This window comes from Bartonella sp. AP1QHHD, from assembly GCF_042196265.1.
Lineage (GTDB): Bacteria > Pseudomonadota > Alphaproteobacteria > Rhizobiales > Rhizobiaceae > Bartonella.
On record NZ_JBHIPW010000021.1, the window covers coordinates 329 to 46,171 of the forward strand.

43 protein-coding genes, 1 tRNA gene and 6 pseudogenes are annotated in these 45,843 nt (G+C 39.2%); 19 read left to right on the top strand and 31 right to left on the bottom strand.

Going from position 1 to position 45,843, the window contains the following annotated elements; translation table 11 throughout:
• The 9 genes and pseudogenes from ACFIME_RS02690 to ACFIME_RS02730 all read left to right on the top strand — a co-directional run.
• Window positions 1-1,119 (top strand): annotated as a pseudogene (locus ACFIME_RS02690) (tol-pal system protein); the annotation flags it as partial.
• 18 nt (window positions 1,120-1,137) lie between these two features.
• A complete protein-coding gene (gene tilS / locus ACFIME_RS02695) occupies window positions 1,138-2,625 on the top strand; it encodes a tRNA lysidine(34) synthetase TilS (RefSeq protein ID WP_375634430.1) in 1,488 nt (495 codons plus the stop codon).
• A 114-nt stretch (window positions 2,626-2,739) separates the two neighbouring features.
• Window positions 2,740-4,902, top strand: coding sequence for an ATP-dependent zinc metalloprotease FtsH (ftsH, locus tag ACFIME_RS02700; RefSeq protein ID WP_375637006.1), 2,163 nt, complete (start codon window positions 2,740-2,742; stop codon window positions 4,900-4,902).
• A 469-nt stretch (window positions 4,903-5,371) separates the two neighbouring features.
• Entirely contained in the window at window positions 5,372-6,745 is a 1,374-nt protein-coding gene (glmM, locus tag ACFIME_RS02705; RefSeq protein ID WP_375684444.1) for a phosphoglucosamine mutase, read from the top strand.
• An 815-nt stretch (window positions 6,746-7,560) separates the two neighbouring features.
• A complete protein-coding gene (locus tag ACFIME_RS02710) occupies window positions 7,561-7,689 on the top strand; it encodes a hypothetical protein (RefSeq protein ID WP_375634445.1) in 129 nt (42 codons plus the stop codon).
• Window positions 7,661-7,935 (top strand): annotated as a pseudogene (locus tag ACFIME_RS02715) (HigA family addiction module antitoxin). The gene ACFIME_RS02710 and the pseudogene ACFIME_RS02715 overlap by 29 nt, the downstream one beginning before the upstream one ends.
• 170 nt (window positions 7,936-8,105) lie before the next feature.
• Window positions 8,106-8,294 carry an antitoxin VbhA family protein gene (locus tag ACFIME_RS02720; RefSeq protein ID WP_375684445.1) on the top strand — a complete coding sequence of 63 codons (189 nt, stop codon included), beginning with the start codon at window positions 8,106-8,108 and terminating at the stop codon, window positions 8,292-8,294.
• Window positions 8,281-9,798 carry a type II toxin-antitoxin system protein adenylyltransferase VbhT gene (vbhT, locus tag ACFIME_RS02725; protein WP_375684446.1) on the top strand — a complete coding sequence of 506 codons (1,518 nt, stop codon included), beginning with the start codon at window positions 8,281-8,283 and terminating at the stop codon, window positions 9,796-9,798. The genes ACFIME_RS02720 and vbhT overlap by 14 nt, the downstream gene beginning before the upstream one ends.
• Before the next feature lie 217 nt (window positions 9,799-10,015).
• Entirely contained in the window at window positions 10,016-10,084 is a 69-nt protein-coding gene (locus ACFIME_RS02730) for a hypothetical protein (protein WP_375684458.1), read from the top strand.
• 54 nt (window positions 10,085-10,138) lie between these two features.
• Here ACFIME_RS02730 and virB11 read toward each other — a convergent pair whose 3' ends face one another.
• The 14 genes from virB11 to ACFIME_RS02800 all read right to left on the bottom strand — a co-directional run bounded on the left by virB11 (window position 10,139) and on the right by ACFIME_RS02800 (window position 20,414).
• Window positions 10,139-11,191: a P-type DNA transfer ATPase VirB11 gene (virB11, locus tag ACFIME_RS02735; protein WP_375633411.1), complete on the bottom strand. Its 1,053-nt coding sequence runs from the start codon at window positions 11,189-11,191 to the stop codon at window positions 10,139-10,141.
• A 17-nt stretch (window positions 11,192-11,208) separates the two neighbouring features.
• On the bottom strand, window positions 11,209-12,387 hold the full coding sequence (virB10, locus tag ACFIME_RS02740) for a type IV secretion system protein VirB10 (RefSeq protein WP_375684447.1): 1,179 nt from the start codon (window positions 12,385-12,387) through the stop codon (window positions 11,209-11,211).
• A 27-nt stretch (window positions 12,388-12,414) separates the two neighbouring features.
• A complete protein-coding gene (gene virB9 / locus ACFIME_RS02745) occupies window positions 12,415-13,266 on the bottom strand; it encodes a P-type conjugative transfer protein VirB9 (RefSeq protein ID WP_375684448.1) in 852 nt (283 codons plus the stop codon).
• 2 nt (window positions 13,267-13,268) lie between these two features.
• On the bottom strand, window positions 13,269-13,940 hold the full coding sequence (locus ACFIME_RS02750; protein WP_375684449.1) for a virB8 family protein: 672 nt from the start codon (window positions 13,938-13,940) through the stop codon (window positions 13,269-13,271).
• Window positions 13,937-14,224, bottom strand: coding sequence for a type IV secretion protein VblB7 (locus ACFIME_RS02755; protein WP_375632018.1), 288 nt, complete (start codon window positions 14,222-14,224; stop codon window positions 13,937-13,939). Before ACFIME_RS02755 ends, ACFIME_RS02750 begins: the two co-directional genes overlap by 4 nt.
• A gap of 6 nt (window positions 14,225-14,230) precedes the next feature.
• The gene (locus ACFIME_RS02760) at window positions 14,231-15,127 is read right to left on the bottom strand and encodes a type IV secretion system protein (protein WP_375680749.1); all 897 of its coding nucleotides are present in this window, start codon (window positions 15,125-15,127) and stop codon (window positions 14,231-14,233) included.
• Between the two features lie 46 nt (window positions 15,128-15,173).
• Entirely contained in the window at window positions 15,174-15,554 is a 381-nt protein-coding gene (locus tag ACFIME_RS02765) for an EexN family lipoprotein (RefSeq protein ID WP_375645889.1), read from the bottom strand.
• 64 nt (window positions 15,555-15,618) lie between these two features.
• Window positions 15,619-15,822: a hypothetical protein gene (locus ACFIME_RS02770; protein ID WP_375684450.1), complete on the bottom strand. Its 204-nt coding sequence runs from the start codon at window positions 15,820-15,822 to the stop codon at window positions 15,619-15,621.
• A 44-nt stretch (window positions 15,823-15,866) separates the two neighbouring features.
• The gene (locus ACFIME_RS02775; RefSeq protein ID WP_375684451.1) at window positions 15,867-16,238 is read right to left on the bottom strand and encodes an EexN family lipoprotein; all 372 of its coding nucleotides are present in this window, start codon (window positions 16,236-16,238) and stop codon (window positions 15,867-15,869) included.
• Between the two features lie 2 nt (window positions 16,239-16,240).
• Window positions 16,241-16,552 carry an EexN family lipoprotein gene (locus ACFIME_RS02780; RefSeq protein ID WP_375684452.1) on the bottom strand — a complete coding sequence of 104 codons (312 nt, stop codon included), beginning with the start codon at window positions 16,550-16,552 and terminating at the stop codon, window positions 16,241-16,243.
• Window positions 16,553-16,576: 24 nt separating this feature from the next.
• Window positions 16,577-17,356 (bottom strand): type IV secretion system protein, encoded by a 780-nt coding sequence (locus tag ACFIME_RS02785; RefSeq protein ID WP_375684453.1) that lies wholly within the window; start codon window positions 17,354-17,356, stop codon window positions 16,577-16,579.
• Window positions 17,353-19,713, bottom strand: coding sequence for a VirB4 family type IV secretion/conjugal transfer ATPase (locus ACFIME_RS02790; protein WP_375684454.1), 2,361 nt, complete (start codon window positions 19,711-19,713; stop codon window positions 17,353-17,355). The genes ACFIME_RS02785 and ACFIME_RS02790 overlap by 4 nt, the downstream gene beginning before the upstream one ends.
• A complete protein-coding gene (locus ACFIME_RS02795; RefSeq protein ID WP_015856920.1) occupies window positions 19,713-20,036 on the bottom strand; it encodes a type IV secretion system protein VirB3 in 324 nt (107 codons plus the stop codon). Before ACFIME_RS02795 ends, ACFIME_RS02790 begins: the two co-directional genes overlap by 1 nt.
• A gap of 27 nt (window positions 20,037-20,063) precedes the next feature.
• Complete coding sequence (locus ACFIME_RS02800; protein ID WP_375662483.1) at window positions 20,064-20,414, bottom strand: TrbC/VirB2 family protein; 351 nt, start codon at window positions 20,412-20,414, stop codon at window positions 20,064-20,066.
• Window positions 20,415-20,573: 159 nt separating this feature from the next.
• Here ACFIME_RS02800 and ACFIME_RS02805 point away from each other — a divergent pair, with 159 nt between their 5' ends.
• Entirely contained in the window at window positions 20,574-21,317 is a 744-nt protein-coding gene (locus tag ACFIME_RS02805) for a nuclease (RefSeq protein WP_375662482.1), read from the top strand.
• Between the two features lie 583 nt (window positions 21,318-21,900).
• On the opposite strand, the gene ACFIME_RS02810 is transcribed toward ACFIME_RS02805, so the two are convergent.
• Window positions 21,901-22,344 carry a hypothetical protein gene (locus ACFIME_RS02810; protein WP_375617902.1) on the bottom strand — a complete coding sequence of 148 codons (444 nt, stop codon included), beginning with the start codon at window positions 22,342-22,344 and terminating at the stop codon, window positions 21,901-21,903.
• Window positions 22,345-22,347: 3 nt separating this feature from the next.
• A complete protein-coding gene (locus ACFIME_RS02815) occupies window positions 22,348-22,686 on the bottom strand; it encodes a YqjD family protein (protein WP_375628058.1) in 339 nt (112 codons plus the stop codon).
• 1,005 nt (window positions 22,687-23,691) lie between these two features.
• On the opposite strand from ACFIME_RS02815, the gene ACFIME_RS02820 reads away from it, so the two are divergent.
• On the top strand, window positions 23,692-24,594 hold the full coding sequence (locus ACFIME_RS02820) for a MotA/TolQ/ExbB proton channel family protein (protein WP_375684455.1): 903 nt from the start codon (window positions 23,692-23,694) through the stop codon (window positions 24,592-24,594).
• Window positions 24,591-25,169: a biopolymer transporter ExbD gene (locus tag ACFIME_RS02825; protein WP_375684456.1), complete on the top strand. Its 579-nt coding sequence runs from the start codon at window positions 24,591-24,593 to the stop codon at window positions 25,167-25,169. Before ACFIME_RS02820 ends, ACFIME_RS02825 begins: the two co-directional genes overlap by 4 nt.
• An 836-nt stretch (window positions 25,170-26,005) precedes the next feature.
• Here ACFIME_RS02825 and dut read toward each other — a convergent pair.
• Window positions 26,006-26,536 (bottom strand): dUTP diphosphatase, encoded by a 531-nt coding sequence (gene dut / locus ACFIME_RS02830; protein ID WP_375662480.1) that lies wholly within the window; start codon window positions 26,534-26,536, stop codon window positions 26,006-26,008.
• Window positions 26,537-26,795: 259 nt separating this feature from the next.
• Window positions 26,796-27,605, bottom strand: a complete 810-nt coding sequence (locus tag ACFIME_RS02835; protein ID WP_375662479.1) for a VIT1/CCC1 transporter family protein — start codon at window positions 27,603-27,605, stop codon at window positions 26,796-26,798.
• Between the two features lie 999 nt (window positions 27,606-28,604).
• Here ACFIME_RS02835 and ACFIME_RS02840 point away from each other — a divergent pair.
• A complete protein-coding gene (locus tag ACFIME_RS02840) occupies window positions 28,605-28,856 on the top strand; it encodes a hypothetical protein (protein ID WP_375662478.1) in 252 nt (83 codons plus the stop codon).
• 87 nt (window positions 28,857-28,943) lie between these two features.
• Window positions 28,944-29,330 (top strand): hypothetical protein, encoded by a 387-nt coding sequence (locus tag ACFIME_RS02845; protein WP_375662477.1) that lies wholly within the window; start codon window positions 28,944-28,946, stop codon window positions 29,328-29,330.
• A 781-nt stretch (window positions 29,331-30,111) separates the two neighbouring features.
• Here ACFIME_RS02845 and ACFIME_RS02850 read toward each other — a convergent pair.
• Window positions 30,112-30,480, bottom strand: coding sequence for a hypothetical protein (locus tag ACFIME_RS02850; RefSeq protein ID WP_375662476.1), 369 nt, complete (start codon window positions 30,478-30,480; stop codon window positions 30,112-30,114).
• Window positions 30,481-31,058: 578 nt separating this feature from the next.
• Entirely contained in the window at window positions 31,059-31,583 is a 525-nt protein-coding gene (locus tag ACFIME_RS02855; RefSeq protein WP_273790913.1) for a type II toxin-antitoxin system PemK/MazF family toxin, read from the bottom strand.
• Between the two features lie 164 nt (window positions 31,584-31,747).
• Here ACFIME_RS02855 and ACFIME_RS02860 point away from each other — a divergent pair, with 164 nt between their 5' ends.
• Window positions 31,748-31,897 carry a hypothetical protein gene (locus ACFIME_RS02860; protein WP_375662475.1) on the top strand — a complete coding sequence of 50 codons (150 nt, stop codon included), beginning with the start codon at window positions 31,748-31,750 and terminating at the stop codon, window positions 31,895-31,897.
• Here ACFIME_RS02860 and ACFIME_RS02865 read toward each other — a convergent pair.
• A complete protein-coding gene (locus ACFIME_RS02865) occupies window positions 31,877-32,449 on the bottom strand; it encodes a disulfide bond formation protein B (protein WP_375662474.1) in 573 nt (190 codons plus the stop codon). The two genes, ACFIME_RS02860 and ACFIME_RS02865, sit on opposite strands and share 21 nt — an antisense overlap.
• 12 nt (window positions 32,450-32,461) lie before the next feature.
• Window positions 32,462-33,067 carry a YqaA family protein gene (locus ACFIME_RS02870; protein WP_375662473.1) on the bottom strand — a complete coding sequence of 202 codons (606 nt, stop codon included), beginning with the start codon at window positions 33,065-33,067 and terminating at the stop codon, window positions 32,462-32,464.
• A gap of 221 nt (window positions 33,068-33,288) precedes the next feature.
• Between ACFIME_RS02870 and ACFIME_RS02875 the strand changes: the two genes are divergently transcribed.
• Window positions 33,289-33,373, top strand: a tRNA-Leu gene (locus ACFIME_RS02875).
• Window positions 33,374-34,743: 1,370 nt separating this feature from the next.
• On the opposite strand, the gene ACFIME_RS02880 is transcribed toward ACFIME_RS02875, so the two are convergent.
• The 3 genes and pseudogenes from ACFIME_RS02880 to fumC all read right to left on the bottom strand — a co-directional run bounded on the left by ACFIME_RS02880 (window position 34,744) and on the right by fumC (window position 38,769).
• A complete protein-coding gene (locus tag ACFIME_RS02880) occupies window positions 34,744-35,631 on the bottom strand; it encodes an outer membrane protein (protein WP_375634495.1) in 888 nt (295 codons plus the stop codon).
• A gap of 627 nt (window positions 35,632-36,258) precedes the next feature.
• Window positions 36,259-36,478, bottom strand: a pseudogene (locus tag ACFIME_RS02885) (lyase family protein); the annotation flags it as partial.
• Window positions 36,479-37,380: 902 nt separating this feature from the next.
• Entirely contained in the window at window positions 37,381-38,769 is a 1,389-nt protein-coding gene (gene fumC / locus ACFIME_RS02890) for a class II fumarate hydratase (RefSeq protein ID WP_375662471.1), read from the bottom strand.
• Window positions 38,770-38,997: 228 nt separating this feature from the next.
• Between fumC and groES the strand changes: the two genes are divergently transcribed.
• From groES to groEL, 3 genes and pseudogenes are all read left to right on the top strand, one after another.
• Window positions 38,998-39,294, top strand: a complete 297-nt coding sequence (gene groES / locus ACFIME_RS02895; RefSeq protein WP_005774667.1) for a co-chaperone GroES — start codon at window positions 38,998-39,000, stop codon at window positions 39,292-39,294.
• 58 nt (window positions 39,295-39,352) lie between these two features.
• On the top strand, window positions 39,353-40,996 hold the full coding sequence (gene groL / locus ACFIME_RS02900) for a chaperonin GroEL (RefSeq protein WP_273790908.1): 1,644 nt from the start codon (window positions 39,353-39,355) through the stop codon (window positions 40,994-40,996).
• Window positions 40,997-41,066: 70 nt separating this feature from the next.
• Window positions 41,067-41,272, top strand: a pseudogene (groEL, locus tag ACFIME_RS02905) (chaperonin GroEL); the annotation flags it as partial.
• Between the two features lie 808 nt (window positions 41,273-42,080).
• On the opposite strand, the pseudogene ACFIME_RS02910 reads toward groEL, so the two are convergent.
• From ACFIME_RS02910 to ACFIME_RS02935, 6 genes and pseudogenes are all read right to left on the bottom strand, one after another.
• Window positions 42,081-42,250: pseudogene (locus tag ACFIME_RS02910) on the bottom strand (integrase); the annotation flags it as partial.
• 438 nt (window positions 42,251-42,688) lie between these two features.
• Entirely contained in the window at window positions 42,689-42,901 is a 213-nt protein-coding gene (locus ACFIME_RS02915) for a hypothetical protein (protein WP_375617918.1), read from the bottom strand.
• Entirely contained in the window at window positions 42,894-43,106 is a 213-nt protein-coding gene (locus ACFIME_RS02920; protein WP_273790903.1) for a hypothetical protein, read from the bottom strand. The genes ACFIME_RS02915 and ACFIME_RS02920 overlap by 8 nt, the downstream gene beginning before the upstream one ends.
• Window positions 43,030-43,266, bottom strand: a complete 237-nt coding sequence (locus ACFIME_RS02925; RefSeq protein ID WP_375606489.1) for a hypothetical protein — start codon at window positions 43,264-43,266, stop codon at window positions 43,030-43,032. The genes ACFIME_RS02920 and ACFIME_RS02925 overlap by 77 nt, the downstream gene beginning before the upstream one ends.
• A complete protein-coding gene (locus ACFIME_RS02930; protein WP_375684457.1) occupies window positions 43,263-43,925 on the bottom strand; it encodes a lysozyme in 663 nt (220 codons plus the stop codon). The genes ACFIME_RS02925 and ACFIME_RS02930 overlap by 4 nt, the downstream gene beginning before the upstream one ends.
• A 654-nt stretch (window positions 43,926-44,579) precedes the next feature.
• Window positions 44,580-45,507, bottom strand: a pseudogene (locus ACFIME_RS02935) (YopJ/AvrA family T3SS effector serine/threonine acetyltransferase).
• Window positions 45,508-45,843: the final 336 nt, after the last annotated feature.

The window sequence follows — 45,843 nt, forward strand, 5'->3', positions numbered from 1 at the left end:
GATAAAGCAGCATCTGATGCAGCGGAAAAAGCCACTGACGCTGTTAATAAGGCTGTCGATGCAGTGAAAGAAGCACCTGAAGCAGCTGATAAAGCAGCATCTAGCGCGGCGAAAAAAGCCACTGACGCTGTTAATAAGGCTGTCGATGCTATGAAGAAAGCACCTGATGCAGCCGATAAAGCAGCATCTGATGCAGCGGAAAAAGCCACTGACGCTGTTAATAAGGCTGTCGATGCTGTGAAGAAAGCACCTGAAGCAGCTGATAAAGCAGCATCTGATGCAGCGGAAAAAGCCACTGACGCTGTTAATAAGGCTGTCGATGCTGTGAAGAAAGCACCTGAAGCAGCTGATAAAGCAGCATCTGATGTGGTGGAAAAAGCTACTAGTGTTGCGGAGCACCAAGGGATTATTTTAGAGAATCAACAGGCTTTATTTAAAGATTATGATTTAGATAAGCTTTTGCATAAGATACGAATGGTGCTTGAGCATAACAGTCTAAAAAATGTTAACAAGCAGTTTCACAAGCTTTTTGATACAGAAGCCTCTTCTGTTTATTCTTGTTCTTTTGAAAAGTCTGCTGTAGATGAAAAATCTCAGACTGTAAAAGAAGAGATGGAGCAGGACCATAGTACAGGTGATCAGACAAAGGTTGCTGCTGTGGAAGCTAAGGTGGAGAGCCATGACCATGAAAACAGTCAACCTTTTAACAAAGCGTATGAAGTAGGTGCTCCAATTGAAGCACATCAGAGTGACAATCTTTCTTCTTCTAAAGCTTTGTATAAGGAAGGGTATGATTTTATTCGTTCTGCCAACTATGTTGATGCTGAAAAAAGCTTTTGCGCTTTTCAAAATCGTTACAAAAAAGATTCTTTGAGTGATGACGCTTTATTTTGGTTGGCCGAATCTTTGTTGGGGCAAAAACGCTATCATGAAGCAGCACAAGTTTATCTTACCGCATGGTATGCAGATAAAAAGAAGCTCTATACCTCCGAGATTTTGCTGAAATTAGCAAGAAGTATGATCGCTCTTGAGCCAAATAAAGACGATTGTGCTCATTTTGTGAAAAAATCAAAACGTCAACAAACATTAGCATCTGTTTTTTGTAAACCTGCAAAATAAACAGCGAGGTCGTTTTTGGTGTGCGTTAGACTGGCAAGAAATCTCTTTAAAACATCGGATTTTATTCAATGTCAGAAGTTGATTCTTGCCGTCTCAGGGGGAAGTGATTCTTTGGCTTTGATGTTTTTGGTCAAAGAGCATTTGGAAACTCTCGCATTTCCTCCAGAAATGATTGTTGTCACGGTTGATCATCAATTGCGTAAAGAATCGATGCGTGAGGCAGAAACTGTTGCGAAAATTTGTCGTGTCCATGATATTCAACATATCACTGTGCGATGGGAAGGCGAAAAGCCAAAGACGCATATTGCTTCCAGCGCGCGTGTTGCACGCTATGATCTCTTGGTTAAAGAAGCACAAAAACAAGGCGCATCACTTATTATGACGGGGCATACACTCAATGATCAGGTTGAAACTTATCAAATGCGGTATCAACGTCTCCAAAAGAATAGAGGTGCTTTATATAGTGAAGCTGTTGCCATGCGTGATGGAGTTTCTGCGGGCGGTTTTGCTGGTATTTTGCGCGGTGAAGCTGTTGCTATGCGTGATGAGGATCATACCAGAAAAACAAGAAAAAATATTTCCGAAAAAAACTATGGTCCCCTCTATGAACGTGGTTTATCTTGTATTCCGCGTGAGGCGTTGTTGCATAGAAAAGTGCGTTTGATTCGGCCACTCCTTGGTGTAAAACGCCAAACATTACGGAATTATTTACGCTTACAAGGACAAACATGGATTGATGATCCAACCAATGAAGATCGCAATTTTGAACGTGTGCGCGTGCGTCAATCTCTTTCTCCACAAAAATTGGCTTATATTGCTCAAAAAATAAATGAAGCCGCATTGCAGCGTCGTCAACAAGCAAAAAATATTGCTGATTTGATCTTAGCGCTGGATATTACTGTCCAACATGGGCGTTGTTTCATAGCAAAGCCTGCGCTATTTTTACAGAAACATTCCAGTTTTCCTTTCGTGGTGGGGCTCTTTGCTGTGCTGATGGGAGGGGGATTTTATTTACTCCCCAATCAGAAATTAAGCATACTTGTTCAAAAACTCTGTCTCGATTCTCCAGAAAAGAAGCGTTTTACTTATGCGGGCTCTGTTATTGAATATAACAAGCAGGGAATTTCTTTGTGGCGTGAAGGGCGAAATATGAAAGAGGCTATCGTTGAGCCAGATAAAACTTTTATATGGGATAGGCGCTATCATATCACAAATCATGGATATGAGGCTATAAAGGTTGGAGCCGCAAATTTAGAACAGCTGAAATTTTTATTAAAAAATAGCGATTTTGAGCTTGAAAAGCCTCATTTTCCCTCTTTACAATCGCTGCTGATGATTTCAAATCATAAAGGGTATGATATTCCAGAGTTGATTTCTCAAGCAGTTGTTCATAAACATGTTATCGTCAAGCGGATTATGGCACCTTTCGATTGGCTTTCCTCACGAGAAGATGCTGCCTTGGTGAATGTTGTGGAACCTTTTTTTAATATTGAGGTGAAAAGATAAAGGAAAATTACTTTAAAAGAAAATAAACAGCTTCTCATCCCTTGGCAAGGGGCTGACAAGGTTATATGTTAAGGGGAACTGTTTGAAATCTATATTTGATTAAGTGGGCTGAATATGAATTCCAATTACCGCTCTCTCCTTATTTGGGGAGTTATTGCCTTGATTTTGATTGTGTCGTTTTCTCTCTTTAATGGAGATAGCCAACGTTCTGGTGGTGGAGAAGTCTCCTATTCTGAATTTTTGCAAAAAGTTGAGAATAATGAGTTGAAATCTGTGACCATTCAAGGTCAAAAATTAACAGGAAAAACCATTGAACATAGAGCTATTTCAACCTATGCTCCTCGCGATCCAGGTTTGATACAAAAATTGGAAAGCAAAAACGTTAATGTTAAAGCTATTCCTGAAAGCTCTGGAAATAGCATTTTCCTCAATCTCCTCTTTTCCTTATTGCCTGTTATTATTATCGTGGGGGCGTGGGTCTTTTTTATGCGGCAAATGCAAAATGGGTCACGTGGTGCAATGGGATTTGGGAAATCGAAAGCAAGATTGCTTAATGAAGCGCAAGGGCGTATTACCTTTAAAGATGTTGCTGGCGTTGAAGAAGCAAAGCAAGATCTTCAAGAAATTGTTGAATTTTTACGCGAACCACAAAAATTTCAACGCTTAGGGGGGCGTATCCCACGCGGTGTTTTGCTTGTTGGTCCTCCAGGAACCGGTAAAACTTTGCTAGCACGCTCTGTGGCCGGTGAAGCCAATGTGCCATTCTTTACCATTTCAGGGTCTGATTTTGTTGAAATGTTTGTTGGTGTTGGGGCAAGCCGTGTGCGCGATATGTTCGAACAGGCTAAAAAAAATGCACCTTGTATTATCTTTATTGATGAAATCGATGCTGTTGGGCGCCATCGGGGGGCTGGTCTTGGCGGTGGAAACGATGAACGTGAACAGACCTTAAACCAGTTGCTTGTCGAAATGGATGGGTTTGAGCCCAATGAAAGTATTATTCTTATTGCCGCAACAAACCGTCCCGATGTGCTTGATCCTGCTTTATTGAGACCAGGGCGTTTTGATCGGCAAGTTGTTGTGCCAAACCCTGATGTTTCTGGGCGTGAACAAATCTTGAAAGTGCATGTGCGCAACGTGCCTTTAGCGCCTAACGTTGATTTGAAAATTTTGGCAAGGGGAACACCAGGATTTTCAGGTGCGGACCTGATGAATCTAGTCAATGAAGCTGCTCTTATGGCTGCAAGCCGTAATAAAAGAGTTGTCACGATGCAAGAATTCGAAGATGCCAAAGATAAGGTGATGATGGGGGCTGAACGTCGTTCAACCGCTATGACACAAGAGGAAAAAGAACTCACTGCTTATCATGAAGCAGGACATGCTATTGTGGCTCTTAATGTGCCGGTTGCTGATCCTGTCCACAAAGCAACAATCGTTCCAAGGGGAAGAGCATTGGGAATGGTGATGCAATTGCCTGAAGGCGATCGCTATTCTATGAGTTATCGCTGGATGATTTCTCGTCTGGCCATTATGATGGGTGGACGTGTGGCTGAAGAATTAAAGTTTGGAAAGGAAAATATCACCTCCGGTGCTTCTTCTGATATTGAGCAAGCGACGAAATTAGCACGCGCGATGATCACACGGTGGGGATTTTCTGATCTGCTTGGAAATGTAGCTTATGGCGATAACCAAGATGAAGTCTTTTTGGGTCATTCTGTTGCGCGAACACAAAATGTTTCTGAAGAAACAGCGCGCATGATTGATATGGAAGTGCGTAAGCTTATTGATGATGCCTATAAAAATGCGACAAACATTTTGAAAACAAAAAGAAAAGAATGGTTTGCTTTGGCACAAGGTTTGTTGGAATATGAGACTTTAACGGGAGCTGAAATTAACGAAGTTATTGCAGGAAAGCTTCCTTCACGCACACAGAAAGATGAGGGTGCTGCGCCACGGGGGTCTTCTGTTCCAAAAACTGGAACGGTCAGAGCAGAGATAACAGTGGTAGATGAAAAAGATGCTGAAGCAGCCCCTAAAACAGTGCCTCATAAAGAAGAGACCGATAAAGGCAAGGCAGGTAAAGCAGAGGTAGCTGTTGGGAAAAAAACAGCAAAATCCGGTAATGTTGAGCCTAAGGAGGCTCAGTCTAAAGAAGTGCAATCGGATGAGACTGAGAAAAAAGCGCAAAGCACAAAAGGTACCACAAAATCAGTCAACCGCTCTAAAAGTAATGCTGAAAAGAAGTCCAATACTGCGGGACATGATAAAGAAAAATAAGAACTGTTTAATATCGCTTGAGTGACGATGTTTTAGGAAAACTTCTAAATTCTTTGAGAAAGGCGCAAGTTTTGTTTGCGCCTTTCTTGTAATATTTGCAAAAATATGGAAGCAAAAAATTAAGCAAAGCTGTTGTATGATAACAGTTTTAGCAGGCTACAAGGCGAGGTGGTATTTTCCTTTACGGATTTAGCAAGTGTGTGAGATTATCCGTTGGTTGTGTTAAAGGGATGTATAGAGCATTTTGAGGAGATAATATTGCTTTTATGTGTAAGGGTGTAAACATAATTGCTTGAGAGTGGTTTAGATGTGTAGATGGTGAATAGGGGGCTTGATTGTTCTAAATGCATTAAGGTTTAAGATCAATGATCTGATTTTATACGGGGAGAGGAGGACTATTGTACCAAGGGGGCTTGTTAGGGTTTTAAGGAAAAGCCAAGGGAAGAATTATATATTAAAGGAAAGAGGCATGGTGCAAAAATATTTTGGTACAGATGGAATTCGGGGGAAAGCCAATTCATTTCCTATGACACCCGATTTTGCCATGAAGGTGGGGATGGCGGTAGGGGTTTTATTTCGCTCACAACATCAATCTCATCGTGTGGTGATTGGCAAGGATACACGATTATCTGGCTATATGTTGGAAAATGCTTTGGTTTCAGGGTTGACTGCTGCGGGGATGGAAGCTTTTTTATTGGGTCCAGTGCCAACACCTGCTGTTGCAATGCTTTGCCGCTCTTTGCGCGCAGATCTTGGGGTGATGATTTCTGCTTCTCATAATCCGTTCTATGATAATGGAATTAAACTTTTTGGTCCTGATGGTTTTAAACTTTCAGATGATATGGAAGCGAAAATTGAACAATTGATCGATACAGATCTTTCAAAGTCTTTAGCAAGTTCTGCCGAAATTGGTTATGCAAAACGGGTTGAGGGAGATATTTATCGTTATATTGAATATGCCAAACGAACTTTGCCGCGTGATGTTCGCTTAGATACTGTGCGTATTGTTGTGGATTGTGCCAATGGGGCTGCTTATAAAGCGGCTCCCCGTGCTTTATGGGAATTGGGGGCTGAGGTTTTTGCTATTCATGATGAGCCCAATGGGACCAATATTAATCAAAAATGTGGATCAACCGATTTAAGCTCTTTAAAACGAAAAGTGCATGAAGTGCGTGCTGATGTGGGGATTGCTCTTGATGGAGATGGAGATCGTGTTCTCATTGTTGATGAAAAAGCACAAACGGTTGATGGAGATCAGTTGATTGCTGTAATTGCTGAAAATTGGCATAAAATGGGACGATTACGGTGCAATGGTGTTGTCACAACGATTATGTCAAATCTTGGACTAGAGCGTTTCTTGAATAGCAAAGGATTGCACCTTGTAAGGACAAAAGTTGGAGATCGTTATGTTGTCGATGCCATGCGCCAAAAGGGATATAATGTTGGTGGTGAGGCTTCTGGGCATATTGTGCTTAGTGATTTTGGTACAACGGGTGATGGCTTGGTGGCTGCATTGCAGGTTTTAGCCTGTATGAAGGAAAGCCAAAGTCCTATGAGCCAATTGTGTAAACGGTTTGAACCTGTACCGCAAATTTTAAAAAATGTAACGATTAAAAATAAAAATGTCCTGAAAAAAAATCCCGTCAAAACGGCTATTAATCAAGCAGAGAAGCGGTTGGGAAAAGAGGCACGGCTGGTGATCCGCGCTTCTGGAACGGAACCGGTTATCCGCCTTATGGCTGAAGGCGATGCACGAGAAGTATTGGACACTGTTGTGACAGAGTTGATGGATGTTATTATTCATCATGATGTACGCATGGGTACTGCACTTGAGGAATCTTGAATTTTTTGAGAAAATTATCAGATCATCTTTTGATAAAGATATTATTATAATGTGGGATTTTGGCAATTACAAAAGGTATGATTATTAACTCAGTGATGTAATAACGGTAATGGATACTCTATCTACGAACAAATTAAATAAAAAAGGGAAAAGTCCAATTCTAATAACTACAATGCGTATAGATTTCTCTATATTTCGTAAGATATGAAAAATATGCCTTTTTTTGATTTTCCTTTTTCTTTTACTTATTCGTAAACCGGTTATTAGTTTAACAGAGTTTGTAGGGGGGAGAGTTTATTAGTATTATTCATTCTTTTTACTGGATATCCAGCGGGTGCAGCGCCCCATGAACATCAAACAGCAATGGTCATTGTGGTTATATCATCTTGATGTTTCTAAGTGCCGCTGCCAATTGGAGATATGATACGCTCCTATTACGTTTAGCTCCTCCTAATTATGAACTTATACTTTTCCAATAATTAGTAGAATAATGAGAAAGAGATGGGAATGATCAATTTTTTTCACGATAGTTCTAATGTTTATAAAGTAAAAAAAGCTATGTGATGTAAAAATAATGAACATTTTTTGTATCTTGGAGGGGTACACTCTATATTCATTTATCATTTTAAGATTTAAACATAAAAGGATTGAAGCCTTCTATAATACTGGTACGACTGAAGGGATTAGAACCGCCCATGCTCAAAAATTAAAGCGTATTCTAAGTGCTCTTGAAGTAGATGTATCGCCAAAAGATTTTGAGTTATCCATCCTTTTGATTACATCTGCTAAAGGGTGATTTCAAGGATTATTGGTCAATTACTGTAAATGGAAATTGTCGCGTAATATTTCGCTTTGATAGCATAGATGTCGAAATGGTTGATTATCTGGATTATCATCAAAAAGGAGATCTAAACAATGATGAAGAATCCTTCACATCCCGGTGAATTATTGCGTGAAGATGTGATCAAAGAGCTTGGTTTATCCTTTAATGAAGCAGCAGAGTGGCTTGGTATATCTCGTGTAGCACTTTCTAGAGTTTTAAATGAAAAAGCCGCGCTATGAGAGCTAATCTTGCTATTAGGCTTGAAATGTCTGGTGTAAGCACAGCACGTGCTTGGCTTGTTATGCAAACAAATTATGATCTATCAAAAAAATTCCTTAACAACAGTCTCATGATCAAGATTGCATAAAAGAGCTTCAAATGGCAGTTAAGTTTTTGCAACAGAGACGTATACAAGAGCTAAATCATGCGTATGAGCGTACAAGGTCAAAAGATGTGACGGCGGGGTAAGACAAGGAATAAAATCTTGTTTCTATAGTCTGTTTGGCTATAATAAATGTAAGCAAATGAGGGTTTTATATGTTGAGTGAAGAGGAAATTAAGCTGCGTCGCATTGCTGCTGAAAATGCATTGGCAAGCCAACGTTTAGAGGGATTAGAACCAGATCCGCTGGTTGTTGCTCAAGTAGAGCGTTATATTATAGGTGAACTTGAAATAAGTGATATCATCACAGATTATATGGAGCGTGTAAGACGTGGAGAAGTATAAGGGGAGCGGCGATTCTTATACTGATCCTGAAACTGGTGTGATGTATAATCGGCTTGGTATTAAAGACAAAGCCACACTGCAGCGTGTAGAATCTACTATTACTTATGTAAAATCTTTCGAATTTGTACATACTCCTATTGGTGGTAAATTTGATCTGGATTACATGAAAGAGATCCATAGAAGGCTGTTTGGCGACATATATGAATGGGCGGGACAAATTCGTTTAGTGGATATTGCCAAAGGTAATAGTATATTTGCTAGTTATAATCAGATTGAAAGTTATGCACCGAAGATTACACAAAAGCTTGCAAAAGAACAGTATCTGCGTGGTCTTGGCGCTTATGACTTTAGCCAAAGGGCTGGATATTACATGGGCGAGTTGAATGCGTTGCATCCGTTTCGAGAGGGGAATGGGCGTACTCAGCGTGAATTTATGGTGCAACTGGCTTGTGAAGCTGGTTATCATATCAACTGGAAGGGTATTGAGCGACAAGAAATGACACGTGCGTCAATTAAAGCACATTTTGGTAATTCAGAATATCTGTCTGCACTCATCTATAAGAACCTTACCAAGTTTACAGAAAATAAAAGGGATGATGTTTCTCAAGGTATTGGCAAAAATATTGCTTTTGGCGTTGATCTTAATAAAGAGTGCTTGGAACAACAAAAAGAGAAGATTGAAACTCCTTGGGATAGAGAAAAGACAAGTTTTGCTAAACGTCAAAAAGAAGAACTTGAACAATTACAAAATGATTTGAATGTTGTTGCAAAAGCAACAGAACGAGAGCCATACCTTGCGGCTTATATAGATAATTCTAATTTAGAACAGAAAGCGCTTAGCGCTCTTAGGAATGAAAAATCTTATGTTAATATGTTTAAGGAGTTAAACAGTCGTTTAGCATCTATTTATAAAGATCCGCAAGCTGCCGCACTCAAGATTGAGCAGACGATTTTAGCAGGTAAAGGCGATAAATTGCCTGATATTTTGGAAAGGGAACCTGATAGAGCGGGTGAACTGCGTGGGGCAGATCGTTTAATCGATAAACTCAAATCTACAGGAAAAGAACGAAAAGAAGCGCTTTCTCATGTTCCTCGTGCACTTTCTTCTATTAAAAAGCTTCAAGCCTTTTATAAGAATTCTTATGAGACACATGTAAATAGGGTTGTACGGGAGCGTGAGCGATTGAAAGTTGAAGTCCCCTCGCTTTCACAAGAAGCAGTGACTTTTATGAAAAATGTTGAAGCTGGTTGTGATAGTTATTCAAAGATACCAGAGCAGGTTAATCAAGAGTTTTTAAAGCTACAAAGTGCTTTAGATAAACGTTTTGGACAGGATGCCATTCATAAATATGGTTTTGATTTATCAAAAGCAATCCCCAAAGAACAGTCTTATAATAAAGAACACATAAAAGAATTTCAAATGGCAGTTAAGTTTTTGCAACAGAGACAACAGGAGAAAATCAACGCAATAGCGCGTGCAAGATCAATAGATATGATACGGTAAGGGCAAGAATAAAGCCTTATGCTGTATAAGCCCTATTAAGCCATATGGTAAAAGAGAGGTAATCAAAAGAGGTTTAATATGAGTGTGACAAAAGACGTTGTACGAGCCCGCATAGATAGGACATTAAAAAAGAAGCCGGTGAAATATTAGCAAGTTTAGGACTTACGGTGTCTGATTTATCCGGATTGCTTTGACAAAAGTTGTTGATGAAAGAGGATTGCCGTTTGATATGGCTGTTTCTAATGCGGAAACGCTTAAAACTTTTGAAAAGAGTAAAAAAGGATAAGATGTATATTTCGCGAAAGATATGAATGATTTATTTAAGTGATTTCGACAGTTTTTAAAAAGCATCACGGCGCTTGAAAGGGTCGTAATAAATTTCTGTTACACGAAATTTTCCTTCAAGGCGTTTGCATTGGATGATGACATCTATCATCGAGATTAATAAGCCGCGGATATCATCGCGTGCTAAATTACCACCACCGTCACTTTCTTTTACTAAAAGGGTCATTTGTTCAAAGGCTGCAAGTGCTGTTGAGGCGTGGACGGTGGTAATGGAGCCGGGGTGACCAGAATTGACATTACGGATGTAGTAAAAGGCTGTACCATCACGCAGCTCTTGTAGAAGGATTCTGTCGGGGCGCATGCGTAAGCCAGATTCAAGCAGTTCTTTTGCGCCTGCTTTTGCTAAGCCTTGGTTATCTTTTGAATAAAAAAGTTGGACTTTGTTGGCGTGCGGAACGACAAGTTCTGGCGTGTCTTCAATGGTGAGAATTCGTTCATAGTCAGGGATTTTTGCAATCAAAGCTTTGGAGAGGGTTGTTTTCCCGGAACCGGTTTTGCCCGATATTAAGATATTTTGTTGTGTAATAACGGCTCTTTCTAAAAAGGTGCAAAAGTCTTTGGCGATAAAGAGATCTGTTAGCTCTTTGTCTGTATCAGAGAGTTCGGATAACCGTTCTGTCATTTGTTGCGTAGGTGTGAAACTGGTGTTTTGGGCGACAGAAAACAGATTGTTTTCATGTAAACTTTCAAGAGAAAAAGTGCGTGATGAAGGTTTACGAATGGTCATGCTAATGGTATTGGCTGCAACAGCTGGAGGCATAACAATTTGTATGCGTTCGTTGTTTGGCAGTGTTGCGGAGAGAACGGGGTTTTCTACACTGATTTTTTGTGTTGTGTAGGCAGCAACAACTTTTGCAATCCCTTCTAGTTCGCTGTAGGTTAGTTCTTTTAAGATGTGGGTTTGCCAACCATTGGGACCCTCAACGATTACTTCGCCAGGGCGATTGATAACAATTTCAAATAAATTGTCATTATTGAGGAAGTCATCTAAGATCTTTAATTTTGTTAAAACGATGGAGGCGCGTTCTGCATTTTTTGCTGATGGCATAATGTGACTTTATTGGCTTAATGAAAAAAGGAATAGCTGGGAGTAGAGCGGTTTCTTTTGCTCTTTACGACTAGTTTATAGACAGAGGAAAAATCGAGATCTTTTGCTACAAAGATGTTGACCAGTTCGCCTTGAAATTTTTCTAAGGTAGGAGGAATATTGATTTGATTTTCAAGGGCAATACTGGCGGACTCTTTTCCAGTGTTGTTTGCGCCTTCAAAACCGCCGCCTCCAGAGTTTTTTGAACCTTCTTTATTGGAATTGCCTACTATTTTATTTGTTAAAACTGTTGTGGCACCATCAATAACGGTGAGTAAAAGGGAAGAGCCAAAGCGTTCCCACCAATGGGTGTTGATGTTGCCATCAAAACCGGCTCTGCCTAAACTGTCGGTTGCGGGTGAGGCAAGGTCGATGATGACACCGGTTGGGGTTTTTGCTCTTGTCCAGAGCACAAAGAGGCGAGATTGACCTTGTTTTATCCCTCCGCGGTATTCGCCAATCACTTGGGTTCCTTTATCAAGCAAAACAACGCGCCCATTGTCAGAGAGGATATCACGGTTGATGATGCAGCTTGCAAAGCCTGGTTGCTCACTGTTTAATGCGGTTTCTAAGATACAGGGAATAGAGGTTCCCATGGCGATGATAAAGTTTCTATTGCCGATGAGTTTTGCTTTTGCTTTTGCTTCTTCTGTTTTGGTAGGCTTTAATAGGGTTGCAAAATTTTGTGTGTCTTGAAGGGCAGGAGAATTTTGCGCATTCGCGAGATTTTCAAGGGCATGGAATTTTTCAAGGGGGTTGAGAGTCGTGTTGACGATGTCTTTTAATTGAGATTTAGAGCCTTTGGCAAAAGCTAAAACAGGGGCACGTCTTGCGGCATCAAGTAATGGGTCATCTTTTTTGGGTTCTTGTGCGAGTGGTTGTGGGGGTGGTAAGGTTATTGGCGCTATGTTTGCACGCGGGTCAGAGGGCGCGAGCTCTAAAGGGGCGAGGGAATTGTGAAAGCTTTTTTCTTGTTTTTTATGAGCTTTTGCGGTGTCTTTTTGTTCTGTGGGGGAGGATAAGATGTTCCAGAGCACATAGCCGCAGATTCCTATACAGGCTATTGCGACAACTATTTTTTTGCCAGCGCTTTTGGCACTATTGTTTTTGCCATCCCCAATAGATCCGCGATCTTCGATGATTGGTTTATCACTCATGTGTTGTCCCCTTCAATTCCCGCTTATTTAAAGATCTGATGCAATTTTACGTTCAACAGATGGTGAGGTTGTTCCGGTATTTGGATTTGTGCCTTTTGGTTGATAGGCTTCGTTAAAGACGCATAGGACGTTTTTTCCCTGTCTTAGGGTGAAGCGTGCGCTAATGGCATGGACAATCACCATGTTGCCTCTTGTGGTTTTGGGAACCAGCGATTCTGTACCGTCATTGCTGACAATGTAAATGGCAGGGATTTCTTGGTTGTCTGGAAATGTAAATGTTGTGGTTTTGCCATTGTCATAAACAGAGGAGGGTTCAAGAGTGATAGAGCCTTGAGCGGTGTAAGCCCAATTGCGAGGTCCGTAGGTTTCAGAAGCGTTGAAGACATTATCGATACGCTGGGCTTGTTGTTTTTCTTGTCGCATAAGGGCTGCGAGTCTTCTTTGTTCTGCTTCCTCTTGTGGGTAGCGAAATTTCACAAGGAAATATGTTTCTTGTCCAGATGAAATTTCTCCATCTTTAATGATGAGTTCAAATTGATAAGAGCGCTTTGAGCCATCAAGCTTTGTGGTGACGACTTGGAGATTGGTAATGGGTTGGACTTCTCGCGCTTTGAGGAAAAGAATATTACCCGCTGGTGCAACTTCCCATGCAACGCTGTTGCCAATCGCTACATGAGCAATTTCTTCATTGGGAGAAAATTCTATTTGTACCGATGAGCGTATGGAGCCAATAATTTTTGTGACATTATAGGCATCATAGTTGATAAAGCGAATGCGGCTATCGCTTGGCGCACGAGTGGGAAAAATACTGGCATGGCTAGGCGTTAAAGAAAGGGTAATAGCGATGTTAAGAATGAAAAAAAGAATTTTTTTTGTCATGATCAGTTGACCACTTCCGGATCGGTTCTATATTCACTAACAATAAACCCTAGAGGATTTATCAAACGGTTTTGGACAGAGATAGGGGCATTGATATATTCAAAGGTAAGTGTTGCAACCCAGTGGGTGATGAATTCTTTGTTGTTGTCGTTGTCATGAATGGTTCTGTAGTAACGCACTTGGGCAACATCGTCATTGATAAAGGAGATTGATTTTATTGTTATTGTAACAGCGGCGTGTTTATAGAGAATTTGAGGACTTTGGGGATTTCTTGCTCCATACCAGCTGGCAAATCTTTCCTGTTCTTCAGAAGAAGAGAGGAGGGAGACGGTTTGGAAGTTGTGTTGTGTTTCTTCTGTGGTGAAGCCTTCACGGGAGCGGACATATTTTGCAGCAAAGTAGCGTGTGATGGCTTCGTCGACGTTTGTTGGACCTTCTTTTAAGGCTTCTACGACTTCAACAATGCCGGTTGAGTTGTCAACGCGAATGACAAAGGGTTCCACGGTTTTAAGGGGTGTGAGGGTGATGACCGCGAGAGAAGACATTATTGCAACAGCAACCGCGATGCCGGCAATGGCAAGCGAGACGCGGGTGGTGCGGCGTGAGGCGAGCATGCGATCTTGATCAAACGAGCGTGCTTCAGCAATATATTGTTCTATATCTTTTTCTTTCATGCTTTTTGCCCGCAATTTTTGTAAGATTTGATTTCTTCATCCGTTAATTTTTGTGCCAGAAGCATTTCCAGCTTGCCTTCTTTTAGGGGTGAAGGGGTGTTGTTACTGATGATAATGGGCGTGGGCGTGGGTTTTTTCCCTTCCCAATTCCACATTGATCTGTTGAGTGGACGTTTAGAATATCCATCACACTTTGGGAGTGACTTCAGTGTGTTTGGTGAAGACACACAGCCACTGAGAAAGAGAAATGGTAAGATAATCCCAATTTTTTTAAATTCCCGCATTTGAACTTAGACCTTTGCTAATGATGCTATTAGTGATCCTATTTTTTTTGCACCGTTCGTTATCGTTTTAGCTCCGCCTGAGCCTGTAAGGGATGCACCCCCAGAGGCTAAAGCGGAAGCCATGCTAGGTAAGTTGAAGAAAAGAAAAATACCACCAATGCCAACCACGAAGAATTCTCCATAGGCAAACATGAGATCTTTAATGTCTTTTGTAAAGACGCTCATTGCAAGATCGATATACATACTACCAAGCAAGATGACTAATATCTGAAGTATGATGAAGTTTGCAACTTGTCCTAACCATGCTTCTGTAAACCTTCTTGTTGATGAAAACATATAGAGGCTTATGAAGAGCGGTCCCACTGATAAGACGAGAAATAAACCCAGCTTAGCAAACATTGTGACGATAAAACCAATTAGGCAAAAAACAGCAGCAATTGTGTAACAGAGCGAAGCATAAAACCATGAAATAAGATACGCACCCAATGCAAGCCATGATGAAGATTTTGTTGCATCAAAAATATGTGAAACAGCTTTGTTTAACAGATCATCCCATATATTTTTATCTGAGTGTATTGTACCTTGTGTGGCATGTGCAATGGCATTAGGCAGACTATTGAAAAATAAATCCCCGATCCACTCATTATAAAGAGCAGCCTTTGTAGTGAGTGAAACAATGATGCCAAGTTTGAAAGCTGTCGTTATAAATTCCCACAGTGGCATGGAAGAACGCCCTGAGATGATATTGTACCCAATAAATATAATGTAAATTGTACAAGACAGCTTAAGTGGAGTACCTAAAGCCGATGAGAGATGTTCAACGGAGTTATGCATTATCTTTACAATAGGTTTAATTAACATATCTTCTGCTGTGATAAAGAAAGCTATTTTTTCGAATGCCATTGCACGTCCATTCTATCTAATTTTTGCAAATATGATCATTTCTGATTCAATTATTATGTTGGTTCTGTTCAGCCTGTTCTTTCGCTTTTTGTTCAGCTTTAGCGCGCTCTTTTGCTTCTCGTTCGGCTCGCAATCTATTAGTGTCAGCTTCAATTTTTTCAAGTTTAGCCTTCATTTTAGCTTTAAATTCTTCATCTATTTTGCGATTATGTTCATCAATCTCTGCCCGACGTTCTTTCTCAAGTTCAGCGCCTGCTACTCTTAGGTTTTCACAATTTTTTGAAGTTCCTATCCCTCCACATCTCGTGACCCATTCATCAAATAATTTTGGATTTTTTTTAAATTCTGCAACGCTATAGGTTTTTTCACATCCAGCGGTGATGAGCCCTGTGCAAAGTAGCAATGTTGTTATGAGAACTTTATTCATAGATATTTCCCCTTCTTTCTTTCAGTTTTTGAGGTTTGAGCATAATCTTTAAATTATGCTTGTGTTATCGGTTTTTATAACCAGTGATGATAAATCTAGGGCACAGACATAATGTTGCCATAAATATATTATAGAGTGTACGAAGCTCTTTAAGTTGAGCAGCTAAAGCGCAATAGCGATGTGTAATGGTGCTATTCATTGTCTTTGTAATGGGATCCATTAACATATTGTCGATATAAGAAAATACGCCTTTGCTTTCTACAGCCATTGAGATGCTCCGCTATTCATTGTGTATTTTTAATAATTTAATCGTTATTTTGTTTTTTGTTCTTCTTCAGCGCGTTCTTTTGCTTCTTGTTCAGCTAATTTTTTTTTAGTATTAGCTTCCATTTTTTGAAGTCTGGCTCTCATTTCGGCTTCGGAATCTCTAATCATTTTTTGAAACTTTTCATCATCTTCACGCTCTCTTTCTTCAGCTTTTGCTTCATATTCTTTTTCAAGTTCTAAAAATGCTAACCGCATGTTTTCACAATTTTTTGAAGTTCCTGCGAATCCACATTTAGCATCCCACTCTAAGCGTAAATTTTTATCTTTTTTAAATTCTGCTACGCTATAGTTTTTTTCACATCCAGCTGTGATAAGCCCTGTGCAAAGTAGCAATGTTGTTATGAGAACTTTATTCATGATTAATGACTGTCCTGTTGTTGTTTAGCTTTAGCGCGCTCTTCTGCTTCTCGTTCTTCTCGCCTTTTATTTATTTTCTCTAGAGCTTTATTATAATTTTCTAACGCTTTCTTAGAATGTTCTTCATCAAGTTCCTTCGCGGCTTGTCGCACATTTTGACAATTTTTCGAATTATCAGAAGCTCCACACTTCCATTGAAACTCTCTTATTAAGCTTTCATTTTTTTTAAATTCTGCGACGCTATAGGTTTTTTCACACCCAGCCGTGATGAGCCCTGTGCAAAGTAGCAATGTTGTTATGATGATCTTGTTCATATTCAAGCCCCTCTTTTTTCTCGTTTATTGACCACGCAGTTTTTTTGCATAATCTGCATATCGCGCTGAAAATTCTTCGTAAGCTCGTTGTTCGGCAGCTTTGTACTCTGCTTGTTGAATCATCGCGGCGGCTTGCATTTGGAGAACTTGTGTTTGGAGTTTTGCTTGTATCGCTGATAATTGTGCTTGAATGCCTTGAATTTTACCCGCATCTTCAGTACTTCCAAGTTCGTCAAGGAGCTTGGTAATGGTTTTTTGTGTTTCACTGGCTTCTTCGTAGACGTCTTGGCCTTTTGCTGCTTGTCCTACCGTGTTCTGTTCAGCTTTTTTCACTTCCTGTGCGTAAAAAGCATCCACGGACTCTTTTGATCCAGCACCCCCTGAGGGCTCTTTGTATTTAAGTTCTTCTTGCCATTTTTGCGTGTTTTTGCTGCCGCCACCGCCGCCACCGCCACCACCGCCACCACCGCTGCCCATCGATTGTTGAAAGTGGTTAAAATCTGAAGGAAGGGCGCCACTGCTCCCTTGCTTGTTAAACATCTCTTTCAATCCCGAAATGTCAGGCTTGACATTTAGGGAGTTATATAATTGTTTCGCTTGATCGAGTTGGCTCTTTAATTGGTCAAGCTGTTGTTTGCCTTGTTGAATTTGTTCTTGCAATTTGCCAAGCTGTTGTGTGCCTTGCTGGACTTGTTTCATTATTTGTCCAACAGCCGCGGGATCATATACCATGATAGCGAATGCATTTGTTTGAAAGCCAAATGAAGCTGCATAGACGGCTGTTGCCAATAAAAGTTTTTTCATTGCTTTGACCTTTCTTGAAAAATAGGAAGCCATTTTTCTGGAGATTGTCCAACTTCATCCATAATGGTCTCTAGGAGTTCAATATTCTTGGTGGTGCCACTTAAAATGGCTATTTCATCATCAAAGCCGCGTAAATTTAGTTCTGCTACAACTGAACTTTGTCCTTGTTTGATGAGAAAACGCCGTGACTCACGGCTTAATTCTGATTGTATCAGGTTAAATTCTCTGTCCGATAATTTAAAACCTTCTACATAATCCCCATGATTGCCCTTTTGATTAGGAAAATAAATTTGTGTGGGGCATTGCTCTATAATGGTGTGAGCAATAGTCGAATTGATCGCATCTTTGGGAGATTGCGTTGCAAACAACATCAAACCATTTTGTTTACGAATAGTTTTCAGCCTGTCTTGCGCAAAGGCTTTAAAGGAATCATCCTCTAAGGCTTTCCAAAATTCATCAATGACAATGATAATACGACGCCCATCAATTAGAGACAAAATCCTATGAAAAAGATACATCATCAATGGTGGACGAATTTCATTATTGTCTAAAAAATCCGTCATGTCATAACCAATAAATTTTGCATCAATGCCAATGTCGTCATCAGGATTGTCAAAAACCCACCCTAAGGCATTGCCTTTACACCATCTTTCTAAACGACCCGATATCCCCTCTCTGTGCGTGGTGTCAAAAAACATTTGTAAGGCAGAGATCGTCCGTTGTTCTTTTGGTAACAAGGCAAGCTGGTCAACAGCCGCCGTAATGTCTTGTCTTTCTGATTCACTGATCTTTTGATCTTCAGACGAAACAAGCTTTATAATCCATTGGCGTAAAAAAACTCTATCTGCTGGATTGTTATAGTCTAAGCCTTTTAGCGGTGCTATGCCTGTCGGTCTACCATTCTTCAAGGGCATATAAGTGCCGCCACCCGCTCTGACAAAAAGTTCTGCACCCCGATCTTTGTCAAAAAAGACCATATTGGGATCATGCTTTTGAAGTTGCGCTAAAAGAAAATTGACAATAACCGTTTTCCCAGAACCAGAGGGACCACAAACAAACGTATTGCCTAAATCACCAAAGTGAAAGTTAAAATAAAACGGTGAACCAGCAGAGGTTTTCATCAAGGCTACCGCTGGTCCCCACACATTGCCATCTATTTTTCCAACCGGAAAAGAATGAAAAGGAGAAAGCGCTGCATAATTGCGGCTTGTTATTGCACCAGAGCGGGTGCGATAAGCATAATTGCCAGGCAATTGTGCCCACCAAGCCGCCGCTAACCCTAAATCTTCCCGCGCAATCACAGCCCCACCATCTGTAAGACGAGAACGCGCTTTGGCAAGATTATCCGCTAATTCTTGCGGCGTATCAGCAAAAACTGCCAATGATAAATGATGCTCCCCTAAAACAAAACGATTGGATTCAAGATCATCAAGCGCATCATCAAGTTCCATAATTTGTGAGCCCGCACGGTCTCCTGCATTGACCATTTGGTTTTGTTTGCGCCCCATAATTTGCTTGGCAATGTTTTTGCTCTTGAAAACAAAAGATTGGGTGAAAATAAACTCAAAGGGAAGCGTGAGCAAACCATCCGCCATGCCTACCCTGGTTTTTGCTGGATATTCTTTCCAACCAAACATGCCCGCAAACCGCTGTTCCGCCTCATAACGTATTTCTATGATCTCTTTCCCAAAAATGAGACGGTCTGAGTAAACAGTCGAAGCTATCGTCCCCCATGTGAGAGGGGTCCGTTCACGACGACCTCCCACCAATTGGTGGATAAACTCACTTTGCTGCGAATAAATATTACCTTCATGTTCATAAAGGCTCAGTCTTCTTGCACCATAACGCTCTAAATTTTGAATAAGATTTGTGGTAATATCTTCAAGCTTGCGAATGGACTCTGCATCAACTTCTGTCTTTTCTTGCTTGGCTTTGCCTAAACGTTTGAAAAACTCCACTAATTTATCCGTTTGATCAACGTGTGGATTCCACAAAATCGAAAGATAAAGATCATTGCGATAAAGCTCCTGTGAAACCATCCGCTCGCGATATTTATCATCTAATTGCTTGGCAAATGCCGATCTGAAAGTCCCATCCGGATAAATCGTTTCACGCTTTCTGATAATATGGCTATAAAGCGCTATCCGTTCATCCGCTATGTTTTTAAACAGATTATTGAGCTGTTCGTGAAGCACATTCAGATCAATAATATCCGCTGTCTCAAAGTTAATGCCTTCAAGTTTAATAACGCTCATGAGAGCGCGTGAATCCAGCGCAATGATGTGTTTATTGACATGGCGCACGTAAGGAATGATCGCCTCTGGCTGCTTTTCACGTTTGCGCTCTGTTCTATTCATTATAATTCCTCATAATTACGAATTAATCGTAATGGAGAAATACTTCCCCCACCCCATAGACTCGAATTTCTGGCAAAAATAGATGTCTTTTGCCATGTCAGAAGAATACGAAATTTGTTATGGTCATGCTTTAGGATTTCCTTGAATATGAAATGCAGCATCACACCAAAGGTGATAAGAAAAATATTGCCTGTCATAATGAACAACATCATCGTTCCTATCGCATTTAATCCCATAGCTTCCACCGTCACGCCCGCAATCATTGCAGGGCGTGTGCAAGCAAGAAATAACGTATCTTCTGTTAGCTTGTCGTGCTCTTTCATGGCTTTGAAAGGCTAGAGTCAAGCGAATTAAGACATAAACATTGATGCGATTTGTGGTGCACCAAAAACAATGCCGATGCCAACACAAACAAAGAAAGCTTTACGCATTTCAACATAACCAGCAATCCATGCAAGCCCAATACCAGCAACCGCAATGGTTGCAATCGATTTTGCAATGTTTCCTGTTAAAGCTTTGACTAATTGATCAAGAGCAGTTTCAACTTTTCCAAAGTCACCTGCGGCAAATGCTGGCTCACTCAGTGCGATGAAGGCAATAAACAGCATCAATGCTGCTGTTAACCATTTCTTTTGTGTGTTGGATAGAGTAGTTTTTTGTAAGGTATGTTCACAACTGAACAAATTATTCATGTTTTTCATGAAAAATTCCCCGCTTTATGTTTAAGTTGATCGTAAAATTAATATTCAAAATATTAATCGGGAATCATATAAATGAAAAAAATAAATTTTTCTATCGATAAATTAACAATATTTAATCTTTTATTATTTAATGAACAATAAAATACAGTAATATTCAAAATGATAATTTTAAAACATCTTCGAGCAGCGCCTAAATATATTGTCTTAATTTGTATTATTATTTTAGGATACTTTTATTTAATTAAAAATAATGAACAACTTACTCAAAATTCTTTTTTAAAAGGAACAGAAAAGACAATAGAAAACCCCGTTCAAAATCCGAAGTCACAATTGATAGATTATGCAAACCAACAAGACGCAAGCCAACAAAATGTGGTATTGCATCCAGAACCAATCGCATCACAATTTTATGAAGAAAATGTGCCGGTCTATTCCGGTGCTATACAGGTCACAAGTGGTGTGACCTTTAAAATGATCACGCTCGTGGATGATGGATGGAGAAAAAAGATTATCCGTGATATCCGCTTATATGGTGTGGAAAGCTGTGAAATGAGGCAATTTGCCTTACGCAACGGAGTTAAGTGGCCATGTGGTGCTTTTGTTACTGCTTGGCTTGTCTCAAAAACAATCGATAAAAATGTTACTTGTCGGCAAGCACGTGTCATTCAACAGGTTCATTATGCACAATGTTTTGTAGATGGGGTTGATCTGGCACGTTTGGGGCTGGCAGAAGGGTTGATGGTGTTGACAAAAGATCAGCATCATTTTCCATCCCCAGCAGACTATAAAACTCTACAATCTGCTGCTCAAAAAGCACAAAACGGTTTATGGTCGAGCCAATTTCAACAACCAGAAGATTGGCGAAGAGATCATGGGAGCTATAATCCCATTGACCATTATTGATAAAGCGTCCTCTTAAGCGCTATTTAAAAATCAAGACAATATTCTACTGCAAATCTTATCAGAAAAAAGTTAATTATAATCCACGCACTCCTTGGTGGACAACGTTCGTTATGGAAATTTGTTGTGTTTAAAGCTCGCTTACGCATATAGGTTGCTCACTACAGCGCTATGGGAGAGCGCGTTTTTTCCCCTAAACAAAATAGTCATTGTAACAAACATGAGTGTTCAGAAAAATATGAATAAATTCAAATCGATGACGTGACCTTTGGTCATGAAAAAAAGGCTTATGAAAATATAAAGAGAGGCAGAAATAAACTATCTCTTCTTAAAAAAATACTACATTGCTTCAAATTAAACTAGGACTTCTAACGCAAGCTTTGCCTCATGTTGCCATGTTCATGAAACATGGGTTGCAATCTGAAAGAGAGTGTAGCGGTTCTATGGAAATTTTAACCAAAATGAAGGGGATTTCTTTTCAGGAACTTGAAGAAGCTAAAGAAACTATGAGGAAAAAATGTGCTTTCTTTTGTCATAAAAGAAAGCACATTGAGAGGGGGGATTTAGAGTGACAGTTTTACATATTTTACTCTGAAAAGCGGTCTTTTTTATCTTTTTTCCACAGAAAATAAGTTGCAAGTCCGAGAATGGGAACACTCAATTTGGCAAAAGGGAGATGTTGACTGAGAGCTGCAAGGCTGGAAACGGTCGCATCTGTCATGAGTTTATGGCGTTGTTCTTCTGTCTTTTTTTGTTGGTCATAGCGTTGATAAGTTTTGAGAATGCGACTGATAATAAGACCTAATCCCGCAAGAGAAAGACAAATTAAAAACATGATACTAGCGGCGGCAAGAGGCTTCATAACAGAACATAACGCAATAAAACCGATGGTACATAAAAAAAGCAAAGACATGAAGAATGAAATGCCAATAAACCCATAGAAAATTGCTTGAAGGCGTACTTGCTTGACTGTGCTTTTAAGCCCTCCACCGACAAGATGGTTTAAAAGAGGAGCGATAAACTTATGCATTGCTTAACGACGCAGTAATTGAGAAAGAATAAAACCAACCCCTGCGGCAAACAAAACGCTTTTGCCAGGATTTTTGCGAACGCATTGATTCATGGTTTGTTCAAGATCACTGATTTTGTCTTTTGCTTGAGACATCATGTCTTCACCACTTTCTTTCGCTGAGTGATATAGTTTTTCCGCTTTGTCTTTGGCGGCGTTGAATTTGTTTGCACCAAGATCTGTTAGGGTTGAGGTAATCCCTGAAATTTCAGTGCGTAACTTTTCTAATTGTCCTTGTAGGTCTTTTTGTTGGTCTTTTTCTACGGCTGATTTATCGTGCTGTGTTGTTTTATTATGGGCCATGGTATTTTTCCCTCTTGATTCATTATATTTGTATTGGTGTGTTCATAGTGATCATTTGCATTGGAGTGAAAATTTTCACTGCTTGAGTAACGCCAAAAGCTTTTTTTGGTTCCTTTCATTTTGTCGAATTTAAAACTGTTTTTGATAAAATAAATCTTTCCTATACGATATGCTCTGTCTGTAAAGGGTCGCATTTGTTAAAAATTGTCTTATGCTTTTGCAAGAATTTAGCACCATTCTTCAGTTTCTCATGGCACAGTTTTTATAAAAGTTTTTTAAAAGCGTGTTGAGGTTTATTTTTTAGGCTTGTGACAGGTAAAAAACATGGTTATTGTGAGTTTGCGGCAGAAATAATGTCATTTTTATGTTTTTGAAGCAAAGAAAAAGAAATGATATTGCGGCTCTTTGTTCTCTATGTATTTGGGGGCAACGCGCGCTCTCCCATTATACTTTTGGTTAGTTTAAGATATTGCGATAGTTCTTTTTTTTAAAACGTAAGATATATTTTTATTTTAGGATAGGAGAGGTATTTCAGTGCACGGGCTTTTAGAGATGTGCGTATCCTTTTCTTCAAGAGTTTTATGATATTTTTGCTGCTTGTTTCATGTAAGCAAATATTTTGTTGGATTTAAAAGAGCCGCTGAAATGAAAGAAGCTTTGCGATATGAGGAATTCATTTAACAGGAATGATGATAAATTATTCTTATAAATGAAAATATTATATGCGATATTTCTTGTAACTTTATCATTTTGCCTAATTTATGCAATAAATTGATTGAGTAAGATAAACTTGTTGAATTGTTAGAGAAAAATTTCTTGAGTGATTTCTTTAGAATTAAGAGAGAGCTTGTGGAATAAAACTATACTTGATTTATCAAGTTTTCTTTCTTAAGAGGAATACACAAGTGACGTTAAAAGGGTCGTGGCATTTTGGAACAGTGATGCTATGCGGGGTGACGACCCAGCTCATAAATAAAGATAAGAGCACAAGAATGTGAGATAAAAATGGAATCTGAAACAGTCCCTTTAGATAAAACAGTCCCTTTAGATAATATGTCTGCTGTATTGACAGTGCATGATTTTTCTCCTCTTTCTATGTTTATGGCTGCTGATTGGGTGGTAAAAGCGGTTATCATTATTTTGTTACTTGCTTCACTTGTGTCTTGGACAATTGCTTTTGTGAAAATTGTTGAGATCACTTTGGTAAAACGAAGAGTACGTCATGAACTTCAATTGGTTCTAAATGCTCAGACTCTTACGCGTTTGGCAGCTAGCTTGAAAGAAAGCAAAGGGGCTGGTGTATTTTTTCTCAAAGAAGTCCTTAAAGAGGTGTATCTTTCTGCACAACAGGTTCATTTTTCTGCTCCTGAAGGGATAAACGAAAGCTCTGGTGAAAAAACCAGTACAGGGGAAAGGGCACAAACGATTGAAGATATTCTCTTTTATGAGGAGAGCAATCAATATGAAGATGTTTCCCGCGATGTTCGCGATGCTAGGGTTCGCGATGTTCATGAAGGTTTAAAAGAAAGGGTTCATTCACTTTTGTCACGCTGCTTGCTGGCTGCTACACGCCGTGTTGCATGTGGAAGTGCTGTTCTTGCAACTATTGGCGCAATTGCTCCTTTTGTTGGTCTTTTTGCAACTGTTTGGGGAATTATGAACTCTTTTATTGGGATTGCTCAGTCTCAAACAACGCGACTTGATGTGGTGGCGCCTGGAATTGCTGAAGCTTTATTCGCAACGGCTGTTGGGCTTTTTGTGGCTATTCCCGCCGTTGTTATGTATAATAGCCTTATGCGTGCTTTGAGTGGTTATCGCAGTGATTTAGGCGATATCGCTGCTGCTCTTGAAAGGCTCTTGAGCCGTGAACTTGATAGGCAAAGACAACAGAAAAGTCATAAAAAATGAAAGCAAGCCTTAATAATGATTGGGATATAGACGAGAGTGGGTTGCAAAGTGAAATCAATGTGACCCCTTTTATTGATGTTGTATTGGTGTTGCTTATTGTTTTTATGGTTGCAGCGCCTTTGGCAACGTCTGTCATTTCCGTTCAGCTTCCTTCTATAACTCAAGCACCTTCAGTGGTTCAGTCTGATGAACCTCTTTATGTTACGTTGCAAAAAGATCGTTCTCTTTACATTGGTGATCATCTTGTAGAACAAGCAGCTTTGAGAGAAGCTTTGTTGAGGGAAACTACGCAAAATTTAGAGGCAAAAATTTTAATCAAAGCGGATAGCGAAATTGATTATGGTACTGTCATCGATTTATTAAATCAAATACGCATGGCTGGATATAATAAAATCGGTCTTGTAGGATTGCAAAACTCTACCAATCTTGTCTCAAGAGGTGAGATCAATAATAAAACAACAGGGGTAGCGGATGCTGTTGTCGATGGAGCGGGTGGTAACGTTGTGGGGCGTGTGGATGCCGTAACAACGAGCCCTGCGGGAAACGCTAATATTCCAGCTGATGTCTCTGATTAGTGATAAAAAACAGCCTTTGTTGCAGGAAGCAAAGCATATTACTCAAAGTCGTAGAGTGAAATTGATGAGGGTTCCGTGGATTTATTAAACCAAATACGCATGGGTTTGATATTATGCAGGGGGTTCATATATTGAATCGTTTTTTTTAGGATTAAGCTCTACTCATCTTGCCGCAAGAGGTGCGATCAAGAAAAATAGCCAAGGGCGATTGTTGTGTGTCTTAATACATCTTAAAGCCTTTTTTGCGGCGGTGTTCATAAATGGTACAACGTTAAAGCCCCCGTAACATAATAAAAAACCTATCAAACATCACCATCTTTATGCTTAACAAAAGAGCAAGCGAGCACCATTATCGTATTTATATTTTTTCCCAATGTTGTGATAGTGCTATTTATTGTAGGCATTTTTTCAGTTTTTATCTGCATGCTAGCCACGTTTGGAATGTGAGAAACATGCTTTTGATTGATTTAATATAAATAGGCTTGCCATGAAACAATCTTACAGTATTGAGATTTCTCATTTAAGTTGCAAGACAATTCATTATTATTATAAATCAATATGATGTATAGATTGTCGACATTACCAGCGGTGTGTGAGCTCTCAATGTTTAATGCCAATGTTTTTGTTATGGGGGAGGGGTATCTGGTGATAATGAAGTTTTGTATAGCGCACGAGACGTAATTGAGAGATGCTTGTTTATAGGTGCGTTTAGTGAAAAAACTTTGAAAGCAAATGCGCATTCCCTCTGCATTTTAAAAGCTCAAAGAATTTCCAGTGAAAGAGTGGTTGGAATAAGTATGTGTGTTATTTTGAGAGTAGCGATTTTTCAGAGCTTCTTAAGTGTGTCCCGTTGAACCAAAACCTCCTGTTCCACGGCTCTCTATATGGCTTTGGGTATTTTGCTCTGGTTCAATGGTGCAAACATTAACTTGAGATACGGGGGCGATGACTGTTTGGGCAATGCGCATGCCCCGTTGGATGGAAAAGTCTTCTTGGCCTAAATTGATAAGAAGGACTTTGACTTCACCACGGTAGTCACTATCAATTGTTCCTGGAGTGTTGAGGCATGTAATGCCGTGTTTTAAGGCTAAGCCAGAGCGTGGACGTATTTGTGCTTCAAACCCAAGTGATAAATGAAAAATGAGACCTGTTGGAATAAGTGCCCGCTGCCCAGGGGTAAGAACAAGCGTTTCTTCTTCTCCAATTGCTGCCCGTAGATCAAGACCCGCAGAACCCGCTGTCGCGTAGCAAGGAAGTTCTAAACCTTGTCCGTGTGCAAGACGCTGAACAAATAAAGTCTGGGCATGTGAAGATTGAGAAGAGACAGGATGATTGTTTAGAGGGGCGTTGGTTTCAGTGTGCGACATGATCGAGGCATTTCCAAAATATGAGGTCTAGAAGAAAATGATACTTTAACAAAAGATATCTATAAAACCAAGTCGATAAAGGTGTGTGGATATAGGTTGTCCCCAGAGCTTGCTTATCATCTCTTACTGACTTAAAATATTCCACAACACCACCTAACATTATCAATGGCATTTTTCAATAATGGCATCATCAAGGATGGCTTATGCCTAGGGGCATGCGCTTATTTGAGATCTAAATTATGGTTACAGATAAGATTTTTTAGATACTACCGATAAGAATACCCGTGGCAAAAACCAGAGCACCACCAATGATGACCTGTAAAGAGGCGCGCCAAAAGGGAGTGGACATGTATTTGTTCTGAATCCAGACGATGGCACCTAGTTCGAAAAAAACAATGATAAAAGCAATAATTGTCGCTACATAAAAAGAGTTGATCAAATAGGGAAGAGTATGACCTAGTCCTCCTAATGTTGTCATAATGCCGCTGGCAAGACCTCTTTTTAATGGCGAACCACGCCCTGATAATTTTCCGTCATCATGGGCTGCTTCTGTGAAACCCATTGAAAGTCCCGCACCAATTGAAGCTGAGAGCCCTATCAAAAAAGTTTGATGCGTGTCTCCCGTGGCAAAAGCTGCGGCAAAAATGGGGGCAAGGGTGGAGACAGAGCCATCCATTAATCCTGCAAGACCTGGTTGAATCCAAGTCAAAAGTGTTTGTCTTTGCGTTTTCGAAGGTTTTTTTATGGTGTGATTTGCCGCTGTTGTTTTTTGGGAGGGATGGCGGCTCTTGCCTTTCACAAGAGAAGTTCTGTCACATAATGAACCGATAGTGTTTGCACGATTATGGCAAGAAAGGCACAAAAGTTGCTGATAATTTTTAAGCTCTTGAAGCCCCATGGCGGTAAAAACCGCGGCTTCTTTAGAGGAATAAGGTTCTAGAGCTTTTGCATATTTTAAATAGAGCGCCGCATGTTGCTCTTTTATTTTGAGCGCTTTAAGTATCACGTTTTGTGCTGAACGAAAGGACAGAGCTTTACGTTGTACAAATGAAAAAAACGATCTCAACATTTTCTGTACCTCTGCACTTTAGAATAATTCTAAAACATAAGAAAAATAAACCGAAAGTCAATCTAAAAGTTAAAAACTGACAAATTACAAAAAGGTTGCACTGAGAAAAAAGGTGATGGGATGCTGAGAAAGTACAAGGAGATTTATCAAATGGAGACGAGAGGGGCGCATGAAAGAAATAATTGCGTGAAAAAATTTAAGAGACAATGTGCTTTATTTTGCTAAAGGGATGTTTGAATGGAGCATTTCAATGTATTGTGAATATATGGAAAAAAATAAGCTAGCACCATCATTCATTTGATGCGTTCAAAAGACTGTAACAGCTCTTGGAATTTGAAATGATTCTTTAAAAGAGACCTTTTTCAAGGGACAAAAGCCCATTTCGCGAGGGGCCCCCGTGAAGAGTATAGAAGGGTAGAGCCGCAAAATTTCCATGAAATAATATAAACTCCATTGAGTCTTCTTAATCTTTACGCTTCATAAAAGAGCAAGCTGGCATCATCATACACTTTAGCTCCCAATGTTGCGACAGTCTTTAGAACGGTTCATTATAGGCATGGCATTTTATTGTACAGTTTTACGCCACTCATTCTGCTTGTGGAGGTGTAAGACAGTATTCTTATGATATTTACGCGCATTGAGCGTTGTTACAGCTTTTGCATTTAGGTGGATTTGTTAGCGTGTAACGAATTATCTTTTGTGCTGTAATTGCAGGGGCAGGTTTAAGGGTGGGAGTGCATAAATGAAAGAGATATTATCATATCAAATTGTTTGATCACGCATAAAAATTTACCCTTTATGAAGGGGCATTTATCGCCTTGTAACTTGCCTGATATCTTGCATGAAAGCCCAAAATTCTGTAGGATTCTTCTCATTTCAAAACTTCTTATATTGAAGCAATTCAAATCATTTTCTTGTGTATCACAAGGAGGGGTTTGATTGTGGGATTATTAAAAAGTGTGATAAGTTGCAATGTGAGGGGAGGATAATCTCCGTGTAGTGAAGGAGATTGCTCTTAGCGTTTTGAAAAATATGTTAAGTTTCGTAGAAAAAGGCGGGGAATATATGGAAATTGATAAAAGTTTAGAATGGTTTTTACGTTCTCCAAAAATATCAATATCGCAGGCAGCGTTATTGATAGCGGGCTTGAATCCACTCATATGTGAATTTACCGGCGAATACAGACTTGAAGACAGTGGTATTTATGAAGGAGGGGAGCGAGTACCGCTCGCTAAAATTGCTTTGTTCTGAGCTGTTTATAGTGATATAGTAAGAGAAGCAAAAGAGGGAAAATTAAGGGTAGAATGGTACTATCGTTGTGATTTTGAGGGGATGCCTTTGAACGAGAGTCCTATTGGTGAATATTCTGTTGTTTCCTTAGATGATTTAAAAGAATGGCTTTCATCGCGTGGTGAGAGACCTAAAATTCTTTTCCCTGAGGATGATTCTGCTGAGACTAAGGACCAAAAATATGCGTTTCAAGATCCAACGCATCCACGTTATGCTCCAAAGCTTGCAGCTATTGTTGCGGCATGGGAAGCGGTGAGTGAGGCTGAGGGTGGTAAAACTGTTAAAAAAACGCTTATAAAGTGGCTTAGTGACAATGCCATTCAGTACAAGTTGGTGGATGATAATAATTTACCAAGAGAGAAGCTCATTGAGGAATTAGCGGCTGTTGCGAATTGGGAACCTACCGGAGGGGCTCCTAAGACACCTGCCAATTAATTTTATCAAAAGAAAAAAAATAAAAAGATCACTAAAATTGTGCTGTTTTTTTTGATAATTTTGAAGGTAATCTCTTTTGCTGGGGGAGATTTTTACTTTTCTTCCATAGATTATAAGTAATTGTTTTTCAATGAAAATAATTTTTATAGTGTTCCTCTGACTGTTCAGACGGGGAAAAATAGACGTTGTTGGGCAGTAAAATTTACCCTGTAGTTTCGTAACTTACCTCTCTATTTTTGTTTGATTTTTTTGGGCATTTTGCAATTCCTTATAAATTTAAGGAATGCAATATGATTAAAGTTAATCTTTTTTTACTATGCGTAAAAGTATGAAAATTTTTCGGGGAAATGTACGGATATTTGGCAATGTGCTGCGGATGAGGTGGTACATAAATCGTTTAGAATAGGCGTATTATCGCGTTGGTTAAAGTTTGAATGATCGCTGTTATTCAAATAGTCGAAGTTGAGCGTTGTTATAGCTTTTGCATTTAGGTGGATTTTTTAGCGTGTAACGAATTGTTTTTTGTGCTGTAATTGCAGGGGTAGGTTTAAGGGTAGGAGTGCATAAATGAAAGAGATATTATCATATCAAACAGTGTTCAATTTATCGCATTGCATTGTTATGAATATAGCTGATCAAATTTTATTTATCATGTAGAGTGGGGAAAAGTTAACAATATTAATTGAATATAAAAAAACATAAACTGTAATCTGAATTACAGTTTATGTTATTAAGTATTAAATAAGCTTACTGTTTAAACTGTATTTAAGTGAAACGTTGTTTAAACGAGCATCCACGCACTGTCCGCAAAAGAATCAGATGCTCTTTCACCCGGTGTACGATAGGGAGCCCGCTTTTTAGAAAACAACCATGAAAAATACGCAATAAGACCCCAAAGTACTGGTGCAAGTCCCATCATAACTCCTACCTTTACAACACCTTTTTTAAAATCTTGTTCAGTGCTTTGTGTTGAAATATGATCCATAACCATATCAATAGCTTTAACAACTTTATTTTCTTTTGACACTGTAGAAGCAAAACTAGAACCTTGAGAATGACTATTCAAATAATAAGCATTAGCTTCCAAAACCTGTGAAAAGAAAAAGGCTATTGTAACAATATATAACGCGATTTTTTGAAAGATTTTCATTATAATGATCCAAATTTAAAAGATTTAATCAAAAAAGTTTTTTTATTACACTCTCTAAACAAAACAAAAAAAGCACCGTGGCATCCCATGATGCATAATTTCATCATGTGTTTAATGTGCTGTTGATACAAAGTGTTCAATTGCACATTTTGTATTACACTTTTATGTAATTTCCATAGTTTATTAATTCTGTCAACTTTTCAATCTTGGAAAGATATTCCCATTGCGGCAAATCATATAAAGTTTAAGCAACGGCAGCACGGTTTTTTGTGCAATGAAATGATAAATATGACAACATCACGGTAATCTCCATGGGAAACTTTACCGGATCCAAGGTGTGGATATTGTTTTCTGCTTATCCCAAATCACAGATATTTCAAAACAACAACGGTGGAGGAGGGATATTGGATATGTTCTAGGGAAGGTTGCAAAAATGGCTAAAAAGTTTTCAAAAAAATACCAAAAATGACGAAAGGAGCGGTTTCCCACTCCTTCGTTCCTATCTCCCCTTGCGGGGAAGCGGCCACCATTACTGATGCCGTGTATGGTGATATAGATACACTTATTTTTCTCAAAAGTCAATACTGTAAATGCGGTAAATATTTGAGCATCAGAGCTACAACTTTATGAAAATCTTCGCAGGATAACCTTGGAACGGTACGTGAGCAACTTAAACGACTTACAGAAACTGTTGTGACATAATTGCAGATAATCCATGCTTTTTTATTCTCTATAGGAGATTGTATTGGATACGCAGCGGGATTATTGGGTTGTGATTTCGTTGAAAAAGGTAAAACTGTCACATTTCCATATAATTTTGCATTCTTAGAAAGCACTAAAACAGGCCGCTTTTTCCAAAATTCAGGGAGTATCGAATCATGAGGAAAATCGCACCAAAAAACTTGTCTGATGCGTGGGGCCGATTTGATTCGTGGTTTTATATGAGGTGGTTTTTCGTAAGGCGCATTTAAATCCCTTTCTTTTATATGCTCGCGCCATGCATTATGATCATGTTCCATCATAACACATGGTTCTTCAAGTTTGGTTATATCTAAGGAAATAGGTGATAGGGTAGAAGGCTCTGTGTTCTTATCTTCAGCCATAGCAGACCATTTATATTTACTGGTCCCCTCACTTATTATTTTACGGCTTTTCTATCACGAGTTTTTATCAAAATGTTACTTATAAGTACAGAGAGGTGAAACCATAAAATGGATGTATCTGCTCATTTTTGTTTTTTGAGTACAACGCTAGAGGAGGGATGTTGGTGACTCGTTGGTGTTGGTGGGTTGGTTTGGCGGGTGGGTGGTTTTGGGTGGGGATTGGTGACTGGAGGGTTGTTGGTGGAAAGCGATTGGAGAGAACGAGTGCACGCGGTTTCGTTTCTATTTTATGGTTAGAGTTTTTTATGGACTGAAAGGAGCCCTTTTGAAGTAATATAGAGGCTTATAAGGCTGAAAAATAGGCTTGAGACGACATTCCAACCGGCAAATGAAAGAAAAAGAAAGCGTGCGGATGCTTCAGAACAAGAAGGAGGATGAATGTTGTTTAATTGGCTGAGCAGCTGGTTAATGTCTGAGGTTTTTCTGACTGCGCTTAAACCACAACTGAGGGGAGCTTCCCAAAAGCCATATTCAACACCCGCATGATAAACGGCTAAAACAAGGCTGATGCACATTAAGACAAAAACACAAAAAAATAAAAGTTGTATCCAAGCAGTTATGCGAAAAAAACATGCTCCAAAACCTGCTAAGAGCAAAAATGGTATGGCTCCATAATAAGGAAAACGCTCTATGAGACATAAATCGCAAGGAAGATATCCTCCGAAATATTCAAAACCAAGGGCAATACCTATTGTGGCAGACAAGCAAAAAGCGAGAAAAAAAGCCCATAAACTTTGTTCTTTTCTGCTGGGTTCAAGATGAAGGTGCTTGTGTAAAAGTGGGTGAGAAGACAAAACGCATGCCATTAAGTCTGTTCCTTATAAAAGCTTCTTGTTTAAAAAAGCTATGAAAATCCCATAAATTAAAAGGAGGCTAACACAACCAATGAGAACAATCCATTTAAAATGCTGTACTAGAAAATTCATTGCTTTTTGCCCAAAATGTTTAATCAGCCACGCGAGAAGATAAAAACGAGCGCCTCTGGAAAAAATACAAATAAGAATGAAAAATTCAAGACGCACACTCATAACACCGGCCAAAATTGTGACAATCTTGATGGGGGGAAGATGAAAAAAACCTGATGTTATCAGTAAAATGATGAGAAACTGCAGGGTTGCACTATTTTTCAGAGATTCAAAACTTTCAACCTTACCATAAATTTCTAAAATGGGTTTGGCAAGGGTATCATAGGCAAAATGTCCGATAAACCAACCGGCAATGCCTCCTAATACAGAACAGATCGTCGCAATCAAAGCATAGCGATAAACCCGCTTTTGATGGATAAGCAGCATCGGAATATATAAAACATCTATGGGAATTGGAAAAACAGAACTTTCAATAAAGGCAATGAAACCAAGCCAGTGTGGTGCTGTACGCCGATTTGCTAAAGAAATCGTCCAAAGCTTTAATTTGTTTAATATCATGAGGCTTTTATAAGTTTAAGAGGTAAAGACTTTACAAATGAGATTGCTATAAATCCGGTAGAGAAATCCAATAAAGAAAGTATTTCATAAAATAGATAAGAAAATGATATGAATTCTTAAAAAATGAGAAGTCTTCTGTTGACGAATCTGTTCTTCTTCATATAGTGCAAAGGAATAATCGACAAGTCTGTCTTTTATAGTCCTGTCTTTTATAGCAGTGTGCGGGTGTGGTGGAACTGGTAGACGCGCCAGACTCAAAATCTGGTTCCGAGAGGAGTGTCGGTTCGAGTCCGACCACCCGCACCACTTCATAAATATTTTCCTTTATCCTGTTACGGCGCATCACGTTGTTTTATAGAACGTGGGATTTATAAAACATGGGGGGTTATAAAACGTGGGATTTATAGACCGTGTTCAATGTTTTGCATGTTGAATGAAAAACATTGAATACCGTAGGATTCTTTCATTTCAAGTCTGCTTATAGTAAATCAACTAAAATCATGTCGCTCGTACGTTACAAGCTAGATGAGCTCGCGTGGAGTGAAATTTTACAAAAAATGAATAAAAATGCCTCTTATGCCGTTTCAAGGGCATCATTGGAGGTAAAGTGTATGATGGATGGGGGGGGGTGCCTGCTTGCACTTTTATGAAGTGTAGAGATGGTGCTCTATAGATTTTATATTCTTGTAGGTGCTGTCGCAAAATGGGCTTGAGGGTTTTGAGAGCTGTTTCTTTAAAACACGCATGTGAATTGGCAACCAAAGTGTCTTGAATTTGAGTGTGTTTGGTTTGAAGCGTTGTCGTATGACATGAGGGGTGTGATCCAAAAAAGATCCGTGAGAAACACCAGCATGAGGTAATGCGTAATCTCCTCTCTTTAAAAGACAGGAGCATGAGAGGCTTAAAAGATTTTGCTTTAGAGGCTTTTGAAAGTCGTAAAGCAGAGGGAAATGGTAAGGTTGGAAATTGGTTTTTACCTTGAAAACTTCATGTGCTCCCTAAATGAAGCTGTCTCCCCGTTACAGAAATTACATAAACAGAGAACCGCAATATCCTCTTTCCACTCTGGCATACAATAGCGGTAAAATACTGTCGTTTGAAGTGTGGTAATATAGGGCATACTTCCTTGAAACGTTACAGTATTTTTTTCGGTGTGTGTTGGATATTCTTAAATGTGTTTGTCTTGCTTTAGGTTTAAGGGCATTCCATGAGGAGGAGCCCAAAGAAACCCGCTAAAATCCCCCCAATATCCCCCCAAGAGTTTTTGTGCTTTTATAAACGGACATGGTGTTTAAAAATGGGTGTTTAAAAATGGGTTTTTAGAATCTTTATCCTTTAAGAGCGGGGAGGCCAAGTCAACATCATCCTATAACACTGCAATTGATGCACAATATCCATATTTCTTTTAAAGAAATATCTCTTACATAACGGCTCTCATTTATTTTACGATGGCGCCCAGTGGTATGATGGTAAAGCTTTTATATTCCCAATGCACGACATGAAAGGCTGAGAGGATAGGAGTTTGCTTTAAGAGAGGGAGAGGCTTTATTGTTTCGTGACTATTTGTTTACAGTTTAGTACTGGTTTTTAGAATCTACGTCTTTTTAGGGGGAAAGGGGCATTAAAAAACCCCGTTTTTAACAGGGTTTTTTAATCGTTCAATTTTTCTACAAAACTTAGAATTTATAAGCGATACCAAAGCGAACATCATGCGTTTGAGAAGAGATTTTAAGGTTATCGTTTGCAAATTTCTTTTTAAAAAAATCTGAATAACGATATTCTGTACGCATGATGATATTATCTGTCATTGCAAGATCAAAACCACCACCAACAGTGTAACCAAACATTGTTTTTGTCTCATCTAACACATTGCCAGAAGCAAAAATTGTCGAATCTTCTTGCGATTTTGATAAAAGTGACATGATATATTGCATCTGTGTATAGGCTATACCCCCTGCAATATAAGGCATAAGACGATGGGAAGCAAAACCAATACGCGCACGCGTGGCACCAGACCACGTTTCTTTCAATGTTACACTGCTAACAACAATGTCACCATAGTTGGATATCGTTTCACCCTGAGCTGCAGGTTTTATGATAGGAATCCCAGCTTTTTTAAAGGCAATGTTAATGGAGTTTGATTCATCTAGAATTTTCTTTCCATTGTCTGTTTGGGTGCTTTTCCTTCCAGACCAGACCATATCGGTATCAAAACCGAAAACAAGATCTCCCAGATCAATATTAGAACCTGCATACAAACCTGCTCTCAATCCTGATAGTTTCGGTGATAAATCTCTATCAACCCAAGCCCATTTTCCTTCCCTAGCTTCTTGTGCGTAATTTAGAGTATTTTTATTGGAAAAATATCCAATTTGTCCTCCAAAATAAAAACCAGACCAAGAAAAAGGCGCAGAAACAGTAACCGGTGAAATACGTGACGATGAAACATCTTGCAATGAAACCTTCGGTTCTGATTGCTTAAAGATTACCGTATCTGCTGCTTGCGCTGTTGAAGCGGTAATGAAGGTGAAAATAGATAGTGCAACTAAACATTTTGTTTTCATAAAAACGTCCCCAATTTATTTCAGATACAAATCGTATTATATACAAATTGGTTAAAAAAATCTATACTTAATATCATTATGAAAACTAAAATACGTATAAAATATATAATTAACCATATTGAAGCGTTCTTAAAACTTGTTTTCATGCTATTATCCCGCGTTTATATTGATTTTTCAGGATTTTTTATATACGCCTTCAGTGTTCTCTGTGTTTTAGAAAAAATTATAGTATAGTAAACAAGCTTTTTATTTATTTAAAAAACATTATTTTATATATATTAAAACACTTTTTGTTATTAAATGTATTATCCATTATGATTGACATCAATGTGCTTACATATTCAATTGATCGTAAAAAATGCATATTGGCACCATCATATTCTTTGCTCGTTTCTGATATTGCGTAGCTTTGTATTGCGGTAGCCTTTTGAGCACTTGAGGGGATGAGCGACTTTATTTCTTTTTTATCTATATGCCACTTTTGCTTATGATAATCCAAGCGAATAGTTTTGATTGATTGAATGGAATACGAAGAATAAGAAGGAGTAAAGTGCGAGAATCTCAAGTCTCATGAGTTTTCTTATGCGCCATGTAAAACGGATAAACTCTCCGTTCCGTTTGCTTAAAGCCGGAACGTGGATGAGAGCCTAAAAACTGAATGTCGTTGGCAATTTTAAACAGATTAGCGCGTGCACTCAGATTTTTGTGGAAATGGGTGAGGGCGTCATAATGGGCAAATGCCTCAAATTTCTTGCGAGCTGTCAAGGACATCCCCGTCAGAGAGCGGATTGTTTCAGCAAAGGTCAAAACCTTTCGGTGCATTGAATTTTGTTCCAACAGCTGTTCCTCTATTGAGCACCCCCATCTTCACGCTTCATAAAAGAGACATTTCTCAATGTTCCTAAACCCATTTCATGACAGCGATTGTGAATGGTATAATAATAAATCTATTGAGCATCTCTTTTACGCTTCATAAAGGAGCAAGCCGGTACCATTACTATATTTGCCAGTTCGTGGGGTGTTGTGACAGTCCTCTCCACAATGTTGTGACAGGTCCCTTTGTCCGTTGTGACAGTCCTTGGCACTTAAGGTGGTTCATTAGAGGTGTTTTTGTCCTTATCGGATACAATTTCTATTCATACATTCATTGCGTTTGTGATGTGCAAGTCAGTGATTTTGATTGATGCAACATGGGACCGATTTAAAATGAGAAAATCTTACGGTATTTAGGATTCTCGTTCAATATGGATAACGCTAGATTATCATTATAAATAAACACATTATCTCATTGAGATAAGAGTTATCTACCCAATGTTATCAATAATGATAACATTGTAAAGCGTAACTACGATGAATTCATTAATCTTTTTATACTTCGATTGAAATTATGTCTATTAATACCGATAACACCGATTTTTTTGAGCTAATTCTGTTTCGTTGATAGCTAATAGATTTTCAAAATCAAGACGCGAAGCTAGAATGAAAAACACCTTAAGGTCATATCCATTTAAATCACTTTCTGCCAGTATAGCTATTGGGTGTTGAGCTATGATTATCCATTCCTTTTCAAAATCGTTGTGCTTTTTAAGTACAATATAAGCAACAAAACCACCCATAGCATAAATGCGGATCAGAGCCTAAAATGAACGCTGTGGGTAATTGTTATCGGTCATCATCGGGGTGGTTACACCCCGATCTTTTGACAGAAAAATTTGTTTTAAGATGTTTGCATCTTTTTTGGTGGGTTGTTTATTGGGGAGCAATCATCTTTTTGGGATCAACTAATCGGTCATAATCCTCTACAAAAACGCCTGCTTTTAATGCTTCGGTGCGCAAAGTTGTATCATTTTTATGCGCTGCTTTGGCAATTTCAGCAGCTTTTTCGTAGCCAATTTCTGGTGCAAGAGCTGTGACTAACATGAGTGAGCGCTCCATGAGCGAGTGAATATGAACACGATTGGCCCGTAATCCTTGAATGCAATGCATATCAAAAGAACGCATGCAATCACCAAGAAGGGTAATTGATTGTAAAACGTTATAGCCAATAACAGGTTTATAAACGTTGAGTTCAAAATGTCCTTGGCTTGCGGCAAAGGTTACGCTGGTGTGATTACCAAAAACTTGGCATGCAACCATGGTTAAGGCTTCACATTGCGTGGGGTTGACTTTGCCGGGCATAATAGAAGATCCGGGTTCATTTTCAGGAAGACTGAGTTCCCCTAAACCGGAACGTGGACCAGAGCCTAAAAACCGAATGTCATTGGCAATTTTAAACAGATCAGCAGCGAGAGCATTCAAGCTTCCGTGGAAATGCGCAAGGGCGCCATGATGGGCAAGTGCTTCAAATTTATTGCTGGCAGTTTGGAATGTTATTCCTGTGAGAGTGCTCATTGTTTGCGCAAAAGCAACGTCAAAACCTTTTGGCGCATTCAGCCCTGTGCCAACAGCCGTACCACCTTGAGCAAGCATTTGGACATCGGTTAGAGCATTTTCAATGCGTTGAAGATTGGCTTCTAATGCGGCACGATAGCCTGAAAATTCTTGCCCTAAGGTTAAAGGGGTTGCATCTTGCGTATGGGTGCGGCCGATTTTAATGATATCTGCAAATTCTTGCTCTTTTTGTTTTAATGTCGCAATAAGAGCTTCAAGGATTGGCAGTAAGTGTTGGCGTGTTTGCAACGTGGTGGCAATGTGAAGCGCCGTGGGAAAGGAATCGTTCGATGATTGGCTCATATTGACATGGTCATTGGGATGAACTGGTTTTTTGCTTCCAAGTTTTCCTCCCAAAATCTTACTAGCACGATTAGCAATGACTTCATTGACATTCATATTGCTTTGTGTGCCAGAACCTGTTTGCCAGACGGATAGTGGGAAATGTGTATCAAAATCGCCAGCAAGCACTTCATCAGCGGCGGCAATAATTGCTTTTCCAATATTTTCTGGTAGTTTTCCTTTGCCCATATTTACAATCGCTGCTGCTTTTTTGACAAGGACTAAGGCATAGATGATGGCAAGAGGCTGCTTTTCACTGCCAATATTAAAATTATGCAGAGAACGTTCAGTTTGTGCGCCCCAATAACGATCTTGACGTACCGAAATCGTTCCAAAGCTATCCGTTTCCTGACGTGTTTCAACCATGATTAAGATCCTTTTTTGTTCACGGGTTCTCAAAAAAGATAGATAACGCGAAAGTGCAATAAGAGGCAAGACTTTCAAGCTTCATTTAGAGAAATTATTTTTATGGCTATTCTTGACATTGAGAGATGCCGATTTTATATCTAACACATGCTAGCACTCGTAGTTTGAGAGTGCTAGCAAGAACTTTTAAGATTAATGCAATTATGTTCAGTTTTAAGGATTTAAAACATGGCTAATATACAATTCCGCCCACTTCACGACCGTGTCGTTGTCCGTCGGGTTGAATCTGAAAATAAAACGGCTGGTGGGATTATCATCCCTGATACAGCAAAAGAAAAACCCCAAGAAGGCGAAGTGATTGCTGTTGGCAATGGCGCTCTCGATGATAACGGAAAGCGCGTGCCTTTAGAAGTCAAAACAGGAGACCGTATTTTGTTTGGAAAATGGTCTGGAACTGAAGTCAAGATTAATGGGGAAGACCTCCTCATTATGAAAGAATCTGACATTATGGGAATTATGGGCTAATTGAAGCGCTTAATTTTTCATTGTGTACTATTTTGAGAAAACTCCAAGGAGAAATTAAATGGCTGCTAAAGAAGTCAAATTTGGCCGTGAAGCGCGTGAGCGTTTGTTGCGCGGTGTCGACATCCTTGCTAATGCTGTTAAGGTGACACTCGGCCCTAAAGGTCGCAATGTGGTGATTGATAAATCATTCGGTGCGCCTCGCATCACAAAAGATGGTGTATCCGTTGCAAAGGAAATCGAACTGGAAGATAAGTTCGAAAATATGGGTGCACAAATGTTGCGCGAAGTTGCTTCTAAAACCAATGATATTGCTGGTGATGGAACAACAACAGCAACTGTTTTAGGACAAGCTATTGTGCAAGAAGGTGTTAAAGCTGTTGCTGCGGGCATGAACCCAATGGATCTTAAACGTGGGATTGATGCTGCTGTTGAAGAAGTGGTGGCAAACCTCTTCAAAAAAGCAAAAAAAATCCAAACTTCAGCAGAAATTGCACAGGTGGGAACAATTTCCGCTAATGGCGCTGCTGAAATCGGTAAAATGATCGCTGATGCTATGGAAAAAGTGGGCAATGAAGGCGTCATTACCGTTGAAGAAGCTAAAACTGCTGAAACGGAATTAGAAGTCGTTGAAGGAATGCAATTTGACCGTGGGTATCTTTCCCCTTATTTTGTCACAAATGCTGAGAAAATGGTCGCTGATCTTGATGATCCTTACATTCTCATTCACGAAAAGAAATTGTCTAATTTGCAATCTCTTCTTCCTGTGCTTGAAGCTGTTGTTCAGTCTGGAAAACCACTTCTCATTATCGCTGAAGATGTGGAAGGTGAAGCTTTGGCAACGCTCGTTGTCAACAAATTGCGTGGTGGTTTGAAAATTGCTGCTGTAAAAGCTCCTGGATTTGGTGATCGCCGTAAAGCAATGTTAGAGGATATCGCTATCTTGACATCCGGACAGGTTATTTCTGAAGATGTGGGCATTAAACTTGAAAATGTCACTTTGGATATGCTTGGACGTGCAAAGAAAGTGAATATTTCTAAAGAAAACACCACCATTATTGATGGTGCTGGACAAAAGAGTGAAATTACTGCTCGCGTCAATCAAATCAAGGCTCAGATTGAAGAAACAACTTCTGACTATGACCGTGAAAAATTGCAAGAAAGACTTGCTAAACTCGCTGGTGGTGTTGCTGTTATCCGTGTGGGTGGTGCAACAGAAGTTGAAGTGAAAGAAAAGAAAGACCGTGTTGATGATGCTTTGAATGCAACACGTGCTGCTGTTGAAGAAGGTATTGTTGCTGGTGGTGGTACCGCATTGTTGCGTGCAGCAAATGCGTTGACCGTTAAGGGAAGTAATCCTGACCAAGAAGCTGGTATTAGTATCGTTCGTCGTGCTCTACAAGCACCAGCGCGCCAGATTGCAAGCAATGCTGGTGAAGAAGCCGCTATTATTGTGGGCAAAGTGCTGGAAAATAATGCTGACACTTATGGTTACAATACCGCAACTGGTGAATTCGGTGATTTGATTGCTTTGGGAATTGTTGATCCCGTGAAAGTTGTGCGTTCTGCTCTTCAGAATGCGGCTTCAATTGCGAGCCTTCTGATCACAACAGAAGCAATGGTTGCTGAAGTTCCAAAGAAAGATACACCAATGCCTCCGATGCCTGCTGGTGGAATGGGCGGAATGGGTGGAATGGATTTCTAAGCTCTTTTCCATAGAAATAATAAAGAAACGGGTCTTCTGTGCCCGTTTTTTTTATGCTTTTTCATGTTTTTCAACCGGTGAATTTGGTGATTTGATTGCTTTCAAGAATTGTTGATCCTGTGAAAGTTTTTGCGTTCTGCTCTTCAGAATGCGGCTTCAATTGCGAGCCTTCTGATCACAACAGAAGCAATGGTTGCTGAAGTTCCAAAGAAAGATACACCAATGCCTCCGATGCCTGCTGGTGGAATGGGCGGAATGGGTGGAATGGATTTCTAAGCTCTTTTCCATAGACGTAATAAAGAAACGGGTCTTCTGTGCCCGTTTTTTTATGCTTTTTCACGTTTCATACAGTTTTTCCTTTTATGACAGTTTCTTTATCTTATAGGATTGTTCTATTCTCCACTGGTTGATCTACCGTTATTGTGAATGAATCTCATTCTCGGTTCTTGGCTTTTTCTCTTGTTTTTATGAAATGTTTCTATTGTGCGGGGATCGTGGTTTCCTTTGAAAATATTGTGCTAATAAAAATATAACTCTTTGATTTATAGTAATTTATTCCTAATACAGTTCTATTTTTTCATTTCAGGTTTATGCATGCCCCGTTAAAAAATCCTGTGTTTGTGCTTCATAAGGTGAGAGGTCACTACGGTTTTTATGAACCAACGTAATCATTAAAAGTCAGTAGTTAAGAAGAGTCAGTAGTTAAGAGTTAGTACCTATTGAGCGTTGGAAAGACAGAGTTGAAAAGAGCATGATGGGGCTGGTTTGTTTTTTTATGAATAAGATGCTGGTATTTCAAGCTTTTGTATGAAAAAATAAGGGTTTTCTCTGTTAAAGGGCTTTTATATACTGGGACAAGCATTTTTCTGTTTGGGTAGTTTTTGGAATGAGGAGACTGCTCCATTTGAGAAGCTTAAAGATAAAAGCTAATTTTTCGCCTTGCTCTCATCTTTTTTTCGGTAAGCTCATCACCTAGAGCCAAACCCATGTTGTTATACTCAAGTTCTGTTTGTTGCCTATATTGTGACAGAAAATTCTTAAGTGGGGAGCAATTTTTGAGCTAAGGGGACCATGACAGGTAGCCGAAAAAATCATGACAAGACAGTAGGCGCGCTTGTGTTAGAATTTTTAATGCTTCTGATGATAAAGGCACGCGAAACTCTGTTGTATCCTCATGCTTTCTTTTCATATTTTCGAGCCAAGGATTTTCCATATATTCTCTTCAACTTGACCTTTATGCATAGGACATAAGGGCATTGAGAGGGTGGGAGGAGCCAGCTTGCTTTTTTATTAAACGTAAAGATGAGAGGCTTTATGTAAGGCTACCATTACATTGCTTGTTTATGCGCTTCTTTAAAAGAAATATCTTTTAATACAAATTCTTGGCAATGCTATTTATGAAGAGTATAAAATCATTTGGATATCAATAGTTTATTAAAAAAATGTACGTTGGTATGATCCTTTTCTTATGTTACCAAAGTTGCTGACTTACGCGTTGGTTAAAAATCTCTCTTCATACCCCTAAATTCATTTCATGAAAGCGTTTGTGAAGAGCACGACGTTTATGAGGCGTGTAAAAAATTCTCGTGAGACATGAAAAAATCATCAATAAAATCTCCATGTTTTCAAAAAATAACGAATGGCTTTTTATCTTTTTAAAAGATTTAACACGTCTCACGTTTTTTATTTATTTTAGAGCTGAATATTCGATTTTTGTGTAAAAATACTTCCCAGCACATCTATGATCCGTGAAAAATCAAGTGCTAATAAGAAAATGATGAATATAATCCACTTCGTATAGCGTGACATCATTTTTACACTTTTATACGTTGTGATGATTTCTTGTAGGATTTCTTTTTCCTTTTCTGTAAGCTCTGTTTGTTTTTCTGTTTTTTTTCTAGCCATGTTTCCACCCACACAAGCCTTCCCCTTGTTTGTTATGCTTTAAAATATCTCTTGCGAGATTTGAACTGATGATATTGAGATCTTTTTTGTCTAAATAAATGGGCATCCAACCAACGCAAGAAAAAGGCTCATTGATTGTTTTTATCGCGCAACCAGTGAGTAAGAGAAGCGCGTACATCAGCATCACTTTTTTGATTAATTTCATTTTCCACCTCTAGCCGTGTTGTTGATGACTTTAGCGTTTTTTCTATTTGCTTTTGTTGTTCAACTTTCTTTCCAAGAGTGAAAGCTTTTGCTAAAGCGATAAAAAAAGCGGTCAGAGCCGCTCCTGTTATCATCAGATTTTTTTTCAACCACCACATCATAAGCGCTGCTCCCGAAACCGTTTTGCCACAAAGAAAATGCCAACGCAGGCGGCTAAAACCATAATGGTTGCTAATGCCCATTGGATGGGACCATTGCCTGCCAATAAGCCCCCAAGTCCAGAAAAAGAACCAATAATCGGTATAAGCGCTTCTGCTTTGAAAAATCCCATTGGAGCTTGCGTTTCTACAGTTTGGTAGTTGGGAGAAACATAAGCTCCTTTTGCCCATAATCCCGATTCTGCTGCACGACGGTGCACTAAACCGTGAAGACGTTTTCCTCCTGCTTTAGTCCACTTTTGTAACTCAGCAGGGACGGCTTCATATTCGCCATTATTGAGTTTTTTGAGCAGGGTCGAATTACAAAAAGCCGATGTTCCTATATTATAGCAAAACGATACGAGCGCGGCGAATTGTTCATCCGTTAAAGAAACCGTCACATGTTTTTCAACGGTATTTTCAAATTGTCTTAAATCTTGAGAAAGAACTTCTTCTGCTTGTTTTTCAGTAATGATCATGCCCTTGTGAACGAACGGTTTGCCAGCCGTGCTGGTATGACCATAGCCAATTGTCCACACCCCGATGGCATCTTTATAGGCATGTAAACGCAATCCTTCCCATTGTTTAATGAGTGCAAGCCCTGCTGCTGATATTTTTCTCATTTGCTTCTCCATAAAATAAAGCCTCACGGTAACGTGAGGCTGGTTGACAGATTAAAAATGAATTTTTTCACGCTTCAAAAACAGAAGAGATGTGAAACTTTTATGAAATCAAAAGGTTGGTTGTGACATCTTAGGGAATGGGGTAATAGTTGGCCAAGTGGAATAATGGTTGGGCTGGTGTTTTCCGTTAAGAGAGGTTGTAGATTTTAAGAGCTTGTCCTGGTGTTTTTGATGGAGCCTTCTTGGGGTGCGGGCAGCTGTTGGGTTGATGCACGATAAGTGTGGTCTATTGCGGTTGTTTGGTCGTATGGCATTGATGTGGGGGTGTTTGAGATACGAAGTGGATACTCTCAGAAAAACAAGACATATGCTTTTACTGAAGACGAAAGCATTAAATATTTTATGTATCAAACGTTTTGCTTATCCAAAGAGTCTCATTGTTACACAGAGCTTTGGGCTAACAAGAGCTGTGGAATTTTGATACAATTTTAAGAGGGGCTGGTTTTTATAGGACAATGGTGCTTTTTCTTTAAGAGGAAAGTTGTTTGCTATTTTTATTTTATGAACGCAAAAGCTGGTTTGCTTAGAGAAATCTTAGCCGTAAAGCAGCCTCTCTTCGTTCTTTGATGAATAGGAATATGGAAAAAGCCTCAATTACATCGTTAAAGATTTGTATTCAGTGAGCCTTTTTTGGTGGGAAGAAACGGAAACAGTTTTTCCCTCTGTTTCTCTTAAGTTTTTTTCAAATCTCTCTCTCAGAGTTTCACCTTTTTTGTTGACTGTTTCATGTTCAGCATCGGGATTGGCTTTTAAATAGTGTTCTAGACCTCTTCTTCCTTGTGTGTGTTTATAAAAAGTGGTTGGAAGATAGGAATCTAACTTTTCAGCAGATACAGATGAATTGGGTTCACATAATACACCCTTAACATTATCTTTGTGCAGTCTTGCTAATTTATCAGATTCAAGATGAAGCTTTTTGGCAAGGCTTAAAGCTGAACATCCCGCATTCAGAAGAGCTTCGCTGAATATCCATTTCTGCCGTGGTAAAAGAATAAGGAGGCAGTTGAAGACATTGAAGGGTTTGATTTATTTTTATCCCTAGTTTGCAAGCCGTGATATTCTGAAATGTTGTAGGTTCAAGCATAATCAAAGAAATTTTGTCATCAACTTTTTGATAATCAAGGACTGCAAAGTGGATTTTGCTTCCCGAATTGACTATAAATCGGGCAGAATTTGCACCGCTCTCAACGACTTCTTTTAGGGCGTGCGAAAACTCTTCTGCTGTAAGAGCCAATTTGAGATTCATTTCTGGATATTTGCTGTTTGCTTTTTCTACGAGAGCTGGCATCAATCTAATATCTGTGTTTTCATAATAAGAGTTAATCCAACGGCCGGTGACGAGATCATCTTCTAAGCCTGTAATAATATCTTTTAATTCGTCAGAACTCGGTGCAACATGTTCTTCTTCTGTTTGGATGGAACTTTGCATTAAACGTGCAATAAGGTCTTCTAAAGATTCATTTGCACTTGCTCCTTCTGGTGTTTGTGAGGAATGAGGGAGGGAAGAATCTTGTGGCTTCATAATCTTAGCCTCCATATTGATAATCGATAAATGATATTATTTCTTCAATTCTGGCTAAACAATGTTTGCAGGAAAGATTTTTAACTAAAAAAAACAAAGAGATGAAATCATCTTTATTTAAAAAAATTTGTTACGAAAGACAAAATCCCACGCTTTTCAGAGTCAAAGGTAAGGTATCTTTTTATCTTTTAAGAGATCACGTTGCTTACTGTTTGCATCTTTACCTCTTTCAAAGGGAAAAGAAGATTTGCTAACAGCAATTTATGCCTTACCGTAAAGCTACAGAGCTTCATTCTTCGTGGATGTGGAATATGGCCAAAACGCTTATTACATCAT

Coding starts and splice junctions, on each gene's coding strand:
- ftsH (WP_375637006.1), top strand. CDS start 2,740: ATGAATTCCAATTACCGCTCTCTCCTTATTTGGGGAGTTATTGCCTTG.
- glmM (WP_375684444.1), top strand. CDS start 5,372: ATGGTGCAAAAATATTTTGGTACAGATGGAATTCGGGGGAAAGCCAAT.
- ACFIME_RS02720 (WP_375684445.1), top strand. CDS start 8,106: ATGTTGAGTGAAGAGGAAATTAAGCTGCGTCGCATTGCTGCTGAAAAT.
- virB11 (WP_375633411.1), bottom strand. CDS start 11,191: ATGCCATCAGCAAAAAATGCAGAACGCGCCTCCATCGTTTTAACAAAA.
- virB10 (WP_375684447.1), bottom strand. CDS start 12,387: ATGAGTGATAAACCAATCATCGAAGATCGCGGATCTATTGGGGATGGC.
- virB9 (WP_375684448.1), bottom strand. CDS start 13,266: ATGACAAAAAAAATTCTTTTTTTCATTCTTAACATCGCTATTACCCTT.
- ACFIME_RS02750 (WP_375684449.1), bottom strand. CDS start 13,940: ATGAAAGAAAAAGATATAGAACAATATATTGCTGAAGCACGCTCGTTT.
- ACFIME_RS02755 (WP_375632018.1), bottom strand. CDS start 14,224: ATGCGGGAATTTAAAAAAATTGGGATTATCTTACCATTTCTCTTTCTC.
- ACFIME_RS02760 (WP_375680749.1), bottom strand. CDS start 15,127: ATGGCATTCGAAAAAATAGCTTTCTTTATCACAGCAGAAGATATGTTA.
- ACFIME_RS02765 (WP_375645889.1), bottom strand. CDS start 15,554: ATGAATAAAGTTCTCATAACAACATTGCTACTTTGCACAGGGCTCATC.
- ACFIME_RS02770 (WP_375684450.1), bottom strand. CDS start 15,822: ATGGCTGTAGAAAGCAAAGGCGTATTTTCTTATATCGACAATATGTTA.
- ACFIME_RS02775 (WP_375684451.1), bottom strand. CDS start 16,238: ATGAATAAAGTTCTCATAACAACATTGCTACTTTGCACAGGGCTTATC.
- ACFIME_RS02780 (WP_375684452.1), bottom strand. CDS start 16,552: ATGAACAAGATCATCATAACAACATTGCTACTTTGCACAGGGCTCATC.
- ACFIME_RS02785 (WP_375684453.1), bottom strand. CDS start 17,356: ATGAAAAAACTTTTATTGGCAACAGCCGTCTATGCAGCTTCATTTGGC.
- ACFIME_RS02790 (WP_375684454.1), bottom strand. CDS start 19,713: ATGAATAGAACAGAGCGCAAACGTGAAAAGCAGCCAGAGGCGATCATT.
- ACFIME_RS02795 (WP_015856920.1), bottom strand. CDS start 20,036: ATGAAAGAGCACGACAAGCTAACAGAAGATACGTTATTTCTTGCTTGC.
- ACFIME_RS02800 (WP_375662483.1), bottom strand. CDS start 20,414: ATGAAAAACATGAATAATTTGTTCAGTTGTGAACATACCTTACAAAAA.
- ACFIME_RS02805 (WP_375662482.1), top strand. CDS start 20,574: ATGATAATTTTAAAACATCTTCGAGCAGCGCCTAAATATATTGTCTTA.
- ACFIME_RS02810 (WP_375617902.1), bottom strand. CDS start 22,344: ATGCATAAGTTTATCGCTCCTCTTTTAAACCATCTTGTCGGTGGAGGG.
- ACFIME_RS02815 (WP_375628058.1), bottom strand. CDS start 22,686: ATGGCCCATAATAAAACAACACAGCACGATAAATCAGCCGTAGAAAAA.
- ACFIME_RS02820 (WP_375684455.1), top strand. CDS start 23,692: ATGGAATCTGAAACAGTCCCTTTAGATAAAACAGTCCCTTTAGATAAT.
- ACFIME_RS02825 (WP_375684456.1), top strand. CDS start 24,591: ATGAAAGCAAGCCTTAATAATGATTGGGATATAGACGAGAGTGGGTTG.
- dut (WP_375662480.1), bottom strand. CDS start 26,536: ATGTCGCACACTGAAACCAACGCCCCTCTAAACAATCATCCTGTCTCT.
- ACFIME_RS02835 (WP_375662479.1), bottom strand. CDS start 27,605: ATGTTGAGATCGTTTTTTTCATTTGTACAACGTAAAGCTCTGTCCTTT.
- ACFIME_RS02850 (WP_375662476.1), bottom strand. CDS start 30,480: ATGAAAATCTTTCAAAAAATCGCGTTATATATTGTTACAATAGCCTTT.
- ACFIME_RS02855 (WP_273790913.1), bottom strand. CDS start 31,583: ATGGCTGAAGATAAGAACACAGAGCCTTCTACCCTATCACCTATTTCC.
- ACFIME_RS02865 (WP_375662474.1), bottom strand. CDS start 32,449: ATGGCATGCGTTTTGTCTTCTCACCCACTTTTACACAAGCACCTTCAT.
- ACFIME_RS02870 (WP_375662473.1), bottom strand. CDS start 33,067: ATGATATTAAACAAATTAAAGCTTTGGACGATTTCTTTAGCAAATCGG.
- ACFIME_RS02880 (WP_375634495.1), bottom strand. CDS start 35,631: ATGAAAACAAAATGTTTAGTTGCACTATCTATTTTCACCTTCATTACC.
- fumC (WP_375662471.1), bottom strand. CDS start 38,769: ATGGTTGAAACACGTCAGGAAACGGATAGCTTTGGAACGATTTCGGTA.
- groES (WP_005774667.1), top strand. CDS start 38,998: ATGGCTAATATACAATTCCGCCCACTTCACGACCGTGTCGTTGTCCGT.
- groL (WP_273790908.1), top strand. CDS start 39,353: ATGGCTGCTAAAGAAGTCAAATTTGGCCGTGAAGCGCGTGAGCGTTTG.
- ACFIME_RS02915 (WP_375617918.1), bottom strand. CDS start 42,901: ATGGCTAGAAAAAAAACAGAAAAACAAACAGAGCTTACAGAAAAGGAA.
- ACFIME_RS02920 (WP_273790903.1), bottom strand. CDS start 43,106: ATGAAATTAATCAAAAAAGTGATGCTGATGTACGCGCTTCTCTTACTC.
- ACFIME_RS02925 (WP_375606489.1), bottom strand. CDS start 43,266: ATGATGTGGTGGTTGAAAAAAAATCTGATGATAACAGGAGCGGCTCTG.
- ACFIME_RS02930 (WP_375684457.1), bottom strand. CDS start 43,925: ATGAGAAAAATATCAGCAGCAGGGCTTGCACTCATTAAACAATGGGAA.